This is a genomic window from Rhizobium sp. Root1334 (genome assembly GCF_001426665.1).
Taxonomy (GTDB): Bacteria; Pseudomonadota; Alphaproteobacteria; order Rhizobiales; family Rhizobiaceae; genus Pararhizobium.
In genome coordinates, this window is the sequence record NZ_LMEY01000030.1 from 114,812 (window position 1) to 172,482 (window position 57,671).

Sequence of the window (57,671 nt, forward strand, 5' to 3'; positions counted from 1 at the left end):
TCGGTCGCGGCATCATGGATCAGGCTGTCTTCCGGCAGCGCGAAATTGCTGCCGACGGCAAGCCGCGAGAGGGCCGCAAGGTCGGCGTCCGGCGCCTTGCGCCGTGGCAGGGCCAGCCTGTTTGAGACCTCAGCCAGTAACAATTCCGCCTCTGCAACGGTTTCGGCTGCCACGGCCAGCCCGTGATTGCCGAGGATTAGCACACTGGTATCCGGCCGAATCCGCGTGGCGATCGCCTTTGCCAGCGGCAGGCCGGGTCGTGCATAGGGCACGAACGCATGCGGAATACCCGATAGTTTCGATGCGGCAATGGTTTCGCCGTTGACCTGCACAGCGGTCGCGATCGTTTCGACACAATGCACGTGGATCACGACTTTCTGCGGCATCAGGGCGTGCACCGTCGTTTCGATCGAGGGGCGCAAACCGGATGGATTGCGGTCCGCGATGACGAAATCCTGTGCTTTCTCGGTCGAGGGATCATCACGCTCCAGCGCGTCGAGCAACGCATCGAGCGCCACCGGCACCATCACATCGCGCTGCCTTGCCTGCATCAGCCAAAGGCCCGACGCCTTGATCCACAGCGTGCCGCCCTCCTTGATCGAGGTATTGCCGCCAGCTGCCTGCACCAGCGCCGGATCGGCACCGACCCGGGCCGAGACATCCAGAAGGGCTTCGAATTCAGAACTTCTCACCATTGTCTCCGATATCGTTCAAGCCGCCTGCGACTGCCGCAGACACCAGGCGGCGAAAGCCTCGCGTTCTGCCGGCGTCATGTGCAATCCGTGTTTGGTGCGGCGCTCCAGAATGTCCTGCGGCGTCTGCGCCCATTCGGTTTCGATCAGGAACCGCGCTTCGCGTTCACGCAACAGCTTGCCGAAGGACGTACCGAGATCGTCGAGCGATACCGCGTTGCCGAGCAGGTCATGGGCGCGCGTGCCGTAGAGTCTTGCGTAATGCTTGGCCAAATCGGCCGGAAGCCAGCGATATCGCGCCCGCAGATCGCCGAGAAACTGATCGAAATCCGCCTTTGGCATATCGCCGCCAGGCAGGATACCTTTCGAGGTCCAACCCGGTTTCATCGACGGAAAGAACGGCCTGATCTTCTCCAGCGCATGTTCGGACAATTTGCGGAACGTGGTGATCTTGCCGCCGAACACGGAAAGCAGCGGCGCTTTTCCACTCTCCGCATCAACCTCGAAAATATAGTCCCGCGTTACGGCTGACGGATTTTCGGCATTGTCATCATAGAGCGGCCGCACGCCGGAGAAACTATGGACGATATCGCTTTCGGCGAGCTGCTGCTTGAAATAGCGGTTCACCGATTTGATCAGATAATCGATCTCGTTGGCATCGGCTTTCACATCTTCCGGCCGGCCGTCATAGGGAATATCGGTGGTGCCGATCAGCGCCAGATCATTTTCGTAAGGGTTGATGAAGATCACCCGCTTGTCCGGGTTCTGGACGAGATAGGCCTGCCGACCCTCCCAGAATTTCGGCACGATGATATGGCTGCCCTTGACGAGCCGGACATTGCGGCGGGAATTCAGCCCGGCAATACGGCCGATGACATCGTTGACCCATGGCCCTGCGGTATTGACGACGCATCGCGCCTTCAGTTCGCTCTTGCGGCCCGTGCCGGCCTGAGTCATCTCGATATCCCAGAGATCGCCATTGCGGCGCACCGACGTGCAGGCAGTTCTCGTGTAGACTTTGGCGCCACGCTGCTTGGCATCCAGCGCATTGAGCAGCACCAGCCGGGCATCATCCACCCAGCAATCGGAATATTCGAACGCCTTGCGATAGTCCGTCTTGACCGGCGCGCCCTCCGGCGCCGTGCGCAGGTCAAGCGTGCGCGTACCGGGCAACCGCTTGCGGCCGCCCAGATGATCATAGAGAAACAGACCGAGACGAACGAGCCAGGCCGGGCGGTCGGACGAGCTGTGCGGCAACACGAAGCGCATCGGCCAGATGATATGCGGCGCGGATTCGAGCAGCACCTCGCGCTCGATCAAGGCCTCGCGCACCAGCCGGAACTCGTAATACTCGAGGTAACGCAACCCGCCATGCACAAGCTTTCCGGATCGCGAACTGGTGCCCTGCGCCAGATCATCTTTTTCGCAAAGAACGACGGACATGCCCCGCCCTGCCGCATCGCGGGCAATGCCTGCCCCATTGATACCGCCGCCGATGATAAACAGGTCGATGATGCCGGCTTCAGCACTCACGATCGTTTCTCCTGCAATCCGTAACTCGCAAAGCCCTTCCGGACACCGGCAATTTCCTCTGCCGAAAGCACGACCGGGCCGCCGATCAACAAGGCATGGTAATATTGCTTGGCAATGGTTTCGAGCTCGACCGCCGCCCACATCGCCTTTTCAAGGCTTGCTCCGGTGGCCAGCATGCCGTGATTGGCCATCAGGCAGGCGGTACGGCCCTCCATCGCCTTAAGAATATTGTCCGAAAGCTCCTTGGTCCCATAGCGCGCATAGTCGCAGACTTTCACGTCGTCGCCACCAAAGGCGGCAATCATGTAGTGACAGGCCGGGATCGGCTTGTGGGCGATGGCAAGGATGGTCGAATAGATCGCATGCGTGTGGATGACCGCATGAACCTCTGGCCGGCTCTTCATGATATCGAGATGAAAGCGCCATTCCGTCGAAGGTTTGCGCGGGCCATCCCAGGCGCCGTATTCGCCCTCCAGCGGCAACGAGGCGATCATGTCCGGCGTCATCTCATCATAGGGCGCTGCCGACGGGGTGATCAGCATCCGGTCTTCATAGCGCGCGCTGATGTTGCCGGATGTTCCCTGATTGATGCCAAGCGCATTCATCTTACGGCAATGGTCGATGATCGACTGGCGAACGTAATTCTCTGTCATCGTCCTGCCCTCAGCACGGGTTGACCGGCGGCAGGCCGGCGATATAGCGGCGCACCTCTTCGGCCGCCATCTCGGCGGCATAGGTGACGGTGCGTACCGAAGCCCCGGCAATATGCGGTGTCAGCGTTACGTTCGGCAGTTGCAAGAGCGGCCAGTCCTCCGGCACCGGCTCGACGGCGAACGTTTCGAGCATTGCAGACCCGAGCGGGCCATTCACCAAGGCCTCGTACAGGGCATCATAATCGCAAAGCGGCCCACGCGCCGTATTCACGAAGATCGCTCCCGGCTTCATCTTCGCAAAGCTCTCGGCATTCATCATATGCCGTGTCTCTTCCGACACCCGCGAATGCAGCGTCACGACATCGGAGCGTGACAACAGATCGTCGAAACTGACATGCTCGACACCCGCGTTGCGGTCATCGGCCGAGAGTTGGACATAGGGATCATAGACCACAACCTTGGTTCCAAACGCCCGCAGCAGCCGCACCACCTTGGTGCCGATATTGCCGTAGCCGACGACACCAACCGTCATTTCGGAAAGTTCGCGGCCGGTCTTGTCGGCGCGGTAAAGCTCTCCGCGCCATTCCCCCTTGCGCAGGGACTCGTGACCGGAGCGGATCAGCCGGGTTTCGGCAAGGATGGCGCCGAGTGTAAATTCGGCAACCGCACTGGCATTGCGGCCGGGCGTGTTGACCACCAGAACCTTGGCGTCCCGCGCGGCGCTCATGTCGATATTGACCGGTCCACCGCGCGACACTGCGATGAACTTCAGGCCAGGAAGCTGGGAAAACATGCCGCGGGAAAACGGCGCCAACTGAGTGATGACCATCTCAGCGTCACCAACGAACTCGACGATGTCGTCGGCCTTGCCGACATATTCCTTCAGGCCGTCCATGCCCTCGACGGCATAGCCGTGCTCCATCGGCTCATCCGGCCAGGGCTGTTCGAGAAGCCGGATATCATGCCCGTCGCCACAAGCTTCCACGACTTTGTCGCGAAAGACCGTTGGCAGCATGAACCGGTCTCCAATGATGGCGATTTTCTTCATTTCAGTCTTTCCTGTTCAGTTGCCGGGGCGGTGCCGTGGGAAAGGGCGTGCCAGACCGGACGAAGGGACAGGCGCGATTGCCTGTAGAGTGGAAACGCCGCGTTGAAACGCGCCGCCATGGCTGTGTCGGCCGGTTCCGCCGGCCGCTGATAGGGGGTGACCCATTGCTTGACGCAGTCTTCCATCGAGCCGTAGATGCCGAGCGAAACGGCGGCGATCATCGCCGTGCCGGCAGCGCCCGCCTCTTCGCGCTCGCTGGTCTGCACCGATGAGCCGAGCGCGCCGCCGAGAATGCGCCGCAAGGATGCGCTGCGCGCCGCGCCGCCGGTCAGCCGCACCCGCGACGGCAGCGGTCCCATCTCGACGTAGCAATCACGCGACGCCATCGCGAGACCGTTGAAGACGGCACGGACCATGTCGGCAAAGCCGTGGTTCAGATCGAGCCCGATGAAAGACGCCCGCGCCGAGGCATCGACAAACGGACCGCGCTCGCCTGCCTCGGAAATATAGGGATGGAACAGCAGCGAGGTTTCCTTGGATTCCGACAGCCAGCCTTCGACATGACCGAGCAGTTCGGCCTTGCTCTTGTCGATACCCATGCCCTTGAGCACGCTGCCCGCAAGCGACAGTATCCAGTCGATGTTCAGTGTCGCCGCCATGTTCGACTGCATCTGCGCATAATGGCCCTCAATCGGCAGGCACATCGTGTAACCGGTCAGATCCCTGTTGAGCTGGACATCATCGGCGCTCTTTGCCAGCCGCATATGCATGCCGGTCGAACCGATGATGGAGCAACCGGTATCGGTTCCCGGTTCGTAGAGACCGGCGCCGAGCGACGTGCAGACGACATCGACGTAACCGAGCACGACGGGCGTTCCGGCCAGAAGCCCGGTCAAAGCTGCCGCGGCGTCGCCTAAAGCATGCTGTGTCACCGCACCATCGACGATCTCCGGCAGCAGGTAGCGTTGTTTGCGCAGGTCGAGAAAGTCTATGACATCCTCGGAATACTGCCGGGTACGGAAATCTCCGAAGGTAAAGTTGGCCTCGGAAGGATCGGTCGCGCGCTTTCCGGTCAGCTTGAAATAGAGCCAGTCCTTGCAATGAAACCCTGTTGTCGCGCCATAGATCATCTCCGGTGCGTTTTCCAGAATCCACCGAAGCTGCGAGCCCATCTGGCAGGCGGCAAGACCTGAACCGGTATGGGAAAAGCGGGCGGCATCACCCCTGTCCTGCCGCAGCCGCTCCACCGTATCGCCGGCGCGGGCATCAAGCCAAAGCCAGCCCTTGCCGACAGGGTCGCCGTTCTTGTCGATCAGCCAAGTGCCATCGCCTTGGCCCGTCACCGATATCGCCGCAACCCGGCTGGCAAGATTTTCGACCTTGCCAGCGAGATCGGCAAGCGTCTTTGCAGTATCAGCCCAGGTCCGGTCGAGGTCCTGCACAACGCCCTTACCGCCTTCGCTTTCATAGCTGTTGGCGATGGCGCAAGCCGCGATCTGCTTGCCGCCAAGATCGAAAGCGACGGACTTAATGACGGAGGTTCCCGCATCGATCCCGATCAGGATATCGCGCATCAGGCAAGCTCCTGCCCATGGCTGATCGCCTTGCCGCTATCGCCGTCGAACACATGCAGGCTCGATGGGTCAAGGCGGATACCGACATTCTCGCCGATCGCCAGGTTCGTCCGGTCATGCTCGACCAGCACCATCGTGCCGCCGGCAAAATCAGTGGCGATATGCGTCTGGTCCCCAAGCCACTGGTTGACCGCCACTTTCGCGCCGACCCCGCCCTCACTGCGGCGAACCGCATAGGGCCGGATGCCAAGCACGACCTTGCTGCGCTTCATCAGTTCGGCCCGCACTTCATGGGAAAAGTCAGACGCCTTGTAATCGAGCTTGACACCGTCGTTGAGGCCGAAAGAGACCGTATCGCCAGACCCTGAAATCCCCGCAGAAAATACGTTCATCGGCGGTTCGCCAACGAAAGTGCCGGTAAACAGGTTGGCCGGACGCTCCTTGATCATCTGCGGCGTATCGAATTGCTGGAGTACGCCACCCTCCATGACGGCGATCCGGTCGGCCAGCGCATTGGCTTCCGTCTGGTCGTGGGTGACGAGAATAGCGGTCAGTCCGCGTTCCTTGATGAAATGTTTGATACGGCCGCGCAAAAGTGCGCGCAACTGCGGCTCCAGCTGCCCCATCGGCTCATCGAGCAGATGCAGGTCGGCATCCCGGATCAGCGCCCGGCCGAGCGATGCACGCTGCTGCTGGCCGCCCGAGATCGAGCTTGGATAGCGGCCCATGATATCCTCGATCTCCAGCAACTTGGCGATACTGGCGACCTTCTCATCGACGACACTCTGCGACAGCCTAGAGGCCTTCAGCGCGAAGGCAATGTTTTCACGCACGGTCAGCGGCGGGTAGAGCGAGTAGCCCTCGAACGCCATGGCGACGTTGCGCTTGACGGGAGCGAAGGTCTGAACCTCGCGTCCCTTCATCGAAATCGTGCCGCGCGACACGGCTTCGAAACCAGCGACCATGCGCAATGTCGAGGTCTTTCCACAGCCGGACGAGCCGAGAAGCGCGATGATCTCTCCCTTTTTCACGTCCATGTTCAGCTGTTTGACAGCATGGACGCCATGATCGATCGGGCCATAGAACTTGTCGACGCCCTTGATGAACAGTGCGGTCTCGCTCATGCCGCTTCTCCATTGCGTGTCATCGGGGTTGCGGCGGAACGGATCAGCCCGCCACTCTCCTTGTCGAACAGGAAGGCCGCCCGTCCGTTGACGGCGATATGGGCGGGGCCGGAGACCGGGCCGGGCGTCCCCGCCGGGCGCGACACCAGGATTTCCCGGCCACGTGCGGTCAGGACCAGCGTTACCGTCTTTTCATTGAGCGGCGTTTCGGCTTCCACCGTCACCGGAATAGCCCCCGGCGCACCAGCATCCGTAAAGGCTATGGCTTCGGGCCGAAGGCCGATGACGCAGGCTCTTCCGGCAACGTCCGCCGGCATGCCGGGCAAAACCACCTTCACGTTCGAAAGCTCGACATGGATACCCTCCGGTCCGGCTTTCGGCGTTACATCCAGGAGGTTGATGGTCGGATCGCCGAACAGTCGGGCGATCTCGATATCGGCCGGTGTATTGTAGATATCCTCCGGCGTGCCGATCTGGCGGATACGGCCCTGTGACATGACCGCGATGCGGTCGCCGAGCGCCATGGCCTCCTTGTAATCCTGCGTCACGTAGACAACCGTGGCACCCTGCGCGGCCAGCAGTCGTGGCAATTCCAAACGCATCTCGAAACGCAGCTTGGCGTCGACATTGCGCAAGGGATCATCCAGCAACAGCAGCGGCGGCGAACCTGCCAGCGCGCGGGCCAGCGCCGTGCGCTGTTTCTGTCCATTCGACAGCGCCTTTGGATGATGGGACAGCACGTGGTCGATCTTGAGCAGCTTGGCGACCTTATGCACGCCCGCCGAGATGGCGTCCTTCGTCGAATTCGTCGCCGTCAGCGGGCTGGCAATATTGTCGAAGGCACTCATATGTGGAAACAGCGCGAAATTCTGGAAGGCCATGCCGATGCCGCGATGCTCGGCATCGATATCGGAGACATCCTCGCCGCCGATCAGGATCTGCCCCTCTTCAGGATCGATCACACCGGCAACCAGCCGGAGCAGCACCGTCTTGCCCGCACCCGATGGGCCAAACAGCACCAGCGTTTCGCCATCGGCCACATCCAGCGACAGGTTGTCGAGGACCGTGTTGGTCTTGTAGCGCTTGACGATGTTTTTAAGCTGAAGTGTTGTCATGATTTATCCCTTCACCGCGCCAAGCGACAGGCCTTCGACAAGATAGCGCTGGGCGTAGAGTGCAAGTGCAAGTGTCGGCGTCACCGACAGCACGATGGCCGAGGCAATCTGGCCGTATTGGATGCCGGAAGACGTGACGAAGGCAAGCGCGCCCACGGTCACCGGCTGCTTGTCAGCCGAGGCCAGCACCAGCGCGAAGACAAAATTGTTCCAGGCGAAGATGAAGGCCAACAGACCGGCAGCCGCAATCCCCGGTCCTGCCAGCGGCAGGGCGATCTTGCGAAAGGTGGCAAACCACGAATGCCCTGCGATCCGGTAGGCATATTCGACGTCGGCCGAGATATCCTCGAAATAGCCGCGGACGATCCACAGGATGAGCGGTAGGCAGATCAGCTGGTAAACCCAGATCAGTCCGAAATAGGTGTCCGATAGCCCGAGCCACTGGAAATACTGGGTCAGCGGCAGGAGCACGAGCAGCGGCGGTGCGAACCGGAAGGACAAAAGCGTGAAAGCAATGTCTTCCGAGCCCTTGAACTTGTGGCGGGCAAAGGCATAGGCGGCCGGCACGCCAAGGACGAGCGCCAGGGCGACCGAGGTCACCGAGAGGAAGATCGAGTTGCCGAGATTGCGCATGAAGGCGATGTCGAGCGTGCCGGCTGCCGTCGTCAGCTTGCCGGTGATTAGTGCCGCATAGTTCGACAGCGTCGGCGTGAAGATCACCGATGGCGGGATCGCCAGGATCGTCTCGTTGGTCTGGAACGACATCAGGAAGATCCAGAAGATCGGGAACATGAAGAAGATGACGACGAGCGAGAGCGCGATCAGCCGCAGGGTCTTTTCGAGCGTGGATGTGGTTTCCATGGTTTTCCCCTCACGCTTCGCCGCGGGCGCGTTCGCGCAGCCGCAGCCAGTTCTTGATGAAGATATTGGAGAGCAGGTAGGTGATCGCCCAGAGGATGACCATCAGCGCCGCGGAGCGCCCGACATTGGTCGACTGGAAGAAGTTGAGATAGGCTTCCACCTGGAAAACGGTCAGCGTATTGCCTGGCCCCCCTTGCGTCATCGCGTAGATGATATCGAACTGCTGGATACTGTCGAGCAGACGGAACAACGTGGCCGTCAGGATATAGGGCGTCAGCATCGGTAGCGTAATGCGGAAGAACACGAAGGTCCGTGGCACGCCATCCAGGGCTGCCGCCTCGAACGGCTGGGTCGGCAGCGAGCGCAGGCCCGCCAGCAAAAGGATCATGATGAAGGGTGTATAGACCCAGATATCGACGAGAACGACGGTCAACAGCGCCGTGCTCGGGGAAGATGCCCAGCGGAAATCATGCAGGCCGATCAGGCTGGCGAGGTAGCTGAGGATGCCGAAGCTCGGGTTGGTCATCAGCTTCCACATCAGCGCGGCCAGCGCTGGCGCGATCATCAATGGCAGAAGCAGCATGATCGAGATGAAGTTGTTGACCGTCGAGCGGCGCTGCAGAAGAAGCGCAATACCGAGACCGAGCAACAACTCCAGCGTCACCGTGATCCCGGCATAAAGCAGCGAGACTTTCAGCGTGTTCCAGAAGGCCGGATCGGTAAAAAAGTTGAGATAGTTTTCACCCCAGTTGAACTGCCGCGCCCAGGGCTGGCTGAGCCGGTAGCGCTGGAAGGAATAAATCACGGCCGTGATGAAGGGGATCAGGATGCCGATGCAGACGAGCAGGGCAGGCAGGCTCAGCACATAAGGCAGCATCTTCCGGCTGATGCGGAAACCTGAAGCCGGTTTGCGGAGGGTTGCTGTTGAAGCCATGTCGAGCTCCGTTCTTTGTCTTTGAAGAAAGCGCGCGGCACGCGGTTTGTCCCGCGCCAGTCCATCGGCATCTCACGTTGTCTCAAGGCGGCTGTCAGCCGGTGTGCGGGTGCCCGGCGCTCTATTGAGCGCCGGGCTCTGCTTGGGAGGCAGATCAGCCGAGACCGGCTTCCTTCAGCTGGCGATCGATGCTCTCGACCAGCTGGTCGAGACCTTCGTCGACAGGAACTTCCTTGGCGACCATCTTCTGCAATGTCGCCGCCCATTCGGTGGTGACATCGAAGAACAATGGCTGCGGGGTGAACTTGATCGAAGCGCCGGCCGCCGATGCGTCGAACATGTCGACATAACCCGGATACTTGTTCAGCTTGGTCCGGAAGGCTTCGTCCTTCCAGACCGACTGGCGGACCGGATCGACAAAATCCATCTTGGTGGCGCCGAAGATCGCATGCTCCGGACCGGTCGCCCATTGCAGGAAGTACCAGGTGGCGTCCTTGTCCTTGGAGAAATTGGACATGGCAAGCGACCAGATCCAGATGTTTGGCGTCGAGGCCGTCGCATCCGGGTTGGCGGTGAAGGCGGCATAAGACAGCTGTCCGGCCATCTTGTTGTCGCCGCCGTTCATGAAGTAGCCCAGGCAATCGGCGTCGAAAATCATCGCCGAGGCACCGGCGCCGAGATCGGTACCGACCTGATACCAGGTATAGGTCGACCAATCCTTCGGGCCGCTTTCCTGGATCATCTGCACCCATTTGGCGTGGAAGGCCTTGGAGCCTGCCGTTCCCATCGCTGCCGACAGCTTGCCGTCGGTGACGTTCAGGTCCTTCTCGTTGAAGTTCGAGTAGGCGGACAGGAAGCCCGGATGGATCGTCGCCCAGGAGCGCGAGCCACGCACGCCGATACCGTAGATACCGCCGACATCCTTCTGCAACTTGGCCGCCACGGAAATCATGTCATCGAGGTTCTTCGGCACGGAAACACCGGCCTTGTCGAACATCGACTTGTTATAGGTGATGTTGTTCTGCTCGAACGCCCACGGAATGCACCACTGCTTAGCGTCGTCCGAACCCAGCGCGCCGCCGGGCTGGCCGTTCCAGGCGCAGGAATTCTTCACGCCCGGCAGGAAGTCGTCCCAGGCGTAGTTTGGGTTGGTCTTTTCCGGATCGTTGATCCATTCCTTGAGGTCGGTGATCCAGCCGGCCGGACCATAGGTCCAGGTCATGTAGGCGCCGGTCATGAACGCATCATATTCGGTGGAGCCGGATGACAGGGCAGCGGTCACCTTGTCGAAATAGACGTCTTCCGGAAACACGTCATACTTGACGTCGATGCCGGTCAGGTCCTTGAACGACTGCAGGTTGGCAATCATCGCATCGGCATAGGGATGCTTGTTCAAAAGCAGCTTTACGGTCTTGCCGGAATGTTTCTTCCAGTCGAAATCGGCAGCCATTGCCCTGGTGGACATCATGTTGAGCAGCGTGCCCGCCGCACCAGCCGTAACGCCCATGGCGCCGAGGCCCTTCAGCATTCCGCGGCGGTCCACCTCTCCACGCAGGAATGCACTGATCAGGTCTTTCTCTTTCTCATGCATTGGTCTTCTCCTCCTTCACGGGCAAAACATGCTCAATCCATTGAGCCGTACCGGCTTACCCGACCGGTATTTCCTCCAGATCGCAGCGCGTGCACCCCGCGGCACGGTGCCGGACGGGATGCAGCTGCGAAAGGCTTGAACCGAACCACTCCCCGGATCAGTCGCAAGCCGTCACTCCCTATGCGGGACAGCGCCGTTTCAGGCGGCATCCTCCATCAATGTCTGCGCCGTCTTCTCGTCGGTGATCAGCCCGCTCAGAAACCGGCTTTCCAGCACGGCACGAATGGCGCGCGCCTTCACCTTGCCGCCGGCAACAGCGACCGTACGGCGGTTTTTCAGGTCCTCACGGCTCAGCGTGAATGTGCGGTTCGATAGCGACGTCTCGATCGGCTGGCCCCTGTCGTCGAAGAAATGGCCAAGCAATTCGCCGGCACCACCACCATTCTTGATTTCCTCGATCTCGCTCTTTTCGATCATGCCGGTGGAGACCAGCGATGCTTCGCGCTCGACCGTGCCGATGCCAACCAGCAAAAGGTCGGCGCTGCTGGCAAGATCGAACACTTCGCGCACGCCGCGCTGATTGAACAGAACATCGCGATCCTCGACGGTATTGGCAAAGAACGGCACCGGCATCACATAGGCCTCCGCCCCCGTGCGCTCGGCCAGCCGGTGGATAACGTCATGGGGATTGGCGGAAAACCGGCGGGTCAGGCCACCGAGCAGCGAGACGAAGCGGACGTCGTGATTGGTGGTGCGCGGCAGATATTCGACGCAAGCGGCCAGTGTGCGGCCATGCCCCATGCCGATCAGCACCGGTCCCTCTTTCTCGATCTCCCGCTTGAGGAACTGCGCACCGGAGATACCGAGCGCTTTCAGCGGCAGGTCCTCCGGATCGAAATCAGGAACGACTTCACAATAGTCGAGGCCATAACGCGCCGACAGTTTCTGCTCCAGTTCAACGCATTCGGAGACTTCGCCGTCGATATAGACCTTCACCAGACCTTCCTGGTTGGCCTTGGTGATCAGACGATGGGCTTTCAGCGATGTCAGACCGAGGCGCTTGGCAACTTCGGACTGGGTCAATCCACCGGCATAGTGCAGCCATGCTGCACGCGTCGCCATGCTTGACTCATCGTCCTTGAAGGAGCCACCGCCCTGAACCATACCCCGCCTCCCGTTCCTGCTATTTTTTTCACTAGGTGATATTTTTATCTGTTGATGAAAGAATTTTCACGCAATGAAAAATTTGTCAAGCACGTTCGATGCGGCGGCGCACCAATTCGATATGCACCTGCAGCCTTAAAGAGCGTGACTGTGGACAAACGCAAAGCGCGCCCGGTTGCCCGGACGCGCTGGAAAAAAGAGAGGCGTGGAAGACTAGGCTTACGCCTCGGTCTTTTTCATCAGCCGGGCTTGCAGTACCACAACGACGAGAAGGAAAGAGCCGCGGATAACGGACTGCCAGTAGGCCGAGAGCGAAATCCAGCCGAGACCGTTTTCAAAATTGAGGACGTTGAACACCATGGCGAGCAGCAGTGCCCCCGCCAGCGTCGCGCCGACCGAACCGGAGCCGCCGGTCAGCAACGTACCGCCGACCACGACAGAAGCAATAGCAAACAGTTCCCAGCCCACGCCCTCTGTCGGCTGCCCCGCGCCGAACTGCGAGGCAAGGATAACCCCGGCAAGACCGGCAAGCAGACCGGACAGCGCATAGACGGCAAAAAGCGTTTTTTCGACCTTTAATCCCATCAGATTGGCCGTCGCCTCACCATCACCGATCGCCAGCACATGCCGCCCGGCAGGATGCCGCTCCAGAAAGACCCAGCCGAGCACATAGGCGAGCGCGGCAATCCAGGCAGGAATCGGAAATCCGAGAAAATCGTCCTGCCCGATCATCGTGAATCCGGTGTCATAGGACACCGAAACAGACTGGTTGTTGGCCAGCAGCAACGCTGTCCCGTAGGCAGCCAGCATCATTGCCAGCGTTGCGATAAACGGCTGGATCCGCATCCGGGTGATGATCAGGCCATTGATTGCGCCAGCAATCAGCCCGGCAACCATACCGCCGGCCAATCCCGGAAACCATCCATACGGCGACAGATAGGCGGCAACCACGCTCGCCATCGCCGCCACGCCGCCGACCGAAAGGTCGATGCCGCCGGTGATGATGACAAAGGCCATGCCGAGCGCGATCAGCGCGAACATCGAATTGTAGCGCAGGAAACTCAGGATGTTGAACGGCGAGATGAAATTGTCATAGCGCAGCGCGCCGAACAGGATCAGGCCCGCCAGCGCCAGAAGCACGCCGAGGCGGGCGAAGTCGCCGGAGGATTTGGCCATGAAGGGCCGCGAGAGGGTTTTCAGCATGGAGGTCATATCCGTTATGCCTTGGCACGTTGCTGGATGAAGACGGCGACGACGATCAGGCCTGCCTTGACGATCAATGCCGCCGCATCCGGCACGCCGTTGGCAAGAAGCGTATAGCGCACCAGCTGGATGACGAAGGCGCCCAACACCGTGCCGACGATATTGGCCCGGCCGCCCGTCAGCAGCGAGCCGCCAACGGCAACCGCGGCGATGGCATCAAGCTCCATCCCGAGCCCAACCAGATTGGCGTCGCTCGCCGAATTGCGGGCAACGACGATCAGCCCGGCAACACCGGCGAGAGCACCACTGACAATGTAGACAAAGGTTTTGACCCGCCGCACCGGAATACCTGTCAGCCGCGCCGCCTTCTCGTTACCACCGACGGCGATGATCTGGCGGCCGATGACCGTGTAGCGGATCAGGCAATGAGCGAGCACCGCGACAATGATCATGATGATCACCTGCGCCGGAATACCGGCGATACGGCCCATGGCGATGAACTGGAAATCCGGGTTCTTGAAAACCTGCAGATTGCCGTTGGTGGCGACCTGGGCAATTCCCCGCCCCGCAATGAACAAGACAAGTGTGGCAATGATCGGCTGGATCGAAAACCGCGTCACCAGCACCCCGTTGAACCAGCCAAATGCCATGACCAGCAGAACCGGGAGGATGAACGAGAGAAGAATGAGAATGCCCATGTTCTCGATCGGCAGCACCTTGCCCATGAAGATCATCGGTGCAACTGTACCCGCAATCGCCATGAGAGACCCGACCGACAAATCGATGCCACCGGTGGCGATCACCAATGTCATCCCAACGGCGACGATGACGATGGTTGCCACCTGCGTCAGGTTGACGTTGAGCGTCTGCCAGGAAAGGAAGTTCGGCGTGACGATCAGGTTGAACAGCACGAGCAGGATGAAGGCTGCAAATGTGCCGTAACGGCTGAGAAACTGCGCCATATTGGGGCGGGCGGCACGCTCTCCTGGAGCGGATGTATCGATCGTCGTCATGTCAGTTCACCTGATGGGCCATGGCGGAAAGCAGCGCCGTCTCACTGAGTTCGTTCCGGTTCAACACCGCAACCGAGCGGCCGTCGCTGAGCACCGTGACACGGTCTGCGGCCGCCAGAAGCTCCTCCAGCTCCGAGGAGATCATCAGCACGCTCAGGCCTTCGTCGGCTAGGCTGCGCAAGAGCTTCAGGATTTCCGCCTTGGCACCGATATCGATGCCGCGCGTCGGCTCGTCGATGATCAGAATGCGCGGATCGGTGCAGAGCCAGCGGGCAAGCAGCACCTTCTGCTGGTTGCCGCCCGACAGCTCCTTGATCGGCTGATCAGGGGAAGCGCATTTGACGCCCAATGCCTTGATGTACCGCGTGACAATCTCCTGCTGACGGGCACGGTCGACAATGCCGGCCTTCTTCAGCTTCGGCAGCAGCGCCAGCGTCATGTTCTCGCGAATGCTCATGTCCGGGATGATGCCGTCGATCTTACGATCCTCTGACACCAGCCCGATCCCGTCGGCAATGGCATCGGCCGGCTCGGAATAGCGGCGCTCCTTGCCATCAATCCGGATCGCGCCCTTTTCCATCCGGTCGACCCCGAAGATGATCCGCGCCGTTTCCGTGCGGCCAGAACCGAGAAGACCGGCCAGACCGGAAATTTCACCTTCGCGCACACTCATGCTGACATCGCGGACCCGCACGCCGGACCCGGCACTTTCAACAGAGAGCCGCACCGGTTTCATCTCGCCGTCATCGCTATCGCGTGCAATCGCTTGAAAGGCCGCCAGTTCCTTGCCGAGCATATGGCGGACAAGTTCCATTTTCGGCATATCTGCCATGGCGCTATGCGCCACCGTCTGGCCATCGCGCATGATGGTGACGCAATCGCAGATTTCATAGAGTTCATCCAGCCGGTGGCCGATAAACAGAACGGAGACGCCGTTCCTCTTCAGCGTCCGGATCGTTTCGAACAGAATAGCGACCTCACGCTCGTCAAGGGACGATGTCGGCTCATCCATGATCACCAGCCGGGCCTTCTGCGTCACGGCACGGGCAATCGCAATCATCTGCCGGGTGGCGGCGCTGAAATGTCCGACGGGAAGATCGACATCGATATCAAGATTGAAAGTCTTGAGCACGGAGGCTGCCCCCTCGCGCATCGCCCGCCGGTCAAGCAGCCCGAGGCCCGTTCTCGGTTCACGTGCCAGATAGATATTCTCGGCGACTGAACGCTGCGGCGCCAGATTGATTTCCTGATAGATCGTCGCGATGCCTCGCGCCTGGCTGGCGCCGGGCGTTGCGAAAACGACGTCCTCACCCTCGAAGCGGATCAGTCCGGTATCGCGCTGATAGGCTCCGGTCAAAATCTTGATCAGCGTCGATTTTCCAGCGCCGTTCTGGCCGACCAGCGCCATGACCTCGCCCGCGGCGATTTCAAGCGAGGCTGATCGCAGGGCGGGCACGCCGGAAAACGCCTTGGAAATATCCTGCATGGACAGCAGCATGTTTCCTCCATCCTCAATAAGCAGACATGAAAAGCCGGCCGGAATGGCGATGCCACCCCGGCCGGAAGCGACAGTCTTGGGAGATCAGTAAGCGCTCGACAGTTCGGCCGATGCATTGGATGCATCGTAGAACTTGTCTGTGTTGATGACCCATGGCTCGATCTTATCACCAGCGGCGTAACGCGTCATCGTTTCAAAAGCCTTTGGCCCGAAACGCGGATTGCACTCGACCACGGCATTGATCTTGCCATCGACCACCGCCTGAACGGCTTCCTTGCCACCGTCGATGGACAAGACGAGGATATCCTTGCCCGGCACCTTGCCGGCAGCTTCGATGGCTGCAATGGCTCCAATCGCCATTTCGTCATTGTGCGCATAGACAATGTCTGCATCCGGATGTGCCTGCAGCAGAGCCTCGGCAACCTGACGGCCCTTGTCACGGGCAAAGTCACCGGTCTGCGATGCGACAATCGTAAAACCGCCGGCAGCGGTGATGGCTTCGTCAAAGCCCTTCTTGCGATCGTTGGCCGGCGATGAACCGGTGGTGCCTTCCAGCTCGATGATCTTCGACTTGCCGTTGGCGTTCTTGGCCAGCCACTCGGCTACACGCTTGCCTTCGTCGATGAAGTCGGAACCGATGAAGGTGACATAATCTTCACCTGCCTTGGCAAGCGACTGATCGACGTTGCGGTCGAGCAGGATGACCGGAATGCCGGCTTTCTTCGCAGCCATGACGGCCGGGATCAGCGGCTTTTCTTCGCGCGGGGCAAGGAAGATCACGTCGACACCCTGGGCGATCATCGAGTTGACGTCGGCCACCTGCTTGGCAGCAGACCCGGCAGCGTCTGTATAGACCAGCTGGTAGCCCATCTTCTGGGCTTCCGCCTTCATGCTTTCGGTCTGGGCAATGCGCCAGGGATTGTTGGATTCGGTCTGCGCGAAGCCGACCTTATAGGTATCTTTCTTGGCCAGAGCCGGCAGCTCCGCGTAAGCGACGGTGCCGGCAAGCGCGATGGCGCCCATGGCTGTTGCGGCAGCCAGGAACGTGCGGCGTGAAATCATGGACATCGGTATTTTCTCCTCCGAAATTTACCGGTACTCCTCTACCGGGCAGTGAGCATTTTCCGCTTCACATACGTAAATCTTGCGCTAATAATATTATCAGTCAAGCGCTAATTTATTAGCATGCGCACAAAAAATAATTCTGCATCGCAGCAGAAACCGGGATGGAAGCGAGACAGGACGATGGCACGAGGAAACGGGCGGAACAGCGCTTCCAACAAGCAGGGAGAGACAGGCCGGCCAACCATGACGGACGTGGCGAGGATTGCCGGCGTGTCACAATCCAGCGTCTCACTTGTGCTCAACGAGATGTCCGGCGCCCGCATTTCAGCCGAGACCCAGATGCGGGTGCGCGAGGCAGCTCATAAAATTGGTTATAAATTACCAATGACGCGAAACGAGGTTGATACCGTCCCGCATGTGGAAAAGGACACCATCGCCTTCATCGTCGACGAGATTTCCACCAGCCCGCATCCCGTCGTCAGCCTCGACGGTATCCGTGACTATGCATTCGAACAGGGGCTGCTGGTCTCTGCCCATGCCACCCGCTCCAATCCCGACCTGCAGGATGCCGTTCTGCGCTCGGTCCTGCGTGACCGCTCCATCGCCGGCGTCATCTACGCGACGATCTTCACCCGCAAGGTCACCGTGCCGCCGCAGCTGAAGGGCATCCCGACGGTGCTGCTCAATTGCTATTCGGAACCGCGCCAGCATATGGCAATCGTGCCCGGAGAAGTCGCCGGCGGCTTTACCGCAACCGCGCATCTGACCAGTCTTGGCCACAAACGCATCGGCTTCATCAATGGCGAGCCCTGGATGGATGCCGCCATGGATCGCCTCAAGGGCTACAAGCAGGCGCTTGCCACCGCCGATATCGCCTTTGACGAAACGCTGGTGCGCGACGGCGACTGGTTGCCCTTACGCGGCTACGAGGCAGGACTTGACCTGCTCTCGATGCCCAATCCCCCATCCGCCATCCTCTGCGGCAACGACCTGATGGCGATCGGCGTCATGGAGGCGGCCGCCGAAAAAGGGTTACGCGTGCCGGAGGACCTGTCCGTCATGGGCTATGACGACCAGGAACTGGCCCGTTACACCCACCCGCCCCTCTCCACGCTTGTGCTGCCCAACTACGAGATGGGCCAGAAGGCCGCCGAAATCCTTATCGACATGGCAATCCACGGCAAGCAGCCACGGCCGATGACAATCAAGGTCGATGGCCCGCTGGTGCGCCGCGGCACGACAGGGAAACCGGCATAGCCTGGCGTTTTCGCAGAAACGCCTTCATTTCCCGCTCAATCTCGTGTTGAAGAAGATCAGCACACGATGGAGACGGGCAAGGCATGCAAGTGACGAAATCCTGGAAGCGCCGGCTGCGCAAGTGGCGCAATCGCATGGCAAAACGCCTGCTCGCCACCCGCATCGGCCGCGAAATGCTCGTCAACGCAGTGAGCCCGAAAATCCTGTCGATGACGGCAGATTGCGGCGACCATCTGATGACCTTCTCCCCACACGACTACATTGGCCGGAAGATCTACCGCAAGGGCCATTTCCAGCGCGAAAATGTCGTGCGGCTCCTCAGCGTCCTGCGGCAAAGGGCCTTGCTGCAACCGGAAAAGGTTCTGCTCGAACTCGGCGGCAATATCGGTACGCAGACGGTCTATTTCGCATTGAGCAAAGCCTTCCGCCACATTGTTACGGTGGAGCCAGACCCGCGCAACTTCAAACTTCTCCGTACCAATATCGACCAGAACAATCTCCATGAAGAGATTACGGCGATCAATGTCGCTGCCGGAGAAAGCGAAGGCACGCTCGATTTCTTCATGCACAGGGATAACCACGGCAAGAGCAGTGCGCTTCGTCAAAGTGAGCGGGACATCCAGATCAAGGTTCCCGTAAAACCGGTTACCGCCATGCTGACAGAGGCAGGCGTTGCGCCTGACGATATCGGCCTTATCTGGATGGATATCGAGGGTTACGAGCCGGTTGCAAGCCGGTCCATGCAGCCGCTTCTTGCCAGGCGCGTGCCATTCTATATGGAATTTTCGCCGGTCTTCTACGGACCGGCGGGATCACAGGCATTCGTCAATTATCTGGCAGGCTTCTATGAAAATTGCATCGTTTTCTATGAAGACAGCCAGGTGGACATGAAGGTCAAAGCCCTGCCCATCGGCAAGGATCAGTTCGACGTTTTGCTCCTGCCCTGAGCAACCCGTCCGCCAGATAGACGGGCAGCGGCAGCCAGATTAGCGCTTCCGGTAGAAATAGGTCCGGCCCGGATCGGCACCGGCAGGCAGTGGCAGCGGCTCAAGTTCAGGATGATCAAGCGGCAACCCGCTTGCGGCCACGCCACCGGTTTTCAGCGCGGCGGCGATCGACTGCGGCAGCCAAGTCAAGGTCTTGGCATCCTTTTCCCGATACGCCGTGCCGATATCGGCATGTGCGAACGCGATGCCCTTTCCGGAAAACTGGGCGATCGTCTCCTTGATGTCGCCAAGGATAAGGTCCGCTTCCGGCGGTGTCGAATCCGGATGCGACCCGACGGCGCGGTCGAAAACGATGATCCGGTTGTCCGGAAACAGTTCGCGGATATGGTCGTAGGTCCGGCCGTTGCCAAGGCCGATTTCAAGAATCACGCCATCTGGCGCGACCATCGAAGCCTCCTTGATATGGTTGAGAACAGCGCGCTGCGAGTGCATGCGGGAGATAAAACCATCAAGACGACTCATCTATTTCCATCCATCCATTCAAATCATGCCAGTCGCCTCGCTTAACACGAGTGCCCGCGCCTGGTCGACCATGAGAGCGGGAAAATATCGGTAAACTCAACCAGACGCTCGTGGGTCGGTTTCCCGTGTGATTTCCCGGTTCCTCCTTATCAAACGACATCGCCTGCCCTTGGCGAATATGTTAGCCTTCAAACATGAGCCAGCTTTCCAGCGAAACATTCTTCAGCGCGCTGCCGGTCTTCGTCGAATTCGAAGGCGTCGCCAACAGCGACAACTACCGGGCACTGCCCGCTGACTGGGCGCTGGCAACGGCCGACATCGTCGATTCCACCGGTGCGATCGAGGCGGGCCGCTACAAGGCCGTCAACATGGCGGGAGCCAGCGTCATCTCCGCGATTCTCAATGCGCTGGGCAATAACGACCTTCCCTTCGTCTTTGGCGGCGATGGCGCCATGGTCGCCGTGCCGCCGTCCGGCGTAGAGAAGGCACGCGATGCGCTCTCGGCAGTGCAAGGCTGGGTCGGCGAGGAATTGCAACTGACGCTGCGCGCAGCACTGGTGCCCGTAGCCGACGTCATCGCAGCGGGCCTTGCCGTTCGTGTCGCCCGGTTCCAGGTGAACCCCGATGTGTCCTACGCGATGTTTGCCGGTGGCGGTTCAAGCTGGGCGGAAGCGCGGATGAAGGAAGGCCTGTTTGCCGTGCCACCTGCACCGTCAGGCGCACGGCCGGACCTGACCGGCCTTTCTTGCCGATGGAACCCGATACAATCCCGGCATGGCGAAATCGTCTCCATCATCGCAATTCCTGCCGGATCGGACAACCTAACCGCCTTCCAGGCTCTGGTGGCCGACATCGTTGCGCTGGCCGCAGGCGAAGAACGGGATGGCCATCCGGTCGCAGCCGAAGGCCCGCAGATCGGACTGTCGATGGCGGGGCTGGCTGCGGAAACGAAAACAGCTCCGAAGGGAAAACGCTTCACCCACAGGCTGTTCATTTTGGCGCAATATCTCCTGATCGTCGGCCTTTATCGGCTTGGCCTGACACTTGGCCGTTTCGACCCAAGGGCATACCGGCAGGATGTTGCCCGCAATACCGATTTCCGCAAGTTCGACGATGGCCTGAAGATGACCATCGATGTTGATGCGGAACGGTTTCGCCTGATCGAGGCGCGGCTTGAGCAAGCCGCACGCGCCGGTATCTGCCGCTTCGGCCTGCACCGGCAGGATTCGGCGCTGATGACCTGTATCGTACCGACACCGCTCAGCCGCGACCACATGCACTTCATCGATGGTGCAGCTGGCGGTTATGCCATGGCCGCCAGCCGGCTGAAGAAGCATATGCCGGCCCCTTCCCCTATCGCGGCGGTGCGGCCAGCTATGCCTTGAGAATATTGGCGCCTTCGATCCCTCTGCGGGCAAAGGCGTTGCGCGTGTCGACGATCAACGGCGACCAGCGGGCAATCGCTGCATAGTCGACCGCATCATGATCAGTCGCGATCAGAACCGCATCAAACCCCTTGACCGATTGCTCGTCCAGCGACACCGATGTCCGCCCCTTCAACGCCATGTATTCGCGTGTCTTTGGAATCTCGGTGACATGCGGATCGTGATAGGCGGCATTTCCGCCCCGTTCCTCGATCAATTCGATCAGCTTCAATGATGGGCTTTCGCGGATATCCGGCACGTTCTTCTTGTAGGCAAGACCGATCACCAGCACCTTCGACCGGCTGAGCGCCTTGCCGCAATGGATATCCAGTGCCTCGGCAAGCCGCCCGACGACATGCTTTGGCATGGCCGAATTGATTTCGCCGGCAAGCTCGATGAAACGCGTTGGCAATTCGTATTCGCGCGATTTCCAGGTGAGATAAAAAGGATCGATCGGAATGCAGTGCCCCCCGAGCCCCGGGCCGGGATAGAACGGCATGTAGCCGAAAGGCTTGGTCTTGGCCGCGTCGATCACTTCCCAGATGTCGATGCCCATCGCCTCGTAGACGACCTTCAACTCGTTGACGAGGGCAATGTTGACCGCGCGAAAAATGTTCTCGGTCAGCTTGACTGCCTCGGCTGTCGCGGGAGACGACACCGGCACGACCGTGTGGACGACGGCGCCGTAAAAAGCCTTCATCAGCTCCGCGGCCGCCTCGCCGTCACCGGCCACGACCTTCGGGATGCTTGACGTGTGGAAATCGCGATTGCCCGGATCCTCGCGCTCCGGCGAGAAACCAAGGAAGAACTCCTGCGCCGATTTGAGACCAGTCTTTTCCAGGATCGGCCTCACCACCTCGTCCGTGGTGCCGGGATAAGTCGTCGATTCCAGAACGATCAGCTGGCCGGGCTTCAGTGTCTCGGCAATGCGATCACACGTACGGGTGATGAAAGACAGATCCGGATCGCGATGTTTCGTCAAGGGCGTTGGAACGCAGATGACGATGACGTCGCAGCCGGACAGCTGGCTGAAATCGGTCGTTGCCCGGAACCTCCCCTCCCCGGTTTCCGTTGCCAGGACAGCATCCGGAACCGCATCGATATAGGATCGTCCTGCATCGATCGCGACGATCTTCTGCGGGTCGATATCAAAGCCTGTGACAGAAAAGCCGTTTCGGGCAGCGGTGATCGCCAGCGGCAGGCCGACATAGCCAAGCCCGATCACACCCGCACGGGCGCTACGGTCTGCGATCTTCGAAAGGAGGGCCTCGCTCACGGAAGAATGGACGGTCAAATGCGTGTTCTCGACTGATCGTGGCGCACTGAAGCGCCTTTGCGGATGGGGGTCAGTTGAGGATAAATTGGCCCGAAGTCAAGAACCGCACCGGTTTCACCTGTTAGCGCGGCCGGAACAATTATCCAATTTTTGTCGGGCTGGAATCTGGTTTTGCCATTTTCGCCACTTATATGGGGAGGGTGCAAACGCCTGATCTATCGCGACGCAGACCGGACTTCGGGCGGCGCCGGGATTTCGTTGAGAAAGCGATACGCCGCCCAATGAATATTCACAGAACCACTGTTTCCACTCACCTGCTGGACCGCGTATCGAACTGGTTGCAACAGGCCGCCCTCAATGGTGAAACGCTCGAAACGGTCGTTACGGGCTTTTGCGAAAGGCTGGCCGCCTCCGGCCTGCCGCTCAACCGCGTCCACTTGAGCTTTTCGATGCTGCATCCGCTCTACGACGCGCTCGGGTTCACCTGGTTGCGCGGTCAGGGCGTCACAGTCGAAGGTTATCGCGCCGACCCGTCCGATGAGAAGCCGGACCGGTTTCTGCTCAGCCCCTATTATTATCTCCTGAGCAACAATCTCGAACATATGCGCCGCCAGATCGACCTCACGGGTCCGTCCGAGTTTCCGATATTCGACGAGTTGAAAGAGATGGGCGTCACCGACTATATCGCCTTCGTCCAGTCTTTCGGCGAAACCTCCGGCCAGGGCATGATCGGCTCCTGGTCGACCGATGCCCACGGCGGTTTCAGCGACAATGTCATCGAGGCACTACTGCGTATCCAGAACAATCTGGCCGTCGCCGCCAAGATGGCCGTTCTCGGCAAGCTCGCCGACAATATGCTGACCACCTATCTCGGCGCCAATGCCGGCAAACGCGTGCTCTCCGGTCAGACCCGGCGCGGCGATGGCGAGACCATCCGCGCAGCCTTGGTGATGGCCGACATGCGTCAATCGACCGTGCTCGCCGAAAAGGAGGGGCGGCAAGTCTATATCGACACGCTCAACCAGTTCTTCGATGCGATCGCCACCCCGTTCAGCCGCAATGGCGGTGAAATCCTCAGTTTTGTCGGGGATGGTTTTCTTGCCGTCTATCCCTGCGGCCGCCATCGCGAACCATCGCAGGTCGCAGCCCTTGCCGCGATGGCTGCCGTGCGTCAGGCAGCAGCGCATATGGGCGAACTCAATGCCGGCCGCCTAAGGCAGAGCCTCCCGGAGGTCCGATACGGCATCGGGCTGCATGTCGGCAATGTCATGTTCGGCAATGTCGGCCTCAACGACCGCCTAACCTTTTCCGCCTTCGGCGCTGCCGTCAACGAAGTGGAGCGACTGCAGGGGCTCACGAAGAAGTATGCCCAGCCGATCGTGGCCAGCCAATCTTTCGCAACCTATTGCGGCGGCGACTGGGTGACGCTTGGCCAGGAAAAGCTGCGCGGCGTTGGCCAGAAGGTCACCGTGCTGCTGCCGGGGCAGGACAATATGAAGCTCGACGATGGCGAAGCCATCCGCAACAATGCAATGGAGACGCGATCCGAGGCAGAGCAGGTCATGCTGCTCTACCGTAACAGCAAGAAACCGCAGCCGCGAGACCTGCTCTGGAACAAGCTGCTGCAGTAAAGATCAGCGCTTGATTGGCGGGATAGAGAGCAGAAGCATCCCGCTCGAATGATTGACATTTCCCCACCGCGCCGGTCAACCGCCGCTGCGAGTATATCCGTGCGCACTTTACCAGCCGAAGGTCATGGACACGTCAATTTCCGTGGGATAGTCTCCTTTTTTGAGGAACCGGGTTAAAGCCCGGAAGCGCGCTCCGCAAGATCGCGGGCCGCCGTGAAACAAGGACACTTGCTCGCATGAAATCAGGCGCGGACCTGCTGCGGATCGAGAATTTGAATATCTCGTTCGCGATGCTCGGTGGGCAGATCGATGCCGTCCGCAATGCTAGCCTGCGCGTCCTGCCAGGCAAGGTGACTGCGCTGGTCGGCGAATCCGGCTCCGGGAAATCTGTGATCAGCCAGGCGGTGATGGGCATCCTGCCGAAATCCGCCACCTGTAGCGGCCGCATTCTCTTTTGCGATCCTGCCCAGGACGAACAACCGGTCGATCTTCTGGCCATGCCGCGCGACGGACGGGAAATCCGCAATCTGCGCGGCAACCGCATCGGCAAGATCTTCCAGGAGCCGATGACCTCGCTGTCGCCGCTGCACACGGTCGGCAATCAGATCAGCGAGTCCCTGAAAATCCATACGCATATGTCCAGCCGCGAGCGGCGCGACCGCACCGAGGAAATGCTGGGACTGGTCGGGTTTCCCAAGCCGTCACGCGCCTTCGATATGTACCCTTTCGAGCTGTCGGGTGGCATGCGCCAGCGCGCCATGATCGCCATGGCGCTGATCTGCAATCCCGCGCTTCTGATTGCCGACGAGCCGACGACTGCGCTCGATGTGACCATCCAGGCGCAGATTCTGCAATTGTTGCGCAGCCTGCAGACCAAGCTGAACATGGCGATGTTGCTGATCACCCATGATCTCGGTGTCGTCGCCAATGTCGCCGACGAGGTTGTGGTCATCTATCACGGCGAGATCATGGAAGCCGGACCGGTGGAGGCGATTTTCCGCAATCCCTCGCATCCCTATCTCAAAGGCCTGATGGCAGCCGTTCCGCATTTCGACATGAAGCCCGGCGAACGCCTGAAGGCACTGCGCGAGGTCCCTGTCAATACAAGCAGCCTGCTTGGCAAGAAGAAGATCATTGCTGCCGACGAAGCGCTAAAGCCGGAAATCCTGCTATCCGTGCGTGATGTCAGCAAGACCTTCACCACCCGCAAATCGAGCTGGATGAGCAAGGACGCGGCAGCCGCTGTCAAGGCCGTCGACGGCGTCAGCTTCGACATCATGCGCGGCGAATGTCTTGGGCTGGTGGGCGAAAGCGGCTGCGGCAAGACCACGCTCAGCAAGATCCTGATGCGCGCAGTGACGCCGGACACCGGCGCCGTGATGCTCAACAGCAGCGACGGCCCGATCGACGTGTTGAAGGCGGAAGGTTCGGAATTGCAGGACCTGCGCACCAAAGTCCAGATGGTGTTCCAGGATCCGGTTTCCTCGCTGTCGCCACGCATGACGGTGCAGAACATCCTCAGCGAACCACTCGAAATCCATGGCCGCGGCAATGGCAAGTCCCGCGTGGAAAGAGTGACCGCGCTGCTGAAAGCGATCGGCCTCAGCGAACGCCACCTCAATCGCTATCCACACAGCTTTTCGGGTGGCCAGCGGCAGCGCATCGGCATTGCCAGAGCACTGGCGCTCGGACCTGACCTGTTGATCTGCGACGAGCCTGTTTCGGCGCTCGATGTGTCGGTTCAGGCGCAGATCCTCAACTTGCTGAAGGATCTGCAGAAGGAGCTGGGACTTACCTACCTGTTCATCTCGCACAACCTCGCCGTCGTCGACTACATGGCCGACCGGATCGCGGTGATGTGTGGTGGCCGCATTGTGGAAATCGCCCCGCGCGAGACGCTGATGGAAGCGCCCGTTCATCCCTACACCAAATCGCTGCTCGCCGCCGTGCCCTTCCCCGATCTCGACCGGCCACTCGACTTTTCGCTGCTCAATCCCAGTGGCGCCGCCGACAAGCGCAGCTGGGGCAAGCATTTTTCCGATGATGGAGACGCAAATGTGCTGGGGACGGCAGACCTCGGCAACGGTCATCTTGTTCTGGCGCGAAAGAGCGCCGATGTCAGGGAGCTCGTACCATGATCACACGGCGCACTACCCTTGGCCTGCTTGCTACCGCCCTCGTACCCGGCATCGCACGAGCGACACCGGAGCCGCCATTCCTGAGGCCCTTTCTGCGGGCTCAGGCCCTGCCTGACCTGCCGGATCGCCTGCCGAAAAACCCACGGCGCGTCAATCTCGCCGCCATGGGCCGTGAGCCCGGAAAGTATGGCGGCACCGTCCGGATGCTGATCGGCAGCCAGAAGGACATCCGGATGATGACGATCAACGGCTATGCCCGTCTGGTCGGCTATACCGAGGACCTGAAATTCCAGCCCGATATTCTGGAAAGCTTCGACGTTCAGGAAGGCCGGATCTTCACCTTCAAGATCCGTGATGGCCACCGCTGGTCGAACGGCAGCTACCTGACCTCCGAGGATTTCCGCTATACCTGGGAAGATGTCATCCTCAACAAGGATCTGCGCAAAGGCGGCGTCCAGCGCGAACTTCTCGCCGATGGCGAAGGGCCGACTTTCGAGATCATCGACGAACTGACCGTACGCTATACCTGGAAAGTGCCGAACCCGGATTTCCTGCCGGGCCTCGCAGCCGCTTCCCCGGTCGTCATCCTGATGCCGTCGGCCTATATGCGGCATTTCCACAAGAAGTATCAGGACGATTTCCGCCTCTCGGCGCTGATGAAACGGTATCGCGTCAAGAAATGGGCCGATCTGCACATCAAGATGTCGCGCCAGTACCGGCCTGAAAATCCCGACCTGCCGTCGCTGGATCCGTGGATTCCGCGCACGGCCCCGCCAGCCGAGCAGTTCGTGTTCGAGCGCAACCCGTTCTTCCACCGGATCGACGAAAACGGCTTGCAGCTGCCCTATATCGATCGCTGGCTGCTCAATATCAGCTCGTCGGAAATCATCGCGGCCAAGACGGGTGCCGGTGAAACCGACCTGCAGTCCACCGGCGTCGATTTTTCCGACTACGCCTTCTTCAAGGATGCGGAAAAACGCTATCCCGTGAAGGTCAATCTCTGGAAACGTATTCAAGGCTCCCGCCTTACCCTTCTGCCGAACCTCAACTGTGCCGACAAGGTCTGGCGCGATCTGTTCTGGGACGTCCGCTTCCGCCGCGCCCTGTCTCTGGCGATTGACCGGCACGAAATCAACATGGTCAGCTTTTACGGCCTTGCCAGCGAAAGTGCCGATACCATCCTGCCGGACAGCCCGCTGTTCAAACCGGAATACGCGGCGGCCTGGGCCAGCCATGATCCGGATCAGGCCAACAGGCTGCTCGACGAGGTCGGCCTGACGCAACGCAACAGCGACGGCATCCGTCTCCTGCCCGACGGACGGGAAGCCCAGATCGTCGTCGAGACCGCCGGTGAGAGCACGCTCGAGACCGACGTGCTGGAACTCATCAAGGACCATTGGGCGAAAATCGGTTTCGCGCTTTTTATCAAGACCTCGCAACGGGACGTTTTCAGCAGCCGGACGATGAGCGGCGAGATCATGATGTCGATGTGGTCAGGCATCGAAAACGGTGTGCCCACAGCCGATATGAACCCCGGCGATCTTGCACCCAGCAGAGACGACCAGTTTCAGTGGCCGGCATGGGGCATGTACTACCTGTCCATCGGACAGAACGGCAGTGCGCCAGAGTTGCCCGAAGCAATCAAGCTGATCGATCTGCTCAAGGAATGGCGAAAAACCGTCGAAAAGGAAGACAGAACGCGTATCTGGCACGAAATGCTGGAAATCTATACACAGAACGTCTTCTCGATCGGCATCGTCAACGCAGCACTCCAGCCGATCATGCACTCCGCCTATATCCGCAACATTCCCGAAAAAGGCCTCTACGGTTTCGACCCGACCTGCTATCTCGGGGTCTACATGCCAGATACGTTCTGGTACAGCGAAGAGGTTAGCTGACCATGTTGCGTTACATTTTCTGGCGTATCCTGGCGATGATCCCGACGCTGGTGATCATCTCAGCGCTGGTCTTTACCATCATCGAACTGCCGCCGGGTGATTACTTCGAGAGCTACATTGCCGAACTTCGTGCCCAGGGCGAAGCCGTGGACACCGCCGAGATCGATGCTTTGCGTAAGGAATACGGCTTCGATCAACCCCCGGTGATGCGTTATTTCCATTGGGCCGCGGGCCTGGTGCAGGGCGATTATGGCTATTCCTTCGAATACCAGCTGCCGGTCAACGAGGTGGTGGGCGACCGGCTGTGGCTGACCGTGCTGGTCTCCTTCGTTACCATCCTGTTCACCTGGCTGATCGCCTTTCCGATCGGCATCTATTCCGCCACGCATCAATACAGCTGGGGCGATTACGGCCTCACCTTCATCGGACTGATCGGCATCGCCATTCCGAACTTCATGTTCGCGCTGATCCTGATGTATTTCGCCAATATCTGGTTCGGCACCTCGATCGGCCATCTGATGGACCAGAAATATCTGGCCGAACCGATGAGCTGGGCAAAGGCGAAGTCCATTCTCGAACATCTGTGGATACCGGTGCTGATCGTCGGCACGGCAGGCACTGCCGGCATGATCCGCCGTTTGCGCGCCAATCTGCTCGACGAACTGCAGAAACAATATGTCGTGACTGCCCGCGCCAAGGGCTTGCATCCGTTCCGCGCACTGGTCAAATATCCGCTGCGCATGGCACTGAACTTCTTCATTTCGGATATCGGCTCGATCCTGCCGGCAATTATTTCAGGGGCGGAAATCACGGCGATCGTGCTTTCGCTCGAAACGACGGGACCGATGCTGATCAAAGCGTTGCAAAGTCAGGATATGTATCTTGCTGGTTCGTTCCTGATGTTCCTGGCCTTCCTCACCGTGATCGGCGTGCTGATTTCAGACATCGCGCTCGCATTGCTCGATCCGCGCATCAGACTGCAAGGCGGTAGCACCAAGTGACGGTATCCCTCCCTCAATCCGGCGAACCGCTGTCGCATTACGTTTCAACGGCACCGTTCGATCCGCACTCCGTCGATGCGATGACGGAAGAGCAGTCGCGGATCTATCAGGCCTCGCAATTGCGGCTGATGTGGTGGAAATTCAAGAAGCACCGGCTGGCGCTGTTTTCCTTGTATTTCCTGGCCTTCCTGTACGCGACCATTGCGATCGTCGAGTTCCTGGCCCCGTACAACCTGCATACCCGCAACGTCGATTTCATCCATTCGCCGCCGCAACGCGTCCATCTTTTCCACGATGGAAAATTCGTCGGACCGTTCGTCTATGGCCGCACGATGACGCTCGATATGGATACGCTGCGCCGCATCTACACCGAAAAGCCGGATCAGGTCGAACCGATCCGCTTCTTCTGCCGCGGCGATGGCTATAAATTCTGGAGCCTGGTGCAGACCAATGTGCATCTGGCCTGCCCCGCCAAGGACGGGCAAATGTTCCTGCTGGGGAGCGACCGGCTCGGCCGCGACGTGCTGTCACGTATCCTTTATGGAGCGCGGATATCGTTGACCATCGGCCTGCTCGGCATCACCATGAGCTTTGTGCTGGGCATCACCATTGGTGGACTTGCAGGCTACCACGGCGGTGTCTTCGACCTGATCGTCCAGCGTATCATCGAGGTGCTGCAATCGATACCGAGCATTCCGCTATGGATGGCGCTTGCGGCCATCATGCCGGTGACCTGGAGCCCGATCCTGATCTACCTCGGCATCACCGCCATTCTGGGCCTGCTCGACTGGACAGGGCTGGCGCGCGCGGTGCGCTCCAAGCTTTTGGCCTTGCGCGAAGAGGACTACGTGCAGGCAGCCCAGTTGATGGGCGCCGGCTCAGGCCGCATCATCGGCCGCCACCTCGTGCCGGGCTTCATGTCGCACCTGATTGCAACGGCGACGCTCGCGGTCCCCGGCATGATCCTGGGCGAGACGGCGCTAAGCTTCCTTGGCCTTGGTCTTCGCCCGCCGATCACCAGCTGGGGTATTCTTCTGACCGAAGCCCGCAGCGTCAGCGTCATTGCTTTTTATCCATGGCTGTTGTTTCCAACCATCCCGGTCATCCTCGTGATTCTGGCGTTCAATTTCCTGGGCGACGGATTGCGCGATGCAGCCGATCCGTACAAGTGAAGTGGATACCCATATGCTAAGGACGCTCCTTCCGGAGATTGGCAACGCCATGGGAGATAAGAGGCCCCGCTTATGACGCGCCGGATCGAAGACGCCCGCATCCTCATGTACAGCCATGACACGTTCGGCCTCGGTCACCTCAGACGGTGCCGGACGATCGCGCATTCGCTGGTCGAGGACTATCGCGGCGTCAATATCCTGATCATTTCAGGCGCGACCATAGCCGGTGCCTTCGATTATCGGGCCCGCGTTGATTTCGTCAAAATCCCCAGCGTCATCAAGTTGCGCAACGGCGAATACACCTCGATGGACAGGCATATCGACCTGCACGAGACGATGAAGATGCGCAAATCGATCATACGTCACACGGCAGAGACATTCCAGCCGGACATCTTCATTGTCGACAAGGAACCAATGGGGCTGCAGGGCGAAGTCGAGGACACCCTCGCCTATCTGAAAAAACAGGGAACGACCCTGGTTCTCGGCCTGCGCGAAGTCATGGACGCGCCGCATCTGCTCGATGCGGAATGGAAGCGTAATGACGTGATGCGCAAGATCGGCCAGTTCTACGACAGCGTCTGGGTCTATGGCCCACCGGATTTCTACGATCCCCTCGTCGGCCTCGACGTACCCCCGACCGTGCGCAGCAAGATGGATTTCGTCGGCTTTCTGCAAAGAAGCGTCTCGCAGGATGTCGAATCCGAACACAAGCCCAAGGGCGACTATATTCTGATCACCACGGGCGGCGGCGGCGACGGCTCCGACCTGATCCACGATGTGATCGATGCCTACCAGGAAGACCCGACCCTGACGCACAAGTCGCTGGTCGTGCTCGGTCCCTATATGCCGGTCAAGCAGCGCCACAAGCTGTTGATGAAATGCGCGAAGATCCCTTATCTCGAGGTGATCGAGTTCGACAACCGCATGGAAGAGCTGATCGCTGGCGCCAAGGCCGTGCTCGCTATGGGCGGCTATAACACCTATTGCGAGATTCTGTCCTTCGACAAACCGGCGCTGATCGTCCCGAGGGTCATGCCGCGCGAAGAACAGCTTATCCGCGCCAGCCGCGCCGCAGAGCTTGGGCTGATCGACATGCTTCTGCCCGAAGAGGCGGCCGACCCGATGCGCTTTGCCGCCGCACTCAAGGCGTTGCCCGAGCGCGATCCACCCTCAAAGAGCGCCAAGGGCATGACGCTTGAAGGTCTTGCGAACATCTCGCAGATCGTCGGAGAATGGCTTGGCCGCCGCGACCGCGAGCATTTGAAGGTCGTTAAGGGATTGAGCCAGAATTGACTGAACGCCGCAAGATCGTCGTGGTGCTGAAGGGATATCCGCGCCTGTCGGAAACCTTCATCGCCCAGGAACTGCTTGGACTGGAACGCGCGGGCTTCGACCTTGAGCTGGTGGCACTGCGCCGGCCGACGGACAAGAAGCGCCATCCGATCCATGACGAGATCCGCGCTCCGGTCCATTATCTGCCGGAATATCTGCACGAGGAACCGCTTCGGGTCGCGCGTGCGCTCTTCCGCTGCCTGCCCAAACCCGGTTTCTGGAGCGCCTTACCCACGTTCGTCAGCGATCTTTGGCGCGACCGGACACGCAACCGGGTTCGCCGCTTCGGCCAGGCGATGGTTCTGTCGGCCGAATGGCCAAAGGGCGGCGAATGGCTGCACGCGCATTTCATCCACACCCCGGCCTCCGTTGCGCGCTATGCCAGCATGATCACCGGCATCGGCTGGACCTGTTCGGCCCATGCCAAGGACATCTGGACATCCCCGGAATGGGAACTGGCCGGCAAGCTCGCCAGCACCCGCTGGACGGTGACCTGCACGCAAACCGGCTTTGAGCACCTGCGCCATCTTGCCGGCGGCAAGCCCCATGTGCACTTGAGTTACCACGGCCTCGATCTCAGCCGTTTCGGACCATTTGACGGCGCCCGCCCAGACTATGACGGCTCCGATCCGGCTCGCCCCGTCACGATCGTCAGCGTCGGCCGCGCGGTCGAGAAGAAGGGCTTCGATATCCTTTTGCGGGCGCTGAGCCTCTTGCCTGCCGGTCTCAACTGGCGGCTCGTCCATATCGGTGGCGGCGATCTCTTGAAAAAGCTGCAGGCATTGGCATCCGAACTCGGCATCGCCGAGAAAATTGTCTGGCATGGATCCCTGTCGCAGACCGAAGTGCTGCAGCAATATCGCACCGCCGATATCTTTGCGCTTGCCTGCCGCATCACCGCCGATGGTGACCGGGACGGATTGCCAAACGTGATCGTCGAGGCATCGAGCCAGGCGCTGGTCTGCATATCAACGGATATTTCCGGGATACCCGAGCTTCTCACCGATGGCGAAAACGGCTTTGTTGTCCCGCCGGAATGCCCACAAGCGCTTTCACGCGCGCTGGAGCAAGCCATCCGCGATCCGGCGCTGCGCAAGCGTCTCGGTGAAGCTGCCGAACGCAAGGTCCGTGGTCACTTCGACCATCAGACCAGCATCCGCCAATTGAAAGACCTGTTTGAGAGTGAGTGGCGGAATGACCGATAGCAGACCAAGAGGCCCCCGCGCCTTTTTCTATGTGCAGCACCTGCTCGGCATCGGCCATCTTGCCCGGGCAAGCCGTATCGCCCGCGCGCTGGCCGAAGACGGTTTCGAGGTGACGGTCGTTACCGGCGGCACCCCGGTGCCCGGTTTCCCCGGCCCACTCGTCCAGCATGTCGCCCTGCCGCCGATCACGTCAGGTGATGCCGGCTTTTCGGGGCTCGCCGATATCAATGGCAATCCGGTCGATGACGCCTTCAAGGAAAGCCGCAAGGAACAACTGCTCGCCGCCTTTCACCAAAGCCAACCCGATATCGTCATCATCGAAGCATTCCCGTTCGGCCGCCGTCAGGTCCGGTTCGAACTTTTGCCGCTGCTTGAGGCGATCGCGGCGATGGAAAACAAGCCGCTGGTCGTCACGTCGCTGCGTGATATCCTGCAGGAACGCTCCAAGCCCGGCCGCGACGAAGAAACGGTTGCCTTGGTGAAGCAATACTTTGATCGCATTCTGGTGCATGGCGACCCGGCCTTCGCCCGGCTGGAAGACACGTTTCCGCTGGCTGCCGAAATTACGGACAAAGTCATCTATACCGGGTTGGTCGCAGCCCCCGCCCCTGCGCAGCCAACAGAGCGTTTCGACGTTATCGTCTCGGCCGGTGGCGGCGCCGTCGGCAATGCCTTGATCCGCGCCGCCCTCGAAGCGGCAAAATCGATCGGCGGTTCACTGTCCTGGGCCTTGATCACCGGCCCCAACCTGCCACAGTCCGATTTCGACGCGATCTCGGCCGATGCGCCGGCCCATGTCAGCGTCTACCGCTTCCGTCCGGATTTCGCGGGCCTTCTCGCCGGTGCGAAACTGTCGGTATCACAGGCGGGCTACAACACGGTTTGCGACATCCTGCGGGCCGGATGCCATGCCCTGCTCATCCCCTTCACGGCTGGCGGCGAAACCGAGCAGACAGTTCGGGCCGAGCGCCTCGAAAAGCTTGGGCTGGCCCATATCCTGACCGAGGACGATCTGTCGGCAGAAAGCATGACGCGGGCGATCGAAACAGCGCTTGCAGCGACGAACCGCCCGCCGCACACGCTCGATCTCGACGGCGCCCAGCGCACCGCCGAAATCCTGCGCGGATTGATCTGATCGAAGATCAGACCGTCCCGATCACCATGAAGCGAGTATATTTCTTCATCTTCAGCGACCCGGCAAAGGCGACGTGCGAAAGCGATGTTTGCTCCTTGAAGGCCTCCAGCGACGGCACGCAGTTGATGTGGGTCGGCTCGCTGAAATAATCGTTCGACTGCAGCAGCACCTTGGTGCCGCGTGGCAATAGAGCCAGCCATGCCGGCAGATCGGCAATGTGCTCGCAGCTGGTGTTGATGACGAGATCGGCGCCGCGGGTGCTGTAATCGACAGTATACATATCGTGCGTGGTCGTGCGGAAACGCTCACCAACTTTGGCGTTCAACGTCTCAGCGATTTCGGCGACGGCCGGATCGATGTCGATGCTCTCGAACAGGTCGATGTCGAAGCGGCTGTCATCGAAACACATGGCCGGAAGCACACCGTACCAGCCGCCGAGCAGGACGATGTGCTTAAATTTTCCGCCAAGGCTTTCAAACAGCTTTTCGCGTGCCCATATCTTGCTTCCAACCTGCTTGTGGTTGAAGGCCGTGCCGAGGTCCGCATCCGGATATTTGGCGATGACTTTCGCAAGGCCTTCTATCAGAGAGCTTCCCGTATAGGCGGACAGACCGCGGATGATATCGAAGGCACTCTCGTGCCAATCTGTTGTGTTTGCTTCGTTTGATCGGGTGGTTTTCATCATGCGCGTGTTGTAGTCTGGACTTTTCTGGAGTGCAAGGAATGCAAGTCAACCTGAAGGATGCCACCTCCGTTTCGCCGCCCCTGGAGGCGGGAAAGGACATACCGCATCTGGCAGGACTGGGCGCAACCATGCGGCAGGTCTTTGCTGCCCACTTCATGCGCGACTGCCCGCACATCCTGGAAATCGGCGGCCATATCCGGCCAATCACCCCTTATCTGACCCATCATCCGCTATCGGTCACCTCCGTCGATCCGAAGACGGAGGCCTATGAGGCAAACGAGCTGAACGGCCAGCAATGCCATGTGCGGCATATTCCGGCCAAGTTCCAGCAGATCGACTATCATTATCAGCCCGGAAGCTATGGTCTCGTCCTGCTCGGCTATTCACTCAAACCGTTCGGCCGCAAGGATCCGCTCGGCGAGCTGCTGTTCTCGCTGATCGAAAACGCCAAGATCGTGGTTATCGAATACGCTCCGGAACTCGAACGCGCCGCCTCCCAGGTCCCGCATATCGTCAGCCGTCCGGCGGTGACGGTCCGTGGACAATTCGATCTTCATCTGCACGACCCGGAGATCGCCGGCACACCCTATGCTGCCCGGCGCTTCTACGTCCTTGACACCCGCTATACGGCCAGTTGAATCTCCCCATGGAAAAAAGCATAGCCCGCTACATCTGGACGCACACGAGAGGCCAGCAGCTCTGGATCCTTCTGGTCGTCGCCGTCTCGATGATCCCCTATTTCCTGTCGTTCGACCTGCCCAAACAGATCGTCAACGGGCCGATCCAGGGTCAGGGGTTTGACCAGCCGGGTGCCACCCAAACGTTCATGAATATCAGTTTCGACCTGCCATGGCTCGGAACCGTGACGCTGTTTGACGGCGTCGAACTGACCCGCATGCAGACCCTGTTTGCCCTCAGCATGGTTTTCCTGCTGCTGGTCATCATCAACGGCCTCTTCAAGTTCTATATCAACACCTACAAGGGCCGGCTCGGCGAACGCCTGCTGCGCCGCATCCGCTTCGAACTCGTGGACCGGATCCTGCGTTTCCCGCCCGGCCAGTTCAAGCGGATGAAGGGCGCTGAAGTGTCCAGCATGGTCAAGGACGAGGTCGAGCCGCTTGGCGGCTTCACCGGCGATGCCTTCGTCCAGCCCGCTTTGCTCGGCGGCCAGGCCTTGACGGCCCTGTTCTTCATCTTCATGCAGAATACCTGGCTTGGCCTGATCGCCGCTGTCATGGTCGGCGTCCAGGCCGTGATCATTCCGCGCATGCGCCGGCGGCTGCTGGTGCTCGGCCGCGAACGCCAGATCACCGCCCGGGAACTCGCCGGCCGCGTCAGCGAGATTGTCGACGGCATCGGCACCATCCACGCCTATGATACATCCAACTTTGAGCGCGCCGATATCGCCTCGCGCCTCGGCCGCATCTTCAAGATCCGCTACGACCTCTACCAGTGGAAATTCCTGGTCAAGTTCATCAACAACTTCCTCGCCCAGCTCACCCCCTTCCTGTTCTATTGCATCGGCGGTTACCTCGCATTGCAGGGCCGTCTCGACATCGGTCAGTTGATCGCCGTGATCAGCGCCTACAAGGACCTGCCCGGCCCGCTGAAGGACCTGATCGACTGGGACCAGACCCGCCAGGATGTTCAGGTCAAGTATGTTCAGGTCGTCGAGCAATTCAGCGTCGACAAGACCATCGATCCGGCCATCCAGGCCATCGCCGTCAAGGACGCCGGTTCGCTGAAGCATCCGCTGGCAGCCGTCAACCTGTCGCTGGCCGACGATAGCGGCGCCAAGCTTCTGGAGCGCGTGTCGGTCCAGATCCATCCCGGCGAAACCGTTGCCATCGTCGGTGGTGCCGCCGGTGGCGGCGACATGCTGGCGGAAGCGTTTGCGCGGCTCACATGGCCAGAGAGCGGCAAGGTAACGGCAGGTGGCGATGATCTGCTGGAAATACCGGAATCGGTCACGGGCCGGGCGATCTCCTATGTTTCCTCCGATGCCTATTTCTTCTACGGAAGCCTTCGCGACAATCTGCTTTACGGCCTCAAGCACGCGCCTCTGAAGGAAGCCGTTTATGAAGGCAGCGGCGCTGCGCATCGCAAGTGGCAGATCGCCGAGGCCAAACTCGCCGGCAATCCGGACTACGACGTAAACAGTGACTGGATCGACTACGAGGCCGCCAACGCGACGAACCGCGACGATCTCTTCACGCCCGTCCTGTCGGTGCTCGACACGGTGCAACTGTCAAAGGACATTCTCGACCTCGCGCTTCGCAGTACCGTGTCCCCTGACGAGCACCCCGGCCTTGCCGAGGGCATCGTCGAAATGCGCCACGCCCTTCGCGACGAATTGGAAGAGGCTGGCCTCAGCAGCCTCGTCGTCTCCTTCGAGCCCGGCGCTTACAATACCGAGGCGACAGTCGGCGAAAACCTTCTGTTCGGCACTGCAACCGGCCCGGCATTCATCGGCAAGGCAATCGGCAAGAACGCCTATTTCCGCTCCGTCGTCGGCCGTTCCGGCCTAGACCGCATCCTGTTCGACATGGGCTACAGCATCGCCGAGAACGCGGTGGAACTGTTCGCCGACCTGCCGCCGGATCATCCGTTCTTCCAGCAGCTGACCTTCATGACGGCGGATGACATTCCCGATTATCAGCTGCTGCTGCAGAAGTTGAAGGGCAAGGGCTTTGATGCCGCCTCGGAAGATGATCGCGGCCAGATCATTCGCCTGAGCTTCCGCTATGTCGAACCGCGGCATCGTTTCGGTCTTTTGACGGACGAACTGATGGCCAAGATCGTCGATGTGCGCCGTCAGTTCCACGACGGCCTGCCCGACAATATGCGTGGCGATATCGAGCGCTACGACCCGGAACACTATCTGGCGTCAGCAAGCCTGATGGACAACATCCTGTTTGGCCGCATCAGCCACAAGCATAGCGACGGGTCGAAGCGCATTCGCTCGATCGTCAGCTCGCTTTTGAACTCGCTCGGCCTGCTCGAACGCGTCATCGATATCGGCCTGGATTTCAATCTGGGTGCCGGCGGCAAACGGCTGACTGCAGTGCAGCGGCAGAAACTCAATCTGGCGCGTGCCCTGGTCCGCAAGTCTGAATATTACATCTTCAACCGGCCCCTGCCCGGCCTCGATCACCGTCTTCAGGATGAAATCGTCCGCGACGTGCTGAAGCTGGTGCGCCGGGACGGGCGCGATCCGGCAGTCGTCTGGGTCCTTTCAAACACTGCGCTGTCCAGTCTGTTCGACCGTGTGCTTGTCTTTGACCGCGGCTTGCTTGTGGAAGAAGGAACGCATGCGGCGCTGGTCAAGAATAACGGTATCTTTAAGGAGCTTGTGTCATCATAATGCCAGTGGAGAAGTCCAAGCGTGCGACGGGGATGCAGGCAGGGCAATCCTCGCGATGCCAACGCCGGTGACCGTCACCGGCGGATGATCCGGGAGGAAGAAAAAAATGGGGAATGGGCACGACTATGCTGTTGAAGGATGAAGTTCAAATGCTGCGGCGCGTGCCGCTGTTTTCGAATGTCGAACCGGGCAAACTGAAACTTCTCGCGTTCACCTCCGACCGCGTGAGTTATGATCCGGGCGAAGCGCTTTTCCATCAGGGCGATACCGGTGATGCGGCCTATGTCGTCTTGGCGGGCAGAGCGGATATCCTGGTCGATTCCTCGACCGGCCCGATCAAAATCGCCGAAGTCGAGACCAACTCCATCGTCGGCGAAATCGCCATCCTTTGCGACGTTTCGCGAACCGCCACAGTGCAGACAACGACGCCGCTGGAAGCCCTGCGCATCCGCAAGGAACATTTCCTCAAGCTGCTCACCGACTTCCCCGAAATCACCATCGAGATCATGCGCGTCCTGGCTGATCGCCTCAGCCATACGACCAGCGAGCTGTCCGAAGCCCGCAGCCGTGCACGCAAGGACTCTGACCTGCACTGAGTGAGCACCTGTCTTCTAAGCAGGTTGTCGCAGGTTCGAACTCCGCAAGGGTCGCCAAAGCGTCAGCCTGCGGGAGGCTTCCACAGTTCGATCACTCCGCTTTTCCGGTCGATGCTGAAGTTTCGCGACGGCAGGCCGGAGAGGTATTTCGCCAACATCCGGAATATCACGGCGAACTGCGTCTGCACTGCGCCCGGCTCCTTGTTATCGCGATCCGAAAACAGTTGCCCGACGGCCAGGTAGGCTGAAATCTTGTCTGCGCCGATCCAGTCCAGCGCAAGTTCGCTTCCCATCCGGACCCGGTACCAGTCCGCCAGAAATGCCAGCGCTGGCATTCCGCGGAGTGTCCCGATCTCCGTTCCGCGTTCAGTCAAGCGCGTGGCCAACCGCTGCTGCAGCTCCGTGTCGTCGCGGGCAGAGGTGATTGCCATCATTGCATCCTCAGCGCCAACCGGCACATTGATCAACGCCAGAGCCGCCAGATCGGCGAGATCGAGACCGCGGATCAGCGCGGCAATATCCTTCGGCCATTCCCGCTTGAGATAACGCCGTCCGACCAGATGGCCGATATGTTCGAACAGGAAATCACCATAGCTGTCCACATCCAGCAGGCCGCCGGTTTCCAGCCGCGACGGTAAAATCTCCCTGCCATAAGCCTGCCGCAGATCATCATCGAGCGGCATCGCCTCGAGGCCAACCGTTTCGATGCCGAAATTGCATTCTCCGATGGTGATGATCTTGTAGGCGCCCGGAAATGCCACAAGCGACGGCATGGCGATATTGGTGAGGAAGCGCTCGCCGCTGCGGTACTGCGCCGTATCGTTGACATGCAGATGCCCACTGAAATGGATATCGATACCCGCGTCGATCAACGCCTCTGCAACGTCGATGCGGGGAATGCGTTCCGCCATGCCTGTCCGGCCAAGCAGTGCCACCTCGTCATCGACAGTTGCGTCAAGCGGATCCAGAACCGGATAGTGTGAGAACGCCAAAAGGCATTTGCCCTCGTCCCGCGCCCGGCGGGAAACATCGGCCATCCAGTCCAGAACGAACCGCTTGTGTACCAGCATCGCGTTCCAGCCGGCGCTGGTGCTGTCAGCGAGATCGCCGGCTTCGCCGGGGACGACCCCATCGACAGGCGCAAAGACATTGGCATCGATCATCAGCAGCCAGACGCCGGGAAAGGGCTCGACCAGATAGGACGCATCCATCAGCCGGCGCGTGGTGTTTCCATCCGGCGAATGGACCGCGTAGAACCGTGCTGCTGGATCGCCATCGATGCCAAACGGCGTTTCCCAGTGCAGATCGCCCGGCCGCGGATAAAACCCAAAATCCGCCATGGCATCCAGCCCGTCCGGATAACCCTGGCAATACATCCGATCACTGGCGATGACCGCATGCGCACCCCGGTCGCGCAGATGCGGGTCGCTGCTGAGAATGCTGTAGCCACCGTCTTCGTTGAGGAAGCGCTTGGCGCGGTGGCGCCCATCCGCCCCGAAAATATCGTGATTGCCGGTGGTGGCATAAAACCGCATGCCAAACCGCTCCGTGTAATTGTCGAGCACCCGCTTGACACCCTTGACGGTTTCCACCTGCCCGTCATCGGAATAATCGCCAAGCAGCACGACATGGCGGATGCCTCGTGCCGCGATATCATCAAGCGTGTAATGAAGCGCGAAATAACTTTCGTTGAAAACCCGCGTCGAGCGGGCCGTGTCGGCCAACAGCCGGAACGTCAGCCGGCGGTCATCCTGCATGATACCGGCAAAGCCGTAGTCGGCATAGAGATCATGGAAATGCGCATCGGCGACAATGGCGATGCGCGGGTGCTCTGCGGTCGGCATTCTGTCGGTATTTTCCGTCTGCACGTTCAAACCGGATTCGTTTCTCTCCGTCTCTCGCATATGTGGAAAGAAAAAGCGAATTGAAGTCTCGCTTAACCCAAGCAGTTTAGCTAACATGGCGGAAATGCGGCTTGGTTAATCAAGCACGACAAAAAGACGACCTTAAGAGTTAAGTGGGACAGTTGCAGACGGAAAGGCAAGATAGTTTTCCGTGACTGAGGCGAGAGAGTGAACGAAAACGTGTTTCGGGTGCGGTTATGGGGTGTGCGTGGCAGCCTCCCGGTCTCGGGGGCCGAGTTCCAGAATTATGGCGGCAACACCATCTGCATCGAGATGCAATGCGGGCCGCATAGGCTATTGTTTGATGCCGGCTCCGGCCTGATGCCTGCCGGCCAGGCGTTGAAATCCGAAGGCGTTTCCGACTTCAACCTGTTTTTCACCCACTGCCATTACGATCACATTGTCGGCCTGCCCTATCTGCCGGCGCTGTTTGACCCGCATGCATCGGTAACTCTCTGGTCGGGACATCTGGCCGGACGCATGTCCACCCGCCAGATGATCGGCGAATTCATGCGGCCGCCGTGGTTCCCGGTGGAGCCGGATATCTGCCGCGCCTCGATCAACTGCCGCGATTTCCGCTCCGGCGATGCGCTTGTTCCCTATCCTGGTGTGACGATCCGTACGGGCAGTCTCAATCATCCGGGCGGCGCCATCGGTTACCGCGTCGAATGGGGCGGCCGCGCCGTGGCGCTGGTCACCGATACCGAACACAAGCCCGGCACGCTCGATCCCGCCGTGCTCGACCTGATCGATGGCTGCGACCTCTTCCTCTACGATTGCATGTATACCGACGACGAAATGCACCGCCATGTCGGCTACGGCCATTCCACGTGGCAGCAAGGCATCCGGCTCGCCAAGACGGCAAAGGCCAAGCAGGTCGCCTTCATCCACCATTCGCCGCTGCGCACCGACACCGAACTCGACGAAATCCAGCGGCTGGCTGGCCGGGAATTCAACGGCGCGATTACCGCCCGTGACGGTCAGGTGATCGATCTCTGAGGCAGCCTTAGACGGTTGAGGCCTGCTGCTCCCGAAGGATATCCGCAACCGGGGTCCACCGGCAGGCGGGATGGCCTGCGGTCACGGCAAACAGTGCATTCATGAAATCCCAGACCGCCGCGTCATGCACCAGATGATGGGTCAGAAGCCCCATTGCCCCGCCATGATCGAACATGAACCGCAAGCGCGCGGCAATCTCGATAGCCAGTGCCTGCCGGTCACGTCCTCCCCGCGTCCCATGCCAGTCCATCACATCCACATGCGTATTGATCAGCGGCAAGGCGGTCGGCTTTTCCGGGCCATAGACCGACAGGGCTTGAAATCCAAGTCCCGTCAATTCCGGCAGAAGTATTGCATCGATCCGGTTCCACGGCGGCACCAGCATCGGCACAAACTGTCCGCCATAGAGCGCGGCAAGCTGGTCGAAACCCCGCTTCAACTCGCCAAGGACGTCCTCCGCCGGGCGATGCCGGCCAAGTTCCTGCTTCTTCTCGTCGGCGCTTGCATGGTTGCGGTGTGACCAGCCGTGTACTACAACGGAACACAATGGTTCCGCCTGCAGCCGTTCGGCCAGCGCCGTGCCGGTATGCGCCGGAATGACCGCCAGCGTCAGCGGCACTGCGAACTTGTTTGATACATCCAGCAACCGGTCGAGGGCTCCCGTTGGCTCGATGGCATCGTCATCCCGCAGCCAGAACTGCGCCACCTTACCCGCCTGATGCCAGCGATCCAGTTCGCCAACGATCGCTGCTTCGAATTCACCCATCATGTGGTACCCGCTTTTATATATTCGTCGAGGATCGCACTTAACCGCACCGCCGCCCGCTCAAGCGAACGCTCCTCAACAGCAAAGGATCTAGCCGCGCCGGCAAGCGCCTGCCGCTCGCCGTCATCCGTCAGCAGCCGCCCGATCGCCTGCGCATAGGCATCGACATCTCCCGGCGGTGTCAACAGGCCCGTTTTCCCCTGCACCACCACCTCAGGCACGCCAGCAATCTCCTGTGCGATAACAGGCAACCCTGCGGCTTGTGCTTCGAGATAGGCTAGACCATAAGCCTCGCCGCACCCCGGCCAAACGTAGAGCGATGATCCCGACAGGAGATCGGCGATTTCGGTTGCCGATTTTTCGCCGTGCCAGACAATCCGGTCCGCATCGAACCCGGCAAACAATGCACGCACATCGGCAGCACGCGGTCCGTCGCCAACGACGGAAAGCTGCCAGGGCAGATGCGTCAGCCGCAAAAGCGCATCGGCCAGCATGACATAACTGTCCATCTTGTCGCCGGAGCGCATCATCGCAACCGTGACCAACCGTCCGTGTTGAGGGTGCGGTTGCGTCTCAAGCAATAGTGCCGGGTCAATGAACGGCGGCAAAAGCGCCAGGCGTGCCTCCGGCCCTGCCGCTGCAAGCCCATCGAAATCTCGCCGGGTCAGGCAGATATTCACCGATGCCTGTTTCACGGCATCCAGCACCTGTTGCTGCATATCCGCCCAAAGCCCTTGATTGCGCCGGGCAGAATAGGACGCTTCCGCCGTCACATAACCCAGGCCAAATTTCCGGGCGAGCGCCGGGCCGATCAGATCCGGCGCCTTGTAATAGGGGTGGTAGCAAAACCAGAGATCCGGTGCGCCGCGCTCGCGCCAGAGCGCCGAAATCCGCGCGCGTTCTGCGGCCATCGCTGCGGCCCGTGTTTCGATTGCATCAGCCGAAGCATCCGGCAGGAAAGCCCGAAGCTCTGAAGCAATTTCCACCTGATGGCCTGCCTTGACCAGCGCTGCCATCAGCAGGCGCGCCATCAGCCGGTCGCCGGAGGGAACGGGGTGATTGGGGGATTTGAGCGGGCTATAGAATGCGATCTTCATCAGATGCGTTTCTAGAACATAGCACCACCGTTGGGAACCAGCCCTGCCGGGTAGTTTGCAAACTGCGCTAACCGGGTGCCCGGTCAGCCGAGTGCGAGTTCCGTCTGCGCATCGAACAGATGCAGAGCGTCGTCGTCGAACCCAAAGGCCTGTTTCATGCCTACCGTCAGCTTGGTACGCGGCGGCAGGCAGGCGGTGACCTTTTGTCCACTGACCCGACCCGTCACCACCAATTCCGGGCCAGTCAGCTCGACAACCTCGATCTCCACCTGCAGCACGGGATTGTCCGCCGCATCATCCGTCAGGCGAAGCGCTTCCGGACGGACACCCAGCTTGACGCGCCGCTCGGCTGATGCTGCATTTTTGAAGCGCGCCGGCAGAGTGATGACCGTAGCCGATCCGTCCAGCTGCACGCCCTCGCCCGTGACCACACCATCCAGCACGTTCATCGGCGGCGAGCCGACAAAACCAGCGACATAGAGCGTCGCCGGATGGTCATACACCTCTTCCGGCGTGCCAAGCTGTTCGATCCGGCCGTTGCGCATGACAGCGATCCGTGTCGCCAGCGTCATCGCCTCGATCTGGTCATGGGTAACGTAGACGATCGTCGTGCCGAGCATCTGGTGCAACCGTTTCAGTTCGGTGCGCGTCTCCATTCTGAGCTTGGCGTCGAGGTTGGACAGCGGCTCGTCGAACAGGAAAACCTGCGGCTTGCGCACCAGCGCCCGGCCGATCGCCACACGCTGACGCTGGCCACCGGATAGCTGGCCGGGCTTACGATCCAGCAGATTTTCGATCTGCAGCAGTCTGGCTGTTTCCTGCACCGCCTTTTCCCGCTCCGCGGCCGGAACCTTGCGCATCTCCAGCCCGAAGCCGATATTGCGATGGACCGTGAGGTTCGGATAAAGCGCATAGGACTGGAACACCATGGCGATGTCACGGTCCTTCGGATGCACCCCCAGGATAGAGCGCCCACCGATCCGGATATCGCCGCCCGATGCCTCTGCAAGACCGGCAATGATGTTGAGCAAGGTCGACTTGCCGCAGCCGGAGGAACCGAGCAGCACCAGGAACTCGCCGCTTTCCAGCGATATGTCGATGCCTTTCAGCGTCTCCAGCGCGCCGTAGGTCTTGCGGATATTCTCGATTTCGAGCGCGCTCATGCGGTCTCTCCGGTCGCGGCCAACAATGGGCCGCCATAGTTGCGGGGAAGCGTGGAAATGGCGCGCGAGGCAACAGTGGTTCCGGCCTGCAAACATTCCTGCAGCGGCAGGCCTTCGGCAAGCGCCGCCAGAAACGCAGCATTGAAGACATCGCCTGCACCGATCGTATCGACGACCTTGACCGGCGGTGCCGGTGCAGACACCAGCGCACCATCGGCGCCGATCGCAAGAGCCCCATCCGGACCGCGCTTGACGACGACAATGGCATCCTTGGGCATATGGCGTTTGAGTTCACGGGCAGCTTCAACGGGGTCGGCAAGGCCGGACAGTGTGGTTGTTTCCACCTCGTTCAATAGCGCGCAGCCGCAGCGCGATAGCCATCCGCGCGTCGCCTGCCGGTTTTTCTCGGTCCACCCGTCGAGCGGCCAGCCGGTGTCGAGCGCCAGCGTGATGCCGTGTGTATCGGCCCAATCGAACAGATAAGGGTAATCCGCCGCCAGATCATCGGTAAGGAAGGAGCCGCAAAGCAGCGCATAGCCACCGGACAGCCGGGCGCCGTCAAGGGCTGCAAACACGCAGTCGAGTGAAAACCGCGGCAGATGTCCGCGGGTCGTGAAAAACGTCCGCTCGCCGTCGGGATGGGTGATGCCGACCGAAAGCGTCGTCCCTTCCGGCCGAACCGGCCATTTCTCCGCCTGAGAGCCGAAGGACTCGCGTAGCCAGCGGCCAAACTCGTCGGTGCCGGTATTGGCGGCGATCTCGAAATCGACCCCGAGCGCCTTCCAGGCAAGGGCCGCATTGCCGGCTGAACCGCCGACACGCAATTCATCGTGATCGACGATGATCTCGGTGCCGGCCTTCGGCCAGGGCTCCGCCGGTCCAAGGATCAGGTCGACATTGACGTTTCCGATCACCGCAAGCGGACGCATGTCATTCGCTCCGGGTAATCTTGGTGGAGCGCACCGGCGTTCCGGCATTCTCGACGCGGGCCTCGGCAAAGGCGATCATGAAGCGCTGGGCAACCGGCAGCATCGAGAAGATGGCCGCAAACCCCGTCGCCGGCGCAAAGCTCAGCGTCGTTGTCCCCGCCACCGGCGCTTGCCCCGACGCATCGAAAACAACAACCGGAGAGCCTGTCTCCACCGCCGATACAGCCATCGCCGTCACCAGATCGGCGGTTGCGTCATCACCGCGAAACAGCACGACGCCAATCTTCGGACCCAGCATTTCCATCGGACCGTGCCGAAGCTGTCCGCCCTCCAGCGAGAAACAGGGATAACGCGAAAGCTCCGTCAGCCCAAGCGCCAGCGCTTCCGCCAGCCCCTGCAGGCGGCGCCCCGAAGTGACCACCGCGCCGATGTTTTCAAAAGCCGTAAGCGCTGCCGTCACATCATTTTCAACAGGCGCCGAAAGCACAGCCAGCGCCGGGGCCGGGTCCTCGCCGAGCGCCGCGAGAATTGCCAGATGCAGCGCGAAACTGACCGTCAGGCTGCGTGTCGCGGCAAAGGCCAGTTCCGTACCACCGGCACCGACAAGGCAGGGCGTGGCTCCAGCCAGAAAGGACGTCCCCTCCAGCGTCAGTCCGAATGTATCTTCCGATCCACCGGTTTCTGAAAACCAGCGCAGGACCTCAGCACTCTCGCCGGACTGCGAGGTGATCAAAACGGTGCGGCCTTCGATCGCCAGCGGCATGCCGAGCTGTTCGGACAATGTGACGGCAATCGCCTCAATGCCAAGCGCACGATATAACGGTTCCACGGCGCGATTGACCGCATGCGACCCGCCCATGCCGAGCAAAAGCAGGCCGCCGGTCTCGCGCAGTGACGCGGCGATCACTTTGGCTCTCTCGCCTGCGCTCTCGAAGGAGGCAATCGCATCGGCATTCTGCCGTGCCATTTCGCGATCGATCGCTTGCAGTCCGATCGGGCGATAATCGTTGGAGGTCATGGTCATCCCTTGACGCCGCCGCTGGTGAGCCCGGAGATCAGGGCGCGTTGCATGACGAGGCCGATCACCACGGGCGGCAGGGCGGCAAGCACGCCCGCGGTTGCGATCAGTCCGTAATCGGAAACACGGCCACCGGCGAGATCGGCGATGGCAACGGTCAGCGTTTTGGCGCGCAGGTCGGAGGTGAACAGCAGTGCATAGAAGAATTCATCCCAAGCAAGCAGGAAGGCAAACAGCGCCGACGTCGCCATCACGGGGGCAGCCAGTGGCAGGGTGATGATCCGCAGCGTTGCAAACAGCCCTGCCCCGTCCATCATCGCCGCCGCCTCGATCTCCCTCGGGATGGCATCGAAGCCGGATTTCATCAGCCAGGTGGTGAAGGGGGCAAGGATGGTCAGATAGACCAGCGCCAGCCCGAAAACGCTGTTGAGCAGGCCAAGATGCGCAAGGCCGAAATAAAGCGGCACCGCCAGCGCCACCGGCGGCAACATATAGGTGGCGATCACCATATAGAGCGACCAGCCGACCGATGGCGTGCGCGATACGGCCCAGGCCGCGGGAATGGCAAGCGCCAGCGCAGCGATGGTCGCCATGCCGGCAACGAGAATGCTGTTGGTCAGCGACGCCACGAAGGCGGCACCGGCGCTGTTTTCAACGCTGGAAAGCAACGTCGCATAGCGTGAGAAGTCCACCGACTGCGGCCACCAGACAAGCGGCTTTGCCGTCAAGTCAGCGGCCGGTGAAATGCTCATGACGAACAGCCACAGAACCGGTGCAAGGATAATGACCGCAAGCAAGAGAGCGCAGGCATGGATGAAGAAGGAGAAGAGAAAACTCTTGCGTTCCATTATGCCGTGCTCCCCGCTGTGCGCCGGACAAGCATGGCATAAACAGCTGCCAGAACAGCCACCAGCAGCGTGACGATCAGCGCCAGCGAGGCACCGGATCCCGCCCGCTGGAAGGAAAATGCCTCCTGATAGACGAGGATCGACAGCGTGCGCGTGCTGTTGGCTGGTCCGCCCCGGGTCATCACCCAGATGATGTCAAACACCTTGAACGCCTCGATGGTTCGAAGCACCAGCGCCACGATCAAAGGCCCGGCCAGATAGGGCAGGATGACGAAGCGGAAACGGGCAAAGGGGCCGGCGCCATCGACCAGCGATGCGGCGGTGATGTCGCGCGGCACGGCTTGCAGGGCGGCCAGCGCAATCAGCGCCACCAGCGGAAAATTCTTCCAGCAGTCTGCGATGATCAGCGAAGCCAGCGCCGTGCCGGGCTCACCCAGCCAGGAGCGGTAGGCATCGAGCATGCCGATCTGGGTCAACGCTGCGTTCAGCGCACCATATTCCGGATTGTAGATCAGCCGCCAAAGCGTGGCGTTGACGACGGTCGGCAAAGCCCAGGGCAGGATCATCAGCGCACGCAGGACGGTGCGTCCATAAAATTGCTGATTGAGCAGAAGTGCCGCCAGAACGCCGAGAACCATTTCGGCAAAGACGGAGATGACGGCAAAGATCGTCGTCGTCGTCAGCGTGCGCTGGAAATTGGAGCTGGTCAGCGTCTTCACGTAATTGTCGATGCCGACGAAATTACCGGCCGTACCGACCAGCTTGGCATCGGTGAAGGAGAGCCCGACAGTATCGGCGAGCGGCCAGCCGATGACGGCGATCATGACGGCGAGCAGCGGTAGCATCAGCAGCCATGCACGTGTGGTCATCGATGTCCCGGACATGGGGCAACTCTTCCTGAAAATATCATGGGATGCAAGGGGGGCGAAAGGCCGGGCGGCAGACATGGTGCCGCCCGGAGATCGGTGGATGCACGGCGAAGGGGTGACCCCGGCGCCTTAGAGACCGCTATTCTTGGCGGCAGTCTTCAGGGCATCTTCCGGACTGGTCTGGCCAAGCAATGCTTCCTGAATGGCCTGCTGCAGGGCTGTCGAAAGCTCCTGGTATTTCGGCGTCGTCGGACGCGGATACATGGCGGCCAGCGACAGCTTGGCAGCCGCAATCAGCTCTTCCTGATCCTTGCTGACGGACGCATCTTCATAGGATGAAGCCCAGATCGGCAGGCTGAGCTTGGCATACTGGTTCTGCACAGCTTGCGAGGTCATGAAGGTGATGTATTTCCAAGCTTCGTCCGGATGCTTGCTGGTCGCCGTGATACCGAGGCCCATCGAACCGTTGACGGCCGAAACCTCGCTCTTGCCGGCAACGCCCGGAGCCGGAACGACGCCGACCTTGCCTGCCACCTTGCTGTCCTTGCCCGCGTTGGCGAGGTTGTACATGTAGGTCCAGTTCAGCGCGAACGCGGCTTCGCCGTTTTCAAACACCTTGCGGACGTCTTCCTCGAGGAATTCCTTGGAATTCGGATTGGAGATACCGGACGAATAGCTCGACACCATATACTTCAGCGCATCAAGGCCGCCACCGGTCTGGAAGTTGGGCTTGCCGTCCTTCAGGAAGTCGCCGCCATAGGCGCTGACCAGCGTCGTGTAATCGCAGACCGCAGCTTCCGCCTGCGACCAGCTCCAGGCGACCGGGGTGGCCAGAAGGCCCTTGTCCTTGATGGCCTTGGCCTGTTCGGCCAGCTCGTCCCAGGTCTTCGGCGGCGTCTTGATGCCTGCCTTTTCAAGGATTTCCTTGTTGTAGAACAGGTATTTCGTATCAAGGATCCATGGCATGCCATAATAGGCGCCGTCATACTGTACCGTCGTCCAGGCGCCGGGCAGCACGTTCTTCTTCATGTCGTCGGTGACGCGCGAGGACACATCAACCAGAACCTTGTTGCTGGCATATTCGGCAGGCCAGATCACGTCGAACAGCACGACGTCATAGCCGCCGCCGGAACCCTGCGCCAACACGGTCTTGTCGTGCAGGCCTTCGTAAGGCACGAATTCGAGATTGACCTTGACGTCCGGATTAGCCTTGGCAAAGGCATCGGTCATGGCCCGGACATCGGCTTCGCTATAGGCGGCCTGCGCCATGAACAGAGCATTGAGCGTGGTTTCAGCATAGGCATTGGTCGCAAAAAATGCACCGACCAGAGCGGCGCCCATGAGCGCATTACGTTTGGCTTTCAACATGTCTTTTCCCTCCATTATTAAACAACAGTCGTCTTCTCGGCCCGCAAAACGCGCGCCTCTCCGCGAAACCGCGTGAAGCGGCTTCCGGCATGCCTTGTCGAAGTGTTGTGCGGCCACTAGGACTTGTCCCGTAATGCCGTTTGTTCCCGAAAAGCTCTGCGGCTCTTTTTTATTAAGTCAATTGCTTTGACTTAATTCTTGTTCAATATTCTAATGGTGTCAAGAGGGTTCCGCGGGATGAACGAGATGCGACCGATCCGGGCCAAAAGCGGCACCAATCAGGAGGGCACCAGCGCCCATAACCGCCGCGTCATGATCGACGCGCTGCGACTGAACGGGCAGTTGTCGCGTGCCGATCTCGCGCGGGCAACAAAACTCACCAAGCAGACAGTCTCCAACATCATCGAGGATTTGGAGCGCGACGGACTGGTGGTCTCGCTGGCGGCAGTCCGCAACGGCCGCGGCCAGCCCTCGACGCCCTACCGGCTGGTGCCGGACGGTGCCTTTGCCATCGGCCTGCAGATCGACCGGCATGTGACGCGGGCCATCGCGGTTGATCTCGTTGGCACCGTTCTGGTGCGCGCCCAGGCAAACCTGCCACCGGGCGGCCCGGCCAATGGCGCCAAGGTCATTCTCGACCTGATCGAACATGTGCGTACCGAACTGGCTGGCATTGCCGATCAGGCCGAGAAACGGCTGGTCGGCCTTGGCGTCGCCATGCCCGGCCCGTTCGGGCTGGCGACCGACAACGACGATCAGTGGATGATGGCCGCCTGGCAGAATTTTCCGCTGCTCGAGACACTGGCCGCCGGCACCGGGCTGGAAGTGGCACTCCAGAACGACGCCGCCGCCTGCGCCACTGCCGAGCGCATGGTTGGTGCTGCCCATGGCATCGATCATGCCGTCTGTCTGTATGTCGGTTTCGGTATTGGCGCCGGCCTTATTCTGAATGGTGAACTCTATGCCGGAACCAACGGCAATGCCGGTGAAATCGGCATGGTGCTGTTACCTCCCACCCAGCGGCGGCCGGACCAGACGTCGCTTGAGCACCGCGCGTCGCTTGCCTCGCTCTACGAGCATCTCGGCGCCGACCCGTCCGATCCCGGACTGCCAGAACACCTGAACATGCTGGTGAACACCGGCGATCCTGCGATGGCATCGTGGATCGATGCGGCCGCCGAAGAATTGCGCTGGGGGGTGCAGATCATCGAGACAATCTTCGACCCCCAGACCGTCATTCTCTGCTCAACCGGGCCGGAAGCGCTGACCCGCAAACTTCTGGAGGCCATCCACCCCCTGCTTCCGTCCAACGCCAACCGCCCGGGCCGCCCGATACCCCGCCTGCAACTGGGCATGACCGACCCCTGGTCGGTGGCGCTCGGTGCAGCCGCCGAACCGATCAGCCGCGCCTTCGACCCGCGTTTTTCGGCGATCCTGAAAACGCGGGCCAACGCGCTGGATTGAGGGCCGGGCCGCATGAACTTGCACCAAAGGACGGTCAGCTTTCGGCCCGAAGCGGTCAAGCAGCCCTGCCAGTGTATCGGTCTCACCGCCAGGTGGATGACGAAGGCACGAACGGTAGAACGAGTTTCTTCGAAGCGGGATAAAGGGATTTTCAATGACGATTGTTGAGCGTGCCCGGCCTGTTCTTGATCCGGTCGACCGGATGTCCGAGATTGTCTTCGGATTACTGATGGCGCTTTCCTTTACCGGAACGATGAGTGCGGCCGTAGCCGATGGGGAACAGGTCGGCGGCGTGCTGGTTGCCGCGCTGGGATGCAATGTCGCGTGGGGCATCGTGGACAGCGTGATGTTCGTGCTTGCGGTCGCAGTGGAGCGGGCGAGAAAACGACATTTGATGACATCGATCCGAAAAGATGCTGTGCCTGAAGCCCGCCAGGTTTTTCTTGAGCACCTTCCCGATGAGATCGGATCATGCCTCGACAACAGCCAGGTTGAGGCATTGTTCTCATGCATGCGGGCGAAGCCGGAGGTACAAGGCGGCAGAGTGGTTACGCTTGGCGATTTCAAGGCTGCTGTGCTGATTTTCGGACTTGTCGTCGCCTCGACACTGCCTCCGAGCATCCCTTTCTTTTTTATCGACGAATTGCGCTTGGCCATGCGCGTGTCCAACGCGACATCGCTAGTCATGCTGTTTATCATCGGCGCTCAGATCGGCAGATATACCGGACGGAAACCTTGGCCAACGGCCTTTGCCATGGCTTCGATCGGCAGTGTCCTCGTGCTCGTCACCATCGCGTTCGGCGGATAAACGGCGCGAAAAGGCAGTTTAGCTCACGGCACTGACGTGTTCAGGCCGTGCGGAAAGCCATCACAAAACACCCCAATGCACCGATCGACGACAATGTGCGCACATGGTTCCACCAGACCCAGTCGACGAGCGTGGTGGATGCCCACAGGCGGGCGGCTTCGTCGCTGCCCGGTTGCAGTGCTTCCAGCGCATTGTTCATCGGCACATTGACGATCATCGTCACCAGGATGACGCCTGCGAGAAAGAGCAGCCCGCCAGCGATCAGATAGAACCGCGCCGGCCCGCCATGGATGAAACCGCCGGCAACGAGGATCAACGACAGAACCGCCGTTCCCATGAAGACCAGCAGAAACCATGGATTGAGGATCACCACGTTGATCGCCTGCATTGCGGCGATGCCCTGCTCGGCCGGCAGCCGCGCCAGCGACGCCATGATGCAGACCGAGAAGATGAAGAACAGGCCGGCATTGAGCCCGGCGCCGATCACGGCCGAAAAGATCAGCCAGGGAAAAAGTGCGGCAATCATTTCGGCTCCTCCCAGACACCGGTTGCAACAGTTTCACGCACGAAACCGGCAAAACCACGCGGCGGACGGCCAAGCGCCTGGGCGACACCGTCCGTCAGGCTCTCGTTGCGGCCATCGAGAACGCTGGTGAACAGATACCGCACCAGTCCGATATAATCAGCCGGAATCTGCGCCTGTTCCAGCATGGCGGCATAGTCATCGATACCGACGGTAGTGAAGCGGATATCGCGGCCCGTCTGCCGGGCGATCTCCGCCACCGCCTCACCGAACGTCATCAACTGCGGCCCTGTCACCTCGTAGGTCTTACCCGTGTGCCCCGGCTCCGTCAAAGCGGCAACCGCAACATCGGCAATATCATCGGCGTCGATGAAGGGCTCCTTCACAGCGCCGACCGGCAGGAACAACTCGCCGGACTGGATGCCGTCGAGCAGGAAAGCCTCGCTGAAATTCTGGAAGAACCAGCTGGCGCTGATGATGGTATAGCCAACGCCGGACCGTTTCAGCGTCTCTTCCGCCGCCAGAGCCTCGTCTTCTCCGCGTCCAGACAGCAAGACCAGATGTTTGACGCCCTTGTCGGCCGCCATCCGGCAGAGAGTCCCGATCGCCTCGACGGCACCTGGAACAGCAAGGTCCGGCTGGTAGCTGACATAGGCGGCATCGGCACCGTCGAGCGCAGCCGCCCAGCCCGAAGGATCGGTCCAGTCGAATGCCGGAGCGGTCGAGCGCGACGCAAGCCGCACGTCCTTGCCCTTTGCCGCCAGGCGCTCCGCCACCCGCCGCCCGGTCTTGCCGCCACCGCCCAGGATCACAATCGTTCCGCTTGCTTCTGCGCTCATCAACCTGCTCCCTTTGGCCTCAACAATATGAGCAACCCTCACATTTGCTAAATGTGATAAACCCTCGTATTTTGATCGTCAAGCGAAATATCGAAAGGATGACCCTTGGCCCTGGACCAGACAGCCCCCTCGCCGGCACCGGAAGACGAAGGGGCAATGCGCAAATCGCCGACGCAAAAGCGCAGCCGCGAACGGGTCGAGCTTATTCTGTCGAGTGCCTCACGGCTGATTGCCGAGCGTGGCAGCGACACGATGCGGATGAGCGAAGTGGCCGAGCTGAGCGGCATTTCGATCGGTTCGCTCTATCAGTATTTTCCCGACAAGGCGGCGATCATCCGGACGCTGGCCGAGCGTTACAATGCTATCTCGCGCACCTGCATCACCGATGGCCTCGCCGATGTAAGGACGATGGCAGACCTGCAACGGGCCTTTTCGGCGCTGATCGATGAGTATTACGGGATATTCCTGGCCGAGCCGGTGATCCGCGACATCTGGTCGGCAATGCAGGCGGACAAGGCATTGCGCGAGATCGAGCTTGAGGCCAGCCGGCAGAATGCCATCCTTCTCACCAGGGCGCTGAAGCGCGCGCTGCCGGGCGAGAACGTGGACAAGCTTCAGGCGTCGGCCTTGCTGGTGATGTATTTTTGCGAGTGCGTCATGCGGCTGGCGATCTCGACCGGCGAGCCGGAAGGCCGCGCCCTCATCGAAGCCTATAAGCGCATGGCCTATCGGAGCTTTGCTGACGCCCCCGATACGCCGTGAAATCCCGGCGCATCAGGTTTGCCAGCAGGCTTGCCGCTCAGGCAGAGCCACTCGTCGCTCGCCGTATCGGATGCCTATCGAGCCGAGGCAATCAGCTCCGCCGCCTTTTCCGCGATCATGATGACGGGCGAATTGGTGTTGCCCGAAACGATCGAAGGCATGATCGAGGCATCGACCACCCGCAGTTTTGAGAGGCCATGCACCCGCAATTGCAGATCGACCACCGCCAGCGGATCGCTGCCCATCTTGCAGGTGCCGACCGGATGGAAGATCGTCGTGGCGATATCGCCGACACGGCGGATCAGGTCCTCTTCGCTCTGATACTGCGTACCCGGAAGCATTTCCTGCGGCCGGTATTTGGCGATGGCACCGGCTTCCATCAAGCGCCGTGCATGGCGGATGGAATTGGTCGCAACAATCCGGTCCCCGGCCGTCGAAAGGTAGTTCGGGCGGATTTCCGGAGCGACGGAAAGATCAGGCCCGGCGACATGCACGGTCCCCCGGCTTTCCGGCCGCAGGTTGCAGACCGATACGGTGACGGCCGGATACTTGTGCAGCGGTTCGCCCAGCCGGTCGGTGCTCAGCGGCTGCACATGGTATTCGAGATCGGCCGTAGCCACCGCCGGATCGCTCTTCGCAAAAATGCCAAGCTGGCTCGGCGCCATCGACAGCGGCCCGGAGCGGCGCAACATGTATTCGAGCCCCATGCCCGCCCGGGTGAACAGGTTGTGGTAGAGCTGGTTCAGCGTCTTGGCGCCCTCGATGCGGAACACCGTGCGGATCTGCAGATGATCCTGCAGGTTTTCGCCGACACCCGGAAGATCATGGGTAACACCGATGCCAGCGGACGCCAGCACATCCGCCCTGCCGACCCCGGAAAGCTCCAGAATCTTCGGCGAATTGATTGCACCGGCCGACAGGATGACCTCGCGGCTGGCGCGGGCAACATGCGCCTGCCCGTTCATCCGGAACCGCACGCCGGTCACCATTCTGCCGTCGAACTCCAGCCGCTCGGTTTCCGCCCCGGTCAGCACCCGCAGATTGGCCCGCTTCATCGCCGGGCGCAGGAAAGCCTTGGTGGTGTTCCAGCGCAGGCCGCCGCGCTGGTTGACCTCGAAATAGCCGGAACCCTCGTTGTCGCCATCGTTGAAATCGTCGGTTTTCGGAATGCCGAGTTCTTCAGCCGCATCCCGGAAGGCATCAAGGATCGGCCAGGACAGCCGCTGTTTTTCCACCCGCCATTCGCCACCCGCCCCGTGCATCCGCGACTTGCCGCGATAATTGTCCTCGGATTTGAGGAAATAGGGCAGCACATCGTCCCAGCCCCAGCCGGTATTGCCTGCCTGCCGCCAGCCGTCATAGTCGGCCGCCTGGCCGCGCATATAAATCATACCGTTGATCGACGAGCAGCCGCCGAGCACCTTTCCACGCGGATAAGGCAAGGAACGGCCGTTCAGCCCAGCCTCGGCCGCCGTCTTCATCATCCAGTCGGTGCGCGGATTGCCCATGCAGTAGAGATAGCCGATCGGCACATGCACCCAGTGATACCGGTCGCTGCCGCCAGCCTCGAGCAAAAGCACGCGGTTTTTCGAATCTGCAGAAAGCCGGTTGGCCAGCACGCATCCCGCCGATCCAGCCCCAACGACGATGAAGTCGTAGGTTCCCGCATCCAAGGTCTGGTCATTCACATGCATGTTCACGCCGCCACTCCAGCAACAACCGGCTCAACCGCTGTCAGACGCCGCCAGAGCGGCCCCATCGCCTCGGCAATATCGGTATAGAGAGCGTAGCGCCGGGCATAATGTGCATCAAGCGAGACGTTCGGACGATAATGCCGCTCGGTGCGCACCATGGCTGCGGCACCCGCACCGAAATCCTCAAAGATACCGACGCCGGTTCCAGCGGCGATCGCAGCTCCCAATGCACCGGTTTCGCGCGAGCGGGCAACGGTGACGGGAACGCCGAGCACATCGGCGAAGATCTGCGGCCAGATCAGGCTGCGCGACCCGCCACCGGAAAGGACAGCCTCGTTGAACACGGCACCGGCCTTGCGGATCGTCTCGATATGCTGGCGATGACCGAAGGCAACGCCTTCCAGCAGCGCCCGTACGAGATGCCCCTTGGTGTGCCAGCCGGCGATGCCGTAGAAACCGGCCCGCGCATGGCCGTCCTGCTGGGCGCCGTAAAGATAGGGATGGTAAAGCGGATCGTCGGCCGTGGGCTCGACTGCTCCGGCCAGCGCGCAAGCTGCATCAAAGGGCGAAACGCCGTCCGCATGCTCGCCTTCAAAGAACTCCCTGACCAGCCATTCGAGATTGGCGGCCGAAGTAGCGCTGTTTTCCATCGCCATGTACCGGCCACGGTCGAAAGTGGAGGACATGAAGACCGGCCCATCGAGATCGGGACCGTCGATGATCACCTGGTTGATGCTCCAGGTCCCGGCGATGATAGAGGCGCTGCCGGTGCGCGTGACGCCCGACCCGAGCGCCGAGGCGACCACGTCGAACAGCCCGCCCACCACCGGCGTGCCGGCGGCAAGACCGGTCTGGCTCGCCACCTCTTCCGTTACCATGCCGGCAATATCGGCACTTTCGATCAGCGGCGGCAGAAGGTCCATGCAATCGCCGAGGCCATAGGCCTCCATCAACGCCTTGTCGTAGCGGCGTTCGGCAAGATCAAGCAGCCCCGCGCCGGACATGTCGGAAACCTCGCTGACCCGCTCGCCAGTCAGGCGGTTGACGATGAAATCCTTGGAGAAGAACACAGTGCCGATACGGCTGAACTGCTCCGGCCGGTGGCGCTTCAGCCAGGCGAGCAAGGTCGGCGTCTGCGACGGCCAGGGACGCTGGCGGGCAATCGGATAGGTCCGCTCGCCGACGCCAGTTCCACGCCATTCGTCGACCAGGCCGGACGCCCGTGTGTCGAGCGACTGGATGCCGATGAGCGGTGCGCCATCGCGATCGAGCGCATAGAGACCGTTGCCATGCCCGGCGCAACCGATCGCGGCAATTTCCTCGGGCTGGATCTTCGCTCTCTCAATGCAGGCGCGAATAACCTGCCGCGCATTGGTCCACAGTTCATCGAGACCGCGCTCGACATGGCCCGGGTGCGGCATGCGGCTATGGCCTTCCTCGGCAGCGGCCGCGATTTCGTTGCCCGCCCGGTCAAAAATCACCGCCTTGATCACGGTGTTTCCGGCGTCGAGCCCCAAAAGATAGTCTTTCATTCTAAACCCCTCCCAAGGCTCTGACAGTTTTGCGCGGATCGGGCCGAAAACACAGGCCTTACTTCCTCTTCTCCCCAACGGGGAGAAGGTAGCCCGAAGGGCCGGATGAGGGGGCGGCAGGCTCTGAACTCGCCGCCCCCTCATCGCCTCGCTAAGCTCGGCACTTCTCCCCGTTGGGGAGAAGAAAGAACCTGCTCCTTACCCCTGCTGATAACGCGCAAACGCCTGTTCGCCGCTGGCATTCTCATGAATGATCGCCATCAGTCCGCGCACCACGGCACTCGGATTGGCATGCTGATAGATGTTGCGCCCATAGACCATGCCCATGGCGCCCTGCTGCATCAAGGCCGCCGATTTATCGAACACAGCCCGCAAATCCTCCTTGCCGCCGCCACGTACCAGAACCGGGCAGCGCGCCGCCTCCACCACCCGGTGGA

General features: G+C 60.5%; 50 protein-coding genes (2 of these 50 running past the window's edge). 18 read left to right on the forward strand and 32 right to left on the reverse strand.

Annotated elements, in window-relative coordinates:
- The 15 genes from ASD36_RS27800 to ASD36_RS27870 form a co-directional block, all read right to left on the reverse strand.
- Positions 1-695, reverse strand: partial view of a class II aldolase/adducin family protein gene (locus ASD36_RS27800; protein ID WP_060505975.1) — the 5' portion only. Its footprint begins 361 nt before the window's first position; the window shows 695 of its 1,056 coding nt (coding positions 1-695); its start codon is at positions 693-695; its stop codon lies beyond the left edge, outside the window.
- 15 nt (positions 696-710) lie between these two features.
- Complete coding sequence (locus ASD36_RS27805) at positions 711-2,225, reverse strand: glycerol-3-phosphate dehydrogenase (protein ID WP_060505976.1); 1,515 nt, start codon at positions 2,223-2,225, stop codon at positions 711-713.
- Complete coding sequence (locus tag ASD36_RS27810) at positions 2,222-2,878, reverse strand: class II aldolase/adducin family protein (RefSeq protein WP_060505977.1); 657 nt, start codon at positions 2,876-2,878, stop codon at positions 2,222-2,224. The genes ASD36_RS27805 and ASD36_RS27810 overlap by 4 nt, the downstream gene beginning before the upstream one ends.
- Positions 2,879-2,888: 10 nt before the next feature.
- The gene (locus tag ASD36_RS27815) at positions 2,889-3,926 is read right to left on the reverse strand and encodes a 2-hydroxyacid dehydrogenase (protein WP_060505978.1); all 1,038 of its coding nucleotides are present in this window, start codon (positions 3,924-3,926) and stop codon (positions 2,889-2,891) included.
- Entirely contained in the window at positions 3,923-5,500 is a 1,578-nt protein-coding gene (locus ASD36_RS27820) for an FGGY-family carbohydrate kinase (RefSeq protein WP_060505979.1), read from the reverse strand. Before ASD36_RS27820 ends, ASD36_RS27815 begins: the two co-directional genes overlap by 4 nt.
- On the reverse strand, positions 5,500-6,624 hold the full coding sequence (locus ASD36_RS27825) for an ABC transporter ATP-binding protein (RefSeq protein WP_060505980.1): 1,125 nt from the start codon (positions 6,622-6,624) through the stop codon (positions 5,500-5,502). The genes ASD36_RS27820 and ASD36_RS27825 overlap by 1 nt, the downstream gene beginning before the upstream one ends.
- The gene (locus ASD36_RS27830) at positions 6,621-7,739 is read right to left on the reverse strand and encodes an ABC transporter ATP-binding protein (RefSeq protein ID WP_060505981.1); all 1,119 of its coding nucleotides are present in this window, start codon (positions 7,737-7,739) and stop codon (positions 6,621-6,623) included. The genes ASD36_RS27825 and ASD36_RS27830 overlap by 4 nt, the downstream gene beginning before the upstream one ends.
- Positions 7,740-7,742: 3 nt before the next feature.
- The gene (locus tag ASD36_RS27835) at positions 7,743-8,600 is read right to left on the reverse strand and encodes a carbohydrate ABC transporter permease (protein ID WP_060505982.1); all 858 of its coding nucleotides are present in this window, start codon (positions 8,598-8,600) and stop codon (positions 7,743-7,745) included.
- A 10-nt stretch (positions 8,601-8,610) separates the two neighbouring features.
- Positions 8,611-9,534, reverse strand: coding sequence for a sugar ABC transporter permease (locus ASD36_RS27840; protein WP_060505983.1), 924 nt, complete (start codon positions 9,532-9,534; stop codon positions 8,611-8,613).
- Between the two features lie 154 nt (positions 9,535-9,688).
- Positions 9,689-11,125 carry an extracellular solute-binding protein gene (locus ASD36_RS27845; RefSeq protein WP_060505984.1) on the reverse strand — a complete coding sequence of 479 codons (1,437 nt, stop codon included), beginning with the start codon at positions 11,123-11,125 and terminating at the stop codon, positions 9,689-9,691.
- Between the two features lie 198 nt (positions 11,126-11,323).
- On the reverse strand, positions 11,324-12,289 hold the full coding sequence (locus tag ASD36_RS27850; RefSeq protein ID WP_060505985.1) for a sugar-binding transcriptional regulator: 966 nt from the start codon (positions 12,287-12,289) through the stop codon (positions 11,324-11,326).
- Between the two features lie 219 nt (positions 12,290-12,508).
- Entirely contained in the window at positions 12,509-13,501 is a 993-nt protein-coding gene (locus tag ASD36_RS27855) for an ABC transporter permease (protein ID WP_060505986.1), read from the reverse strand.
- Positions 13,502-13,506: 5 nt separating this feature from the next.
- The gene (locus tag ASD36_RS27860; protein WP_244482335.1) at positions 13,507-14,454 is read right to left on the reverse strand and encodes an ABC transporter permease; all 948 of its coding nucleotides are present in this window, start codon (positions 14,452-14,454) and stop codon (positions 13,507-13,509) included.
- 52 nt (positions 14,455-14,506) lie between these two features.
- Entirely contained in the window at positions 14,507-16,003 is a 1,497-nt protein-coding gene (locus ASD36_RS27865) for a sugar ABC transporter ATP-binding protein (RefSeq protein WP_060505988.1), read from the reverse strand.
- Positions 16,004-16,087: 84 nt separating this feature from the next.
- Positions 16,088-17,071 (reverse strand): ABC transporter substrate-binding protein, encoded by a 984-nt coding sequence (locus tag ASD36_RS27870; RefSeq protein ID WP_060505989.1) that lies wholly within the window; start codon positions 17,069-17,071, stop codon positions 16,088-16,090.
- Between the two features lie 177 nt (positions 17,072-17,248).
- Here ASD36_RS27870 and ASD36_RS27875 point away from each other — a divergent pair, with 177 nt between their 5' ends.
- Positions 17,249-18,325, forward strand: coding sequence for a LacI family DNA-binding transcriptional regulator (locus ASD36_RS27875; protein ID WP_060505990.1), 1,077 nt, complete (start codon positions 17,249-17,251; stop codon positions 18,323-18,325).
- A gap of 83 nt (positions 18,326-18,408) precedes the next feature.
- On the forward strand, positions 18,409-19,272 hold the full coding sequence (locus tag ASD36_RS27880; protein WP_060505991.1) for an FkbM family methyltransferase: 864 nt from the start codon (positions 18,409-18,411) through the stop codon (positions 19,270-19,272).
- A gap of 39 nt (positions 19,273-19,311) precedes the next feature.
- Here the strand turns inward: ASD36_RS27880 and ASD36_RS27885 are convergent, their stop codons facing one another.
- The gene (locus tag ASD36_RS27885; protein WP_060505992.1) at positions 19,312-19,794 is read right to left on the reverse strand and encodes a class I SAM-dependent methyltransferase; all 483 of its coding nucleotides are present in this window, start codon (positions 19,792-19,794) and stop codon (positions 19,312-19,314) included.
- 194 nt (positions 19,795-19,988) lie between these two features.
- Here ASD36_RS27885 and ASD36_RS27890 point away from each other — a divergent pair, with 194 nt between their 5' ends.
- Complete coding sequence (locus tag ASD36_RS27890; RefSeq protein WP_060505993.1) at positions 19,989-21,179, forward strand: DUF3095 domain-containing protein; 1,191 nt, start codon at positions 19,989-19,991, stop codon at positions 21,177-21,179.
- Here the strand turns inward: ASD36_RS27890 and ASD36_RS27895 are convergent.
- On the reverse strand, positions 21,169-22,512 hold the full coding sequence (locus tag ASD36_RS27895) for a nucleotide sugar dehydrogenase (RefSeq protein ID WP_060512039.1): 1,344 nt from the start codon (positions 22,510-22,512) through the stop codon (positions 21,169-21,171). The genes ASD36_RS27890 and ASD36_RS27895 overlap by 11 nt on opposite strands.
- Positions 22,513-22,775: 263 nt before the next feature.
- Here ASD36_RS27895 and ASD36_RS27900 point away from each other — a divergent pair, with 263 nt between their 5' ends.
- From ASD36_RS27900 to ASD36_RS27935, 8 genes are all read left to right on the forward strand, one after another.
- On the forward strand, positions 22,776-24,125 hold the full coding sequence (locus ASD36_RS27900) for an adenylate/guanylate cyclase domain-containing protein (protein ID WP_060505995.1): 1,350 nt from the start codon (positions 22,776-22,778) through the stop codon (positions 24,123-24,125).
- Positions 24,126-24,361: 236 nt separating this feature from the next.
- Positions 24,362-26,263 carry an ABC transporter ATP-binding protein gene (locus ASD36_RS27905; RefSeq protein ID WP_060505996.1) on the forward strand — a complete coding sequence of 634 codons (1,902 nt, stop codon included), beginning with the start codon at positions 24,362-24,364 and terminating at the stop codon, positions 26,261-26,263.
- Positions 26,260-28,161, forward strand: coding sequence for an ABC transporter substrate-binding protein (locus ASD36_RS27910; RefSeq protein WP_060505997.1), 1,902 nt, complete (start codon positions 26,260-26,262; stop codon positions 28,159-28,161). Before ASD36_RS27905 ends, ASD36_RS27910 begins: the two co-directional genes overlap by 4 nt.
- Positions 28,162-28,163: 2 nt before the next feature.
- Positions 28,164-29,162, forward strand: a complete 999-nt coding sequence (locus ASD36_RS27915; protein WP_060505998.1) for an ABC transporter permease — start codon at positions 28,164-28,166, stop codon at positions 29,160-29,162.
- Positions 29,159-30,334, forward strand: a complete 1,176-nt coding sequence (locus tag ASD36_RS27920) for an ABC transporter permease (RefSeq protein ID WP_060505999.1) — start codon at positions 29,159-29,161, stop codon at positions 30,332-30,334. Before ASD36_RS27915 ends, ASD36_RS27920 begins: the two co-directional genes overlap by 4 nt.
- A gap of 72 nt (positions 30,335-30,406) precedes the next feature.
- Positions 30,407-31,627, forward strand: coding sequence for a glycosyltransferase family protein (locus tag ASD36_RS27925; protein ID WP_060506000.1), 1,221 nt, complete (start codon positions 30,407-30,409; stop codon positions 31,625-31,627).
- Positions 31,624-32,871 carry a glycosyltransferase family 4 protein gene (locus tag ASD36_RS27930; RefSeq protein ID WP_060506001.1) on the forward strand — a complete coding sequence of 416 codons (1,248 nt, stop codon included), beginning with the start codon at positions 31,624-31,626 and terminating at the stop codon, positions 32,869-32,871. Before ASD36_RS27925 ends, ASD36_RS27930 begins: the two co-directional genes overlap by 4 nt.
- The gene (locus ASD36_RS27935) at positions 32,861-34,006 is read left to right on the forward strand and encodes a glycosyltransferase (protein ID WP_060506002.1); all 1,146 of its coding nucleotides are present in this window, start codon (positions 32,861-32,863) and stop codon (positions 34,004-34,006) included. Before ASD36_RS27930 ends, ASD36_RS27935 begins: the two co-directional genes overlap by 11 nt.
- Before the next feature lie 7 nt (positions 34,007-34,013).
- Here ASD36_RS27935 and ASD36_RS27940 read toward each other — a convergent pair whose 3' ends face one another.
- Complete coding sequence (locus ASD36_RS27940) at positions 34,014-34,691, reverse strand: hypothetical protein (protein WP_060506003.1); 678 nt, start codon at positions 34,689-34,691, stop codon at positions 34,014-34,016.
- Positions 34,692-34,729: 38 nt separating this feature from the next.
- Between ASD36_RS27940 and ASD36_RS27945 the strand changes: the two genes are divergently transcribed.
- The 3 genes from ASD36_RS27945 (at position 34,730) to ASD36_RS27955 (ending at position 38,651) form a co-directional block, all read left to right on the forward strand.
- Positions 34,730-35,329 carry a hypothetical protein gene (locus ASD36_RS27945; protein WP_060506004.1) on the forward strand — a complete coding sequence of 200 codons (600 nt, stop codon included), beginning with the start codon at positions 34,730-34,732 and terminating at the stop codon, positions 35,327-35,329.
- A gap of 8 nt (positions 35,330-35,337) precedes the next feature.
- A complete protein-coding gene (locus ASD36_RS27950; RefSeq protein WP_060506005.1) occupies positions 35,338-38,055 on the forward strand; it encodes an ABC transporter ATP-binding protein in 2,718 nt (905 codons plus the stop codon).
- Positions 38,056-38,180: 125 nt separating this feature from the next.
- Positions 38,181-38,651, forward strand: a complete 471-nt coding sequence (locus tag ASD36_RS27955; protein ID WP_060506096.1) for a cyclic nucleotide-binding domain-containing protein — start codon at positions 38,181-38,183, stop codon at positions 38,649-38,651.
- A gap of 62 nt (positions 38,652-38,713) precedes the next feature.
- Here the strand turns inward: ASD36_RS27955 and ASD36_RS27960 are convergent, their stop codons facing one another.
- Entirely contained in the window at positions 38,714-40,495 is a 1,782-nt protein-coding gene (locus tag ASD36_RS27960) for a metallophosphoesterase (protein WP_060506006.1), read from the reverse strand.
- Positions 40,496-40,723: 228 nt separating this feature from the next.
- Between ASD36_RS27960 and ASD36_RS27965 the strand changes: the two genes are divergently transcribed.
- Positions 40,724-41,554 (forward strand): MBL fold metallo-hydrolase, encoded by an 831-nt coding sequence (locus ASD36_RS27965; protein WP_060506007.1) that lies wholly within the window; start codon positions 40,724-40,726, stop codon positions 41,552-41,554.
- A gap of 7 nt (positions 41,555-41,561) precedes the next feature.
- On the opposite strand, the gene ASD36_RS27970 is transcribed toward ASD36_RS27965, so the two are convergent.
- From ASD36_RS27970 to ASD36_RS28005, 8 genes are all read right to left on the reverse strand, one after another.
- Complete coding sequence (locus ASD36_RS27970) at positions 41,562-42,323, reverse strand: polysaccharide deacetylase family protein (protein ID WP_112834578.1); 762 nt, start codon at positions 42,321-42,323, stop codon at positions 41,562-41,564.
- The gene (locus tag ASD36_RS27975) at positions 42,320-43,417 is read right to left on the reverse strand and encodes a glycosyltransferase family 4 protein (protein WP_060506009.1); all 1,098 of its coding nucleotides are present in this window, start codon (positions 43,415-43,417) and stop codon (positions 42,320-42,322) included. The genes ASD36_RS27970 and ASD36_RS27975 overlap by 4 nt, the downstream gene beginning before the upstream one ends.
- Positions 43,418-43,500: 83 nt before the next feature.
- Positions 43,501-44,580 carry a sn-glycerol-3-phosphate ABC transporter ATP-binding protein UgpC gene (gene ugpC, locus ASD36_RS27980; protein ID WP_060506010.1) on the reverse strand — a complete coding sequence of 360 codons (1,080 nt, stop codon included), beginning with the start codon at positions 44,578-44,580 and terminating at the stop codon, positions 43,501-43,503.
- Positions 44,577-45,509, reverse strand: coding sequence for a PfkB family carbohydrate kinase (locus ASD36_RS27985; RefSeq protein ID WP_060506011.1), 933 nt, complete (start codon positions 45,507-45,509; stop codon positions 44,577-44,579). The genes ugpC and ASD36_RS27985 overlap by 4 nt, the downstream gene beginning before the upstream one ends.
- 1 nt (position 45,510) lies before the next feature.
- The gene (locus tag ASD36_RS27990; protein WP_060506012.1) at positions 45,511-46,533 is read right to left on the reverse strand and encodes an SIS domain-containing protein; all 1,023 of its coding nucleotides are present in this window, start codon (positions 46,531-46,533) and stop codon (positions 45,511-45,513) included.
- A complete protein-coding gene (locus ASD36_RS27995; protein ID WP_060506013.1) occupies positions 46,530-47,375 on the reverse strand; it encodes a carbohydrate ABC transporter permease in 846 nt (281 codons plus the stop codon). The genes ASD36_RS27990 and ASD36_RS27995 overlap by 4 nt, the downstream gene beginning before the upstream one ends.
- Positions 47,375-48,259 carry a sugar ABC transporter permease gene (locus tag ASD36_RS28000; RefSeq protein ID WP_060506014.1) on the reverse strand — a complete coding sequence of 295 codons (885 nt, stop codon included), beginning with the start codon at positions 48,257-48,259 and terminating at the stop codon, positions 47,375-47,377. Before ASD36_RS28000 ends, ASD36_RS27995 begins: the two co-directional genes overlap by 1 nt.
- A 114-nt stretch (positions 48,260-48,373) precedes the next feature.
- On the reverse strand, positions 48,374-49,612 hold the full coding sequence (locus ASD36_RS28005) for an extracellular solute-binding protein (RefSeq protein WP_060512041.1): 1,239 nt from the start codon (positions 49,610-49,612) through the stop codon (positions 48,374-48,376).
- Positions 49,613-49,849: 237 nt separating this feature from the next.
- On the opposite strand from ASD36_RS28005, the gene ASD36_RS28010 reads away from it, so the two are divergent.
- Positions 49,850-51,076, forward strand: a complete 1,227-nt coding sequence (locus ASD36_RS28010) for an ROK family transcriptional regulator (RefSeq protein WP_060506016.1) — start codon at positions 49,850-49,852, stop codon at positions 51,074-51,076.
- A 154-nt stretch (positions 51,077-51,230) separates the two neighbouring features.
- Positions 51,231-51,884: a VIT1/CCC1 transporter family protein gene (locus tag ASD36_RS28015; protein ID WP_060506017.1), complete on the forward strand. Its 654-nt coding sequence runs from the start codon at positions 51,231-51,233 to the stop codon at positions 51,882-51,884.
- A gap of 40 nt (positions 51,885-51,924) precedes the next feature.
- On the opposite strand, the gene ASD36_RS28020 is transcribed toward ASD36_RS28015, so the two are convergent.
- A complete protein-coding gene (locus ASD36_RS28020; RefSeq protein ID WP_060506097.1) occupies positions 51,925-52,407 on the reverse strand; it encodes an anthrone oxygenase family protein in 483 nt (160 codons plus the stop codon).
- Complete coding sequence (locus tag ASD36_RS28025; protein WP_060506018.1) at positions 52,407-53,246, reverse strand: NAD(P)H-binding protein; 840 nt, start codon at positions 53,244-53,246, stop codon at positions 52,407-52,409. Before ASD36_RS28025 ends, ASD36_RS28020 begins: the two co-directional genes overlap by 1 nt.
- A 111-nt stretch (positions 53,247-53,357) precedes the next feature.
- On the opposite strand from ASD36_RS28025, the gene ASD36_RS28030 reads away from it, so the two are divergent.
- Positions 53,358-54,008 (forward strand): TetR family transcriptional regulator, encoded by a 651-nt coding sequence (locus tag ASD36_RS28030; protein WP_060506098.1) that lies wholly within the window; start codon positions 53,358-53,360, stop codon positions 54,006-54,008.
- Between the two features lie 74 nt (positions 54,009-54,082).
- On the opposite strand, the gene ASD36_RS28035 is transcribed toward ASD36_RS28030, so the two are convergent.
- The 3 genes from ASD36_RS28035 to ASD36_RS28045 all read right to left on the reverse strand — a co-directional run.
- Entirely contained in the window at positions 54,083-55,708 is a 1,626-nt protein-coding gene (locus ASD36_RS28035; RefSeq protein WP_060506019.1) for a GMC family oxidoreductase, read from the reverse strand.
- A complete protein-coding gene (locus tag ASD36_RS28040) occupies positions 55,705-57,234 on the reverse strand; it encodes an FGGY-family carbohydrate kinase (RefSeq protein WP_060506020.1) in 1,530 nt (509 codons plus the stop codon). The genes ASD36_RS28035 and ASD36_RS28040 overlap by 4 nt, the downstream gene beginning before the upstream one ends.
- Before the next feature lie 198 nt (positions 57,235-57,432).
- A protein-coding gene (locus ASD36_RS28045; RefSeq protein WP_060506021.1) for a class I fructose-bisphosphate aldolase crosses the window boundary here: on the reverse strand, positions 57,433-57,671 show its 3' portion. 604 nt of this gene lie beyond the right edge of the window; 239 of the gene's 843 nt are visible here — the last part of the coding sequence; its start codon lies beyond the right edge, outside the window — the gene reads right to left on this strand; the stop codon is at positions 57,433-57,435.

Excerpts from the sequence above, each read along its gene's own strand:
- ASD36_RS27830 (WP_060505981.1), bottom strand. The coding sequence starts at position 7,739 with ATGACAACACTTCAGCTTAAAAACATCGTCAAGCGCTACAAGACCAAC.
- ASD36_RS27925 (WP_060506000.1), top strand. The coding sequence starts at position 30,407 with ATGACGCGCCGGATCGAAGACGCCCGCATCCTCATGTACAGCCATGAC.
- ASD36_RS27995 (WP_060506013.1), bottom strand. The coding sequence starts at position 47,375 with ATGGAACGCAAGAGTTTTCTCTTCTCCTTCTTCATCCATGCCTGCGCT.
- ASD36_RS27885 (WP_060505992.1), bottom strand. The coding sequence starts at position 19,794 with ATGAGTCGTCTTGATGGTTTTATCTCCCGCATGCACTCGCAGCGCGCT.
- ugpC (WP_060506010.1), bottom strand. The coding sequence starts at position 44,580 with ATGAGCGCGCTCGAAATCGAGAATATCCGCAAGACCTACGGCGCGCTG.
- ASD36_RS28015 (WP_060506017.1), top strand. The coding sequence starts at position 51,231 with ATGACGATTGTTGAGCGTGCCCGGCCTGTTCTTGATCCGGTCGACCGG.
- ASD36_RS27950 (WP_060506005.1), top strand. The coding sequence starts at position 35,338 with ATGGAAAAAAGCATAGCCCGCTACATCTGGACGCACACGAGAGGCCAG.
- ASD36_RS27880 (WP_060505991.1), top strand. The coding sequence starts at position 18,409 with ATGCAAGTGACGAAATCCTGGAAGCGCCGGCTGCGCAAGTGGCGCAAT.
- ASD36_RS27845 (WP_060505984.1), bottom strand. The coding sequence starts at position 11,125 with ATGCATGAGAAAGAGAAAGACCTGATCAGTGCATTCCTGCGTGGAGAG.
- ASD36_RS28005 (WP_060512041.1), bottom strand. The coding sequence starts at position 49,612 with ATGTTGAAAGCCAAACGTAATGCGCTCATGGGCGCCGCTCTGGTCGGT.
- ASD36_RS27975 (WP_060506009.1), bottom strand. The coding sequence starts at position 43,417 with ATGAAGATCGCATTCTATAGCCCGCTCAAATCCCCCAATCACCCCGTT.
- ASD36_RS27815 (WP_060505978.1), bottom strand. The coding sequence starts at position 3,926 with ATGAAGAAAATCGCCATCATTGGAGACCGGTTCATGCTGCCAACGGTC.
- ASD36_RS27875 (WP_060505990.1), top strand. The coding sequence starts at position 17,249 with ATGGCACGAGGAAACGGGCGGAACAGCGCTTCCAACAAGCAGGGAGAG.
- ASD36_RS27850 (WP_060505985.1), bottom strand. The coding sequence starts at position 12,289 with ATGGTTCAGGGCGGTGGCTCCTTCAAGGACGATGAGTCAAGCATGGCG.
- ASD36_RS27810 (WP_060505977.1), bottom strand. The coding sequence starts at position 2,878 with ATGACAGAGAATTACGTTCGCCAGTCGATCATCGACCATTGCCGTAAG.
- ASD36_RS27900 (WP_060505995.1), top strand. The coding sequence starts at position 22,776 with ATGAATATTCACAGAACCACTGTTTCCACTCACCTGCTGGACCGCGTA.
- ASD36_RS27825 (WP_060505980.1), bottom strand. The coding sequence starts at position 6,624 with ATGAGCGAGACCGCACTGTTCATCAAGGGCGTCGACAAGTTCTATGGC.
- ASD36_RS28010 (WP_060506016.1), top strand. The coding sequence starts at position 49,850 with ATGAACGAGATGCGACCGATCCGGGCCAAAAGCGGCACCAATCAGGAG.
- ASD36_RS27955 (WP_060506096.1), top strand. The coding sequence starts at position 38,181 with ATGCTGTTGAAGGATGAAGTTCAAATGCTGCGGCGCGTGCCGCTGTTT.
- ASD36_RS27910 (WP_060505997.1), top strand. The coding sequence starts at position 26,260 with ATGATCACACGGCGCACTACCCTTGGCCTGCTTGCTACCGCCCTCGTA.
- ASD36_RS27855 (WP_060505986.1), bottom strand. The coding sequence starts at position 13,501 with ATGACCTCCATGCTGAAAACCCTCTCGCGGCCCTTCATGGCCAAATCC.
- ASD36_RS27935 (WP_060506002.1), top strand. The coding sequence starts at position 32,861 with ATGACCGATAGCAGACCAAGAGGCCCCCGCGCCTTTTTCTATGTGCAG.
- ASD36_RS27820 (WP_060505979.1), bottom strand. The coding sequence starts at position 5,500 with ATGCGCGATATCCTGATCGGGATCGATGCGGGAACCTCCGTCATTAAG.
- ASD36_RS27905 (WP_060505996.1), top strand. The coding sequence starts at position 24,362 with ATGAAATCAGGCGCGGACCTGCTGCGGATCGAGAATTTGAATATCTCG.
- ASD36_RS27940 (WP_060506003.1), bottom strand. The coding sequence starts at position 34,691 with ATGATGAAAACCACCCGATCAAACGAAGCAAACACAACAGATTGGCAC.
- ASD36_RS27960 (WP_060506006.1), bottom strand. The coding sequence starts at position 40,495 with ATGCCGACCGCAGAGCACCCGCGCATCGCCATTGTCGCCGATGCGCAT.
- ASD36_RS27870 (WP_060505989.1), bottom strand. The coding sequence starts at position 17,071 with ATGTCCATGATTTCACGCCGCACGTTCCTGGCTGCCGCAACAGCCATG.
- ASD36_RS28000 (WP_060506014.1), bottom strand. The coding sequence starts at position 48,259 with ATGTCCGGGACATCGATGACCACACGTGCATGGCTGCTGATGCTACCG.
- ASD36_RS27990 (WP_060506012.1), bottom strand. The coding sequence starts at position 46,533 with ATGACCATGACCTCCAACGATTATCGCCCGATCGGACTGCAAGCGATC.
- ASD36_RS27840 (WP_060505983.1), bottom strand. The coding sequence starts at position 9,534 with ATGGCTTCAACAGCAACCCTCCGCAAACCGGCTTCAGGTTTCCGCATC.
- ASD36_RS27860 (WP_244482335.1), bottom strand. The coding sequence starts at position 14,454 with ATGGCGCAGTTTCTCAGCCGTTACGGCACATTTGCAGCCTTCATCCTG.
- ASD36_RS27865 (WP_060505988.1), bottom strand. The coding sequence starts at position 16,003 with ATGCTGCTGTCCATGCAGGATATTTCCAAGGCGTTTTCCGGCGTGCCC.
- ASD36_RS27915 (WP_060505998.1), top strand. The coding sequence starts at position 28,164 with ATGTTGCGTTACATTTTCTGGCGTATCCTGGCGATGATCCCGACGCTG.
- ASD36_RS27835 (WP_060505982.1), bottom strand. The coding sequence starts at position 8,600 with ATGGAAACCACATCCACGCTCGAAAAGACCCTGCGGCTGATCGCGCTC.
- ASD36_RS27970 (WP_112834578.1), bottom strand. The coding sequence starts at position 42,323 with ATGATGGGTGAATTCGAAGCAGCGATCGTTGGCGAACTGGATCGCTGG.
- ASD36_RS27890 (WP_060505993.1), top strand. The coding sequence starts at position 19,989 with ATGAGCCAGCTTTCCAGCGAAACATTCTTCAGCGCGCTGCCGGTCTTC.
- ASD36_RS27985 (WP_060506011.1), bottom strand. The coding sequence starts at position 45,509 with ATGCGTCCGCTTGCGGTGATCGGAAACGTCAATGTCGACCTGATCCTT.
- ASD36_RS27945 (WP_060506004.1), top strand. The coding sequence starts at position 34,730 with ATGCAAGTCAACCTGAAGGATGCCACCTCCGTTTCGCCGCCCCTGGAG.
- ASD36_RS28040 (WP_060506020.1), bottom strand. The coding sequence starts at position 57,234 with ATGAAAGACTATCTTTTGGGGCTCGACGCCGGAAACACCGTGATCAAG.
- ASD36_RS28025 (WP_060506018.1), bottom strand. The coding sequence starts at position 53,246 with ATGAGCGCAGAAGCAAGCGGAACGATTGTGATCCTGGGCGGTGGCGGC.